A 55,242-nucleotide genomic window follows, 5' to 3' on the forward strand; every position below is an offset into this window, starting at 1 on the left:
GGGCTGAACTTCAGCCCGTCCGGCGTTTGAGGACCGGAGCCCCGGTTCGGGAAGGGGCGGCGCCCGGTACCCCCGACACCCGTACCTCCGTCCCCGCCCCCCGCGTCGACGTCATCGCCCCCGCCGGCGCCGGGGACGCCTTCGCCGCCGGGTTCCTCTCCGCCACCCTCCGCGGCCTCGACGCGCGGGCCCGGCTCCGCCACGGGCACCTCATGGCCGCCGCCGTCCTCACCGTTCCCGGCGACCTGGCCGGCCCGCCCGCCCGTCACCCGGCCGCCACCCCTCACGGAGCCGCTGCGCGGCGCCCCTCCTGGATCGACCACGCCGACCGGCTGGCCGCGCTCGACGACGCCGCCTGGGGCACACTTCACCTCGGCCCCGGCTGGACGCTGCGCCAAGGCCCCGACCAGGAGGTACGTACGTCATGAGCCAGACCGTCGACCGGGCGCTCAGCATCCTGCCGCTGCTCGCCCAGGGCCCCGCCGACCTCGGGCAGGTCGCCGAGCGGCTCGGCGTCCACAAGTCCACGGCCCTGCGCCTGCTGCGCACCCTCCACGAGCACGGCCTCGTCCACCGGCAGCAGGACCAGCGCTACCGCCTCGGCGCCCGGCTCTTCGCCCTCGCGCAGGAAGCCGTCGAGAACCTCGACGTACGCGAGATCGCCCACCCCTACCTCACGGCTCTCAACGAGCGGATCGGGCACACCGTCCACCTCGCCGTGTACGAGGAGGGCGAGGTGCTCTACATCGACAAGGTCGAGAGCCGCTACCCGGTCCGCATGTACTCGCGCATCGGCAAGCCCGTCGCGATCACCGTCGCCGCCGTCGCCAAACTGCTCCTCGCCGACCTGCCCGAGCCCGAGCGCCGAGCCCTCGCCGTGAAGCTCGACTACCCCCCCTACACGCCCCGTTCGACCCCGAACGCCGCCGCCTTCCTCAAGGAGCTGGCGACCGTACGCGAACAGGGCTGGGCCACCGACCTCGGCGGCCACGAGGAGTCCATCAACTGCGTCGCCGCCCCCATCCGCGGCGCCGACGGGCGTGTCGTCGCCGCCATGTCGGTCTCCGCGCCCAACGTGGTCGTCACCGCCGAGGAACTCCTCTCCCTCCTCCCGCAGGTGCGCGGCACCGCGGACGCCATCAGCCGCGAGTACTCCGGCGAAGCCCCGACGAAGGAAGCCAGCGCATGACCATCGAGAAGATCGCCCTCACCCCCGCCACCCACACCGCCCCGCCCGCGAAGTTCTCGCACGGCGTGCGGAAGGGCAACATCCTCCAGGTGGCGGGCCAGGTCGGCTTCCTGCCGGCCGTCGAGGGCCGGGCCCCGACGGTCGCGGGCCCGACCCTGCGCGAGCAGACCCTCCAGACCTTCGCCAACGTCAAGGCGATCCTGGAGGAGGGCGGCGCGAGCTGGGACGACGTCATGATGATGCGCGTCTACCTCACGGACGTGGACCACTTCGCCGAGATGAACGCGATCTACAACCAGTACTTCGAGGAGCAGGGCCTCACGGCCCCCGCCTCGGCCCGTACGACCGTCTACGTCGGTCTCCCCGCCGGCCTCCTCATCGAGATCGACGCGCTCGCCGTCCTCGGCTGACACCGTGACGGGGCGTCAGGCCGTGCAGTACTGCGCCTGCTTGCCGATCGAGCGGTACATGCAATCGGCGTTCTCCAGGAGCTGGAGGACCGCGTCGCGGTTGCGGCTCGTCTCGCGTTCGATGACCTCGTCGGGCGGGTAGAAGCCGCCGCCGGAGGACGACGCCGGGTACATCTCGAACGTGTAGCCGAAGATCCGGTGCACGCCCCACAGGTAGTCGTCGATCGAGCCGTCCGTGATGTAGAGGTCGCTGGACTGCTCGGCCGTGTAGCCGTTGCTCGCCGCCATCTTGCCGCCGACGGTCGCGAAGGCGTCCCGGTCGTCCTGGGTCATGCCCGGGGCGGTGTTCGCCGTGGTGTAGCCGAAGGGCCAGAGCACCAGCTCGCTGTACGTGTGGAAGTCGATGGCCGCGGTGATCTGCTGCTTGCCGCCGACCACCCGGGAGCGGACGAAGTCGGCGACGACCTTCACCTCGGGGGCGGACTCGGGGGCCGTGCCCCGGTAGGTCTCCGAGCTCTTGGAGCCGGAGGAGCCGCCGCAGCAGCCCCACTTGTAGTTCCAGTTCCGGTTCATGTCGGTGCCGATGTACGAGGAGCCGGAGTTGGGCTGCCGGTTCTTGCGCCAGCTGCGGTAGGAGCCGGAGGCGATGTCGTACTCGCCGCCGTCCGGGTTGAGGTCCGGGACGATCCAGATCTCGCGGCCGTTCACGGCGTTGGTGACCCTGGTGTCCGTGCCGTAGCCCGCGCCGAGTTCGCGCAGCAGGTAGAGCGCCATCTCGACGGTGAGGTGCTCGCGGGCGTGCTGGTGGTGGGTGAAGAGGACTTCGGGCTCGTTCTCGTCGGTGGCGACGTTGTCGCTGATCTTGATGGCGACGATGTCCCGGCCCTGGTACGACTTCCCGATCACCTGCTTGCGCATGATGGACGGGTACGCGGCGAGCCGCTGGTCGATCTCCGCGTTCATCTCCGCGTAGTTGTGGTACCGGGAGTCGGCGGAGGGGAAGTCGAGCGGGCCGACGGCGTGGTCGTGGGCGTCCTCCTCGGCGGTGTTCCGGTTCGGCGGTCCGGGGAGCGCGACCGGCTTGTAGCCGAGTGCCTTGAGGTTCTTCAGCTGTTCGGTGTTGGCGCTGACGACGACCGAACGGGCGTCGACCTCGTCGATCGAGACGCCGGTGACCGTGAGCGCGGTGCGGGCGGCCGGGGTGGACGGTCCGGCGATCTCGTACTGCCGGATCACCTCCTCGGCGCCGACGGCGATGCGGGCGGCGGTCGTCGCCGGGTCGGCCCCGGCGGGCGTGGTGAGGGCGGAGAGGGGCGCCGCGAGGGCGAGCGCCACGAGGGCCGCGAGGGTGGCGGACCTTCTGCCGCGGATGGGACGTCGCATGTCGTCTCCTGGGTGGGGAGTGTGGGGGTGTGCGACCAACTGGTGCGGGTGTCCGGGCACATGGTGTGCTCATGTCATGGACGGGTCAAGATGCTGAGTTCGGCCATACTGTCCCGCGTGGGGACCCTCATCGGCAGATACGTCATCGAACACAAGCTAGGCGAAGGGGGCATGGGCACCGTCTACCTGGCCCGATCGCGCGGCGGGCGCGCCGTCGCCGTCAAAGTCGCCCGGCCGGAACTCGCCGCCGACCCGTCCTTCCGCGCGCGCTTCCGCGCCGAGGTCGCCGCCGCCCGGCAGGTCGGCGGCTTCCACACCGCGCAGGTCGTCGACGCCGACCCCGACGCCGAGGCGCCCTGGCTCGCCACCGCCTACATCCCCGGGCCCACCCTCTCGGCGCTCGTCACCGCCCAGGGCCCGATGGACGAGGAACGGCTGCGCTCGCTCGGAGCCGCGCTCGCCGAGGCCCTGGAGGCCATCCACGCCTGCGGTCTCGTCCACCGCGACCTCAAGCCCGGCAACATCGTGATGGCCCCCGACGGGCCGCGCGTCCTCGACTTCGGCATCGCCCGCGCGGTCGAGTCGACCCGGCTCACCGCCACCGGCTCGGCCTTCGGCACCCCCGGCTACCTCGCCCCCGAACAGGCCCTCGGCGAGGAGGTGACCGGCGCCGCCGACGTCTTCGCCCTGGGCGCCGTGCTCGTCGCCGCGGCGGGCGGACGCCCCTTCGGCGACGGTACGCCGATGGGGCTCATGTACCGGGCGGTGCACGAGGCCCCGGACCTCACCTCCGTACCGGAGGCACTGCGCGGGCTCGTGGGGCGCTGCCTCGCGAAGAACCCGGCGGAGCGGCCCACGCCGGAGGAGATCCTGGACGCGCTGGGAGTGGGAGTGGGAGTGGGAGTGGGAGCGGGAGCGGAGGCGGGGACGGGAGTTTCGGCGCCCGCCGACGTGGTCCCGGCGCCCGTCGACTCTGTTCCGACCCCGGCCGACTCGGTCCCGGCGCCCGCCGACGCGGTCCCCGTGCCTTCCTCCCACGCCCTGCCGACGCGGCCGGCCGACGTCCAGGACGCCGTCCCCGCCCCCGTACCGCACCCCGCCACCCTCGTCGTACCGCCGCAGCCGTCCGTGCCGCCGCTGCCCGCGCCGGACTTCGTCGCCGCAGACCGGAACTCCGGGGTCGCCGTCGACGCGGACGGGGTGTCCCTGCACTTCTTCGGCGAGGAGGCCGATTTCGGCTGGGCCGAGATCGGGGCCGTACGGTACGAGCGCCTCCGGCGTGGCCGGGCACTGAAGGTCGCCGTCCACCTGTACGACGGCTCGGTCTACGACTGCGAGGTCGACGGTCGCCGTGCCGCCCGGGTCGACGAGTGGATCCGGGGACTCGACCCGGTGCTCGCCCGGTACCTTCCCGCGTGACGAGACGGCGCAGCGCCGCCGGGCGAGCGGCGGCGCTGCGGTGGAACTCCCGTATCGCTACGGCTGTCGCTACGGCAGGTTGTGGACGTGCGGGCCCACCGCGTTCGACCAGGCGTTGCCGGCCGTCGCGTCCCAGTTGGTCGACCAGGTCATGGCGCCGCGCAGCGACGGCCAGGTCTGGGCGGGCTTGAAGGTGCCGCAGCCGGTGCCCCTGGTCAGGCAGTCGAGGGCGTTCTTCACGATCTGCGGGTCGACGTAGCCACTGCCCGCGCCCCGCGTGGAGGCGGGGACGCCCAGGCCGACCTGGGACGGGGCGAGGCCGCCCTGGAGCTGGATGCAGGCGAGCGCGGTGAGGAAGTCCACCGAGCCCTGGCTGTACACCTTGCCGTCGCAGCCGAGCATCGAACCGCTGTTGTAGTACTGCATGTTGACCACCGTGAGGATGTCCTTCACGGCGAGCGCGGTCTTGAAGTACTCCGTGCCGGTGTTCTGCATGTCGATGGTCTGCGGGGCCATCGTCAGGACCATGGTGGAGCCCGCCTTGGCGGAGAGCTGGCGGAGCGCCTTGGTCAGGTAGGTGGAGTTGATGCCGTGTTCGAGGTCGATGTCGACGCCGTTGAAGCCGTACTCCTGCATGAGGGCGTACGCGCTGTTCGCGAAGGCGGTCGCGGAGGCGTCACTGTTGATCGTCACGTTCCCCTTCTCGCCTCCGACCGAGATGATGACCGACTTGCCAGCGGCCTTCTTCGCGGCGATGTCGGCCTTGAAGTCGGCGACCGAGGCGTAGCCGACGGCCGGGTCGAGGTTGAAGACGATCTGGCCGGGCGTGGCCGTGGAGTCGGCGAAGGAGACGGCGATGATGTCGTACTGCGACTGCACGTCCCGCAGCTTCTGGACGGTGGCGCCGTTGTTGAAGTTCTGCCAGTAGCCGGTGAGGGCGTGCTTGGGCACGGCGGGGCCGGGGCCCGGGTCGGTGACCTTGGCCGTCCGCGCCGTCACGGCGGCGGACTTCGCGGACTCGCCCGCGGAGTTCGTCGCGGCGACCTGGAACTGGTAGGCGGTGTCGGCGGTGAGGCCGGTGACGGTGGTCGACGTACCGCTGACGGTCTGGGGGTTGGCGCCGTCCCGGTACACCTTGTAGCCGGTGGCGCCGGAGACCGCGCCCCAGCTCAGGGCGACGGAGGACGAGGTGACCGTACCGGCGGCCAGACCGGCCGGGGTGGCCGGGACGACCGGGTCCGGGTCCTGGCCGCCGCCCCCGTCGGGCCCGAAGACGCTGACGTCGTCGACGGAGTACGGGGAGGTCCCGTACCAGCCGTGGGTGTAGATCTCGACCGAGGTGGTGCTCGCGCCGGTGGTGAAGCTGGTGGTGAGCTGCTTCCAGGCGGCGCTGTCGGGCGTCCAGGTGGAGACGCTGCCGCTTCCGGTCCCGGTGTTGTTCGCGCCGAGGTAGGCGTAGCCGCCCTGGACCCAGGCGCTCAGCGTGTACGTCGAGTTGGGCTTCACGGCCACGGTCTGCACGCACTTGGCGTTGTCGAGTCCGGCCGGGGTGGCCCTGAGCGCGCCGGCCCCGGTGCGGACCGGGGAGGAGACGGCTGCGCCGCTCCCGGCGGAACAGGCCCAGTTGGTGAGGCCGCTCTCGAAGCCGGCGTTCTTGGCGACGTTGACGTCGGCCGCCTGCGCGGTGCCGGCTCCGCCGACGAGGACGAGCCCGGAGCCGACGGCGAGCGCGAGGGCTCCGCCGAGCCAGCGGCGTCCGTGCGTGGCGGCCTCGCGGCGGGTGGTGGTGCGGTCCACGTGCATCCTCCGGTGGGGGAGTTGGGGGTGTGGAGGTGCCGTACGTCGTCGTACGGAGGGGCTCGTACGGGGGGTACGAGGCGGTACGGAAGTGCGGCGTGCGGGAATGCGGGATGCGGGAATACGAGATGCGGGAGTGCGGGGATACGGGGTGCGGACGGTGGCCACCGTTGTCGGAACAAGCTGGTCCAGACCAATCGCGTTGTCAAGACCTCTGGCAGCGGGCGCTGTTCGGAGGGGATGCCCCGGACCGAAGAAATGGGGGCAGCTTGGCGGATTGTGTGTTCACCACCCCGGGGGACGTGGATAGGCTGCAGACACGGCCGCACCCTGCGGTGACGCCGTGAACGCGGTAAGTGATCCGAGGCCTTCCGGGAGCACGGAGGCCGGAGGGGACGGGGGTCCGACGTGCCGACAGCGATCGCGGTCACCAGCGCCGACCTGGTGCTGCCGCCGACCGACCCCGGAACCCCGCACGCCGCCGTACTCCCCGCCCCCGACACCCAGTCGCTCGATGCCTCGATCGCCGACATGCAGCAGCTCCTCGCCCGGTTCGGACACGTGGTCGTCGTCTGCCCCACCTCCGCCCCGGCCGCCGTCGAGAACCGGCTGCGCGCCGTCCGCTCCCTGCTCGAAAGCGACCGGATCGCCCTGGTCCGCACCGACCTGCCACCCCTCGGCGCGGCCGTACTCGTCCGCCAGCTCCGCCAGCTGGCGGGATGCGACTTCAGCCCCGGCGTCCTCGCCTCCGCCGCCCGTCTCCTCGCCCACTACATCTACGCGGGCGCCGTCGTCGGCTCCGTCTCCCGGCTCGACCGCGTCCCCGTCAGCCTCGGCTCCCACCTCAAGAGCTGGCTGCCCGGAGCCCACTTCGCCGTACTCGCGGGACCGACGCCCCAGATCACCCGCGTCGGCAACGGCGAGACCCCACTGGCGGGACCGGAGTTCACCACCGAACTCCTCCTCGCCCGCGGCCAGCTCCAGACCGACTGGCCCACCACCACCCTCGTCCCCCGCTGGCGGATCCAGGGCGCGGCCCAGGAGACCCCGCTGCCCGAGACCTCACCCGGCTGGTGGGGCACAGGGAAACTCGTCGAGTTCGCCGCGTACCTGCCCGACCTGCCCGTCCTCTACCAACTGGTCTCCTCCGTGCGGCGCGAGACCTGCCACTGGTGCGCGATGGAACTCATCGGCGACCGCTGCGGCTTCTGCGGGGCGCCGCTGACGGCGGGGGAGACGGGGGGCCGGACCGCCCGTACCGTCGGAACCGGGGGACACGCCGGTGGCACGCGCGCCCTCGGAACCGGCGGACCCACCGGCGCCCACGCCCTGGGAGCCCCCCGCAGCCTGGGAGCCGGAGGACACCCCGAGGCCCCGGCCCTCGGCCCGGTTCCCGGCCCGGTTCCCGGCCCCGGCGGGCAGACGTCCGGCCCCCAAGCCGTCCGCGCCCTGCCGTGAACCTCACCCCGTGCCACTCCCGGCGCCCGCCCCCGACCGCCTCCGCACATCCGACCGCCTCCGCGCCCCCGAATGCCTCCGCGCATCCGTCCGTCCCCGCACGTCCGCCCGCCCCCGTCCGCCCGGACCCACGTCTCCGATCGAGGTAGTACGGCCATGAACTCCCGCCAGCGCCGCGGCGTCATCCTGCTGCTGCTGTCCGTCCTGTGCGCCCTCGGGGCCTTCGCCGGCGTGCTCGCCGTCATCAGCGACGTGAACTCCAAGGTCGGCCCGGAGACCACCGCGTACCGGGTCAAGGGCAAGGTGGACCCCTACGAGCCGCTGAAACCCAGCCAATTCGAGAAGATCTCGATGCCCGAGCGCTGGCTCTCGAAGACCGCCGTCACCGACCTCCGCCAGATCGAGGGCAAGATCGCCGTCACCCACCTCCGCCCCGGCTCCCTCCTCCAGACCGACATGATCGTCGAGAAGCCCGAACTCCAGCCGGGCCAGCAGGAGATCGCGATCATGATCGACGCCGCCACCGGCGTCGCCGGAAAGATCACCGCGGGCGCCACCGTGAACATCTACGCCACCTTCGAGGGCGAGAAGAAGGACGCCCCCTCCCAGTCGCGGATGATCGTGGCCGGCGCCCGCGTCCTCTCCGTCGGCAGGCTCACCCCGATCAGCGACAGCAACGACCGCTCGGGCCGCGCCGCCAACGCCGTCCCGATCAGCTTCGCCCTCTCCACCCTCGACACCCAGCGCGTCGCGTACGCCGAGTCCTTCGCCGAGCACGTACGCCTCGCCCTCGTCGCCCCCACCACGGGCGGCGCCCCGGCCGACCAGCGCGACCGCACGTACACGCTCGACAAGGACAAGTGAGGCCGGTATGACCACCAGGATCCTGCCGGCCGTCGGGGACCCCGACGCGGCCCGGTCCGTCGTCACGCTGCTCAGCCAGCTGCCCGACGCCGAACCCGCCCCGCCGGTCACCGACTCCACCCAGCTCGTCGACACCCTGGCCCGCCTCGCCGCCGCCTCCGTCGACGAACTCCCCGAGGTCGTCCTCGTCCACGAGCGGATCGGCCCCGTCCCCGCGCTCGAACTCGTCCGCGAGGTCGCCCTCCGCTTCCCCGCCGTCGGCGTCGTCCTCATCACCGCCGACGCCAGCCCCGTCCTCTTCTCCGCCGCCATGGACTCCGGCGCCCGCGGACTCGTCACCCTCCCCCTCGGCTACGAGGAACTCGCCAGCCGCGTCCAGGCCGCCGCCCAGTGGTCCGCCGGCGTCCGCCGCCACCTCGGCGGAGGCGCCGACCAGATCACAGGGCCCGGCGGCACCGTCGTCACCGTCAGCGGCGCCAAGGGCGGCGTCGGCACCACCGTCACCGCCGTCCACCTCGCCCTCGCGGCCCGCGCCTCCGGCCGGACCGTCGCCCTCGTCGACATGGACCTCCAGAGCGGGGACATCGCCTCCTACCTGGACGTCCAGTTCCGGCGCTCCGTCGCCGACCTCGCCACCATCGCCGACATCTCGCCCCGCGTCCTCCAGGACGCCGTCTACGTCCACGAGACCGGCCTCTCCCTGCTCCTCGCCCCGGCGGAGGGCGAACGCGGCGAAGAGGTCACCGACCGCGCCGCCCGCCAGATCGTCAGCGCCCTGCGCGGCCGGCACGAGGTCGTCGTCGTCGACTGCGGCTCCCAGCTCACCGGCGCCAACGCCGCCGTCATCGAGATGGCCGACACGGCTCTTCTTGTCGCCACCCCGGACGTGGTGGCCGTCCGGGCCGCCAAGCGGACGGTACGCATGTGGGAACGGCTCCAGGTCCGCAAGGCCGAGGCGACGGTCACCGTCGTCAACCGCCACCAGCGCTCCACCGAGATTCAGCCACCCCTCGTCCAGAAGATCACCGGCACCCGGATCGCGGGCGTCGCCGTCCCCGCCCACTTCAAGGAACTCCAGGCCGTCGTCGACGCCGGCCGGCTCCACGAACTCGACGCCAAGTCGACCGTCAAGCAGGCCCTGTGGGCCCTCGCGGGCGAACTCGGCCTGGTCGGGGCGCCGACGGCCGAACCCGGCAGGCCCGGCAAGCCCGGAAAGCAGCTCGCCCGCACCGGCGACCGGGGATCGCTCGGACTGCGGCGCCGTACCGGAGGACGCTGAGCGATGCGTATCCACCGGGGCGACGACAGGGGGCAGGTGGCATTCGAGTTCCTCGGCATGGTGCCGGTCATCCTGCTCACTCTTGTGCTGCTCTGGCAGGTCGTCCTGGTGGGGTACACGTACACGCTGGCGGGGAACGCGGCGGACGAGGGGGCGCGGGCGGCGGCGGTCGGCGGCGACTGCGAGGGTGCCGCCATGCGACACCTGGACGGAGCCTGGGCGGACGGAGCCGTTCCGAGCTGCTCGGGCCCGTCCGACGGGATGGTGACGGTGACGGTGACGATCCAGGTGCCCGTCCTCGTCCCGGGCGTGGGCGGCCTCTTCCACGTCAAGGGCAAGGCGGGCGCGATCTCGGAGGAGCCCACACCATGAGCGAACAACCGGATGCGAGGACCCGCGACCGGGGCCAGGCCGCCATCGAGTACCTCGGGTTCCTGCCGATCCTGCTGCTCGTCGGCCTCGCGGGGCTTCAGCTCGGGGTCGCCGCGTACGCCGCCCAGCAGGCGGGGACGGCGGCCCGCGCGGCGGCGAGGGCCGAGAGCATGCGCGACGAGGAGGACGCACCCGATGCCCGTGCGGCGGCCTACGCGGCCGCCGACTGGGTCGCCGACGTGGAGGCCGGTCCCGTCGGGGACGCGGCCGTCGCCACCGTCACCGTACGCGTCCCCTCAGTCGTCCCCTTCTGGAACTTCGACCCCGTGAAGAAGACCGCCACCATGCCGATGTCACCGGAGCAGGAGGAGGGGCCATGAGCCTGCGCGCCCGTATCAACGCCCCTGAGGAGAAGAACGGCGCCGCCGCCCGCGAGGACGGACACCTCGTCGCCGCCTTCCGCGCCAAGCTCCTGGAGGAGATCGACCTCACCGAGATGTCCGCCCTGGCGGCCGCCGAACGGCGGGCCCGCCTGGAGCGCGTCCTCGGCCACATCATCAGCCGCGAGGGGCCGGTCCTCTCCACCGCCGAGCGCGCCCAGCTGATCCGTCGCGTCGTCGACGAGGCCCTCGGTCTCGGCGTACTCGAACCGCTCCTCGAAGACGCCTCCATCACCGAGATCATGGTCAACGGCCCCGACCAGATCTTCATCGAGCGCAACGGCCGCGTCGAACTCCTCCCGCTGCGCTTCGCCTCCCACGACCAGCTGATGCAGACCATCGAGCGGATCGTCTCCACCGTCAACCGGCGCGTCGACGAGTCGAACCCGATGGTCGACGCCCGTCTCCCGTCCGGCGAGCGCGTCAACGTCATCATCCCGCCCCTCTCCCTCACCGGGGCGACGCTCACCATCCGCCGGTTCCCCCGCGCGTACACACTCCACGAGATGATCGGCCTCGGCTCCCTCGACGAGCAGATGCTGCTCCTGCTGTCCGGGCTCGTACAGGCCAAGTTCAACCTGATCGTCTCCGGCGCCACCGGCACCGGGAAGACCACCCTCCTCAACGCCCTCTCCGGTCTCGTCCCGGACGGCGAGCGGATCATCACCATCGAGGACTCGGCGGAACTCCAGCTCCAGCAGTCCCACGTGATCCGCCTGGAGGCCCGCCCGCCCAACATCGAGGGGCGCGGGGCCATCTCCATCCGCGACCTCGTCCGCAACTCGCTCCGCATGCGCCCCGACCGGATCATCGTCGGAGAGGTCCGGGGCGGCGAGACCCTCGACATGCTCCAGGCCATGTCGACGGGCCACGACGGTTCCCTCGCCACCGTCCACGCCAACTCCGCCGAGGACGCCCTCATGCGCCTCCAGACCCTCGCCTCCATGTCCGAGGTGAAGGTGCCGTTCGAGGCGCTCCGCGACCAGATCAACAGCGCGGTCGACGTCCTCGTCCAGCTCACCCGGCACCCCGACGGCACCCGCCGCATCACCGAGATCTCCGTCCTCGCCTCCCACGGCCGCGAACGCTTCCTGCTCGCGACGGTCTGCCGCTTCCAGGCGCAGCCGCTCGCCGCCGACGGAAGGGTGTACGGACGGTTCACGTACCACCCGCTGCCCCGGCGGGTCGCCGAACGCCTCTACCTGGCGGGCCAGCCGATCCCGCAGGCCTTCGGCGTGGCCGCGACCGACGCCCACCTGGCCGTCCGGGAGGCGGAATGACGATGACCGGCGTCCAGCTCGCCATCCGAGAGGCGGAGTGATGACCGACCCCTTCTGGCTGACCACGGGCGTGACGCTGCTCGCCTGCGTCCTGGGCATCATCGGTGTCCAGCTGTACGCGAGCGGTGCCCGCCGGCACGCGGCGCTCGTCGCGCGGCTCGACGAGTCGGGCGAGCCCGAGACCGGGGGCCGCCGCAGACGCCGCTTCCGGGGCATCGACCGGCGCGTCCGGCGGACGGCCCTCGGCCGGAAGCTGGAACTGCGGATCGCGGCCACCGGCCTCGACATCACCCCCGGCGAGTTCACCGTCGGCCTCGCGGCGACCGTCGCCGTCCTGTGGGTCGTCGGACAGTCCGTACTGTCGCCGTTCTTCGGCCCGATCTGCGGACTCCTCGGCGTGTGGGTGGCGATGGGCTTCCTCGGCTGGCAGCGCCAGAAGCGCATCGAGAAGTTCATCAACCAGCTCCCCGAACTCTCCCGCATCCTGGCCAACGCCACCCAGGCCGGACTCGCCCTCCGGATGGCCCTCAGCCTGGCCGCCGACGAGCTGGAGGCCCCCGCCGGGGTCGAACTGGAGAAGGTGGCCCAGCAGCTGGCCGTCGGCACCTCCCTCGACGACGCCCTCGGGGAACTGGCCGAACGCCTCCCCTCCCGCGAACTCGTCGTCCTCGTCACCACCCTCGTCCTCGCCAACCGGGCCGGCGGCACCGTCGTCTCCTCCCTGCGGAACCTCACCGAGACCCTGGAGGAACGCAAGGAGACCCGGCGCGAGGTCCGCACCCAGCTCTCCCAGGTGAGCATGACCGCGTACTCGGTCCCCGTCATCGGAGTCGGCTCGCTTCTCCTCATCGACAACATGCAGCCCGGCGCCCTGGACCGCATGACCAGCTCGGGGATCGGACAGTTCGCCGTCGTCGCCGCGTTCGCCCTGTACGTGGTCGGCTTCGTCGCCATCCGCCGCTTCTCGAAGATCGACGTGTAGGGACTGCCCGCCGTGGACCTCCTCCTCGCCCTCCTGGCCGGCCTCGCCGTCGCCGGCATCGCCTACGGCCTGCGCCTCTACCGCGCCGACGCCCGGCTCCCCGACGACCTCAAACTCGCCCTGGAGGTCGGCGCGACCCGCACGGGCGCCGTCGACTCGGCGGTCGACCGCCTGGGAATGCGCTGGTCGCCCGCCGTCCTCCGCCTGATGGGCCCCAAACGCGTCAACACCGTCCGCCGCCGCATCGACCTCGCCGGAAACCCCGGCGGACTCACCATCGACCGGTACGGGGCACGGCGGGCGGTCTACGGCTTCCTGGGCGTCCTGGGCGGCCTCCTGATGCTGTCGCGAGGGTCGTTCCTGGTCGCGCTCCTGCTGTTCGCGTTCGGCGCGTTCTGGACGGAGGTCGGCATCTGGTCGGCGGTCCGCATCCGCAAGGACCAGATCGAACGCACACTGCCGGACTTCCTGGACGTGCTCGCCGTCGTCGTCTCGGCCGGCCTCGGCTTCCGCCAGGCGCTCGAACGCGTCGCGGAGAAGTACGAGGGCCCCTGGGCCGACGAACTCCGCATCACGCTCCGCCAGATGGACATGGGCGTCAGCCGCCGCCAGGCCTTCGACGAACTGCGCCGCCGCAACGACTCCGAACAGGTCGCCCAGTTCGTCACCGCGCTCCAGCAGGGCGAGGAACTCGGCGCGCCGATCGTCGACACGCTCATCCAGATCGCCAACGACATGCGGCGCACCGACGCCCAGAACGCCCGCCGCAAGGCGGCGAAGGCCGTCCCGAAGGCGACCATGGTCATCACGACCCTGATGGTCCCGGCGACGATGATCCTGCTCGGCGCGGGCCTCTTCCTGGGCACGGGCACCGACTTCGGTTCGGTGACGGGCGAGCGGTGACATATTCAGGGGAAAGCCCTTCGCCCGCGCAACAGGATGTGCCACAGTGCGGACTGAGTGTGAGGGAGGTGGAGCGATGGACCTGACGTCGAACCACCACCCCCACCTCATGGCCGGGCACCAGGCCAACCCGATGACCCGGGCGCACCGTGCCCGAGCGCAAGCGTCTGAACGTGGAGGGGACGACGATGAACGACGCGATGCTGAAGGCCCTGACCAAGGCCAAGCTGAACCTGACCACTTGGACGAAGCCGAGGGACCGCGGGCAGACGGCGGTGGAGTACCTGGGGATCATCGTGGTGGTGGTGGCGATCGTGGTGGCGATTACTGGAACGGACATCGGCCAGTCGATCAAAAACGCGATTTCCCAGAAGATCACCGAGCTCACCGGCGGGGGCGGCGAGTAGGTGTAGTTCGCCTGCGGACAGATGAGGGGCAGGCCTTCCCTGTCTACATCGCGGTCGTGGCTGGTCTGCTCTTCCTTGCCTTCGCCTACTTCGCTGTGGGACAAGCTGCTTCTACGCGAAACAGTGCCCAAACTGCCGCCGACGCGGCGGCTCTCGCGGCGGCCCAAGACGCCAGGGAGCAACTGCGCGAGGAATGGCTCGGAGTGATCCTCGACCCAGACCAGTGGGACGGATTCCTTGAGGGTGAGACGACGTATGTCGACCCCTCTGCGTGTGACAGTGCGGCGGACTTCGCGTCCCGCAACGGGGCTGAGCTGGTCGAACCTGGTTGTGAGCTGCTGTCCTCGGAGGACAGCGGGTTCAGAGTGACTGTGCGTACGACGGGTGGCGAGGCGAACCCTGCCAAGGCATCTGCCGAGGCGGTGATCGAGCCGCATTGCACGTTCAAGAAACAGGAGCCCTCTTCGGAGCCGCCGACTGCACCTCCGTCCCCGCCACCCTCGGGTGAGCCTGAGGAAGAGGAACCCGGCCCGATCCGCGGGCTCACCTGCGCCGGTAAGCCGTGGGACATCGATCCCGAGGATCCCAAACTCCCCGATGCAACTGAGCTGTTCACGGTCCGACTGTCCGATTGACCTGTGACGAGCAAAGGAAGAGCGGTACATGAGTGTGCGGTATGCATGGAATCGCCGAGGGGCGGTGGCACTTGTCGCTGTTGCGTCGATGGCACTCTTCGTGGTCGGCTGCGGCGCAGAGGAGAAGCCAAAGGCGGACAAGCCAGCTGCGACGACTGCCGTTCCTTCAAAGGGCGACACAGCACAAGGGTCTGAACCAGCTGAGGAGCCGTTGGAGACTCTGGCGATCGCCAAGGGGCAGAAAGGCTTGGAACTCACCATTCACTCGGCGGATCGGGACCAGGGCGGCTTCCTCACCATCAAGGGGCGTTTGAAGAACACCTCTGGATCGGCCAGCATCATTCCCGCGCAGATGAGTGGTAATGAGACCGAGGTTGTGAAGCACGGTAACTCGATGGGTGGCGCCACCCTCGTCGACTCCGTCGGCAAGAAGCGTTACTACGTCCTGAGGGACACCGACGGGCGGCCGCTGACCACCTCGGCGCTCGACAGCCTCGGCCCCGGCAAGTCCACCGCCGTCTTCATGCAATTCCCCGCACCCCCCGCCTCCACCACCGAAGTCTCCTTCCAGCTCCCCACCTTCGAACCCGCCACCCTCAAACTCTCCTGAGGCGACGCCATGACGACGACCTACCGCCGCCTCGCAGCCCTCGCCATCGCCTCCCTCGCCCTGGGGCCCCTCGCCGTGCCCACGGCTCACGCCGACGATCCGCCCGGCTCCGCCGGCAGCGCGGCACCCGCACCCGCCATCGATGCCAACGCGCCCGGGCTCATGCTTCCCGACGGTGCCACCCTCGCGCCCGCCAAGGTCCTCGACATCAAGCAGATCGTCGAGGAGGAGGGCGGGCAGCAGCGGCGGCAGGACACCAACGTGGACGTGACGTTCGCGCTGCAGGCCGAGGTGCTGTTCCCGAAGAACAGCGCCAAGCTCGGGCCCGCCGCCACCGCCCGTATCGCCGCCATCGCCGCCGAGATCGACAAGATGGGGTCCGGGCGGGTCCGGGTCTTCGGGTTCACCGACAACCTCGGGACGTACGAGCACGGGCTCAAGCTGTCGAAGCAGCGGGCCGTCGCCGTGCAGCTGGTGCTCGCGCGGAGTCTCGACCCGGGGACGGCCTTCGACATCCGCGGGTACAGCGAGGACTACCCGATCGCCGACAACGGCACCGAGGAGGGCCGGAAGAAGAACCGGCGCGTCGAGATCTCCTTCCCTCGTACCTCCTCCGCTCCCTAACCCGAGAGCGAGGCCGGCGCCGCCCGGATCGTGGCCGTCATGCGGGCCGGGCGGTGGAAGACCTCTCCGGCCGTGAAGCGCAGGATCCGGCGTACGCCCGGGCAGGCCGCCAGCGCGTTGAAGCGGGCGACGTCCCGTTCGTGGGCGCTGCGGGTGCCGTGGAAGGCGTAGCCCTCGACCTCGACCGCCAGGCCCTCCGCGCGGAAGAGGAAGTCGGGGCGGAGGATCAGCCGTCCGTCCGCCGTGCGGAGTGCCGGCTGCGATTCGGGGAACAGTCCGGCGTCCCGTATCCGCAGCCGGGCGACGCTCTCCGCCGGGGAGCCCGAGGCCGCCTCGGTCAACGGGAGCCAGGTCCGGGCGTGGGCCGCTCCCCGTCGGGGCGGGGCGAGTTCGGCGGCGAGGTCCTCGTACCGGACGAGTGGGTCCCGTCGTACGCCTCCGACCACCCGGCGCGCGAGCGCCGAGTCGGCCGTCACGACCGCTTCCTCGCGGCTGCCGCAGCGGCGTATGAGGTCTCCGGCCGTCCGTGCAGGGGTCGTCGTCCGCAGTCCGCGCCGGGTCGTGCGGTCGCGGTCGGTCAGACGGGCCGTGGTGTGCACCCGTATCCGGTCGCCGTGTGAGGAGCGGGCCGGCCGGGGCGCGGTGAACTCGAGCAGATCGACGTCCCGTCCCGCCGCTCCCAGCCGTTCGATGCGGTGCAGTTCCGCCGCCGTGCCGTGGCTGCACACCAGTTCCGGGCGCAGGAACTGCAGGGCCGTCGTCCTCACCCGCCGGTCCACCTCCTTCCCCGGGGCGGCCCACGCTCCCCGGCAGATCCACTGCCAGCCGTCCCGGCGCAGGCGTCCGGCCAGCCGGCCCGGGGGCCAGCCCGCCGCGACCGCCCAGACCGTCAGGAGGATCCCGCCCCTGGCGAGGATCGCCAACTCGTACATACGCCCAACGATCCACGGAAGAGCGACACTTCGCATCCCCTGTGGAAAACCTCCCGAAAGCGGTCGCCAGGAAAACGCAAAGAAGGGGGGACAGTTGGGCCGGGCGGGAGCATTCTGGACGGATGACGACGACGTCGAGCGGGACGCAGGGCGGGACGCCGAGCGGGATGCGGGACGGGACGCAAGGCGGGATGCGGGACGGAGGGCCGGGCGGGATGCGGGACGGAGGGCCGGGCGAGACGCCGGGTGTGCGGTTGGTCAGTGACCTCGTCACCCGGATTCCCGAGTTCCGGGACGTGTACGACAACCACGTCTTCCACCAGGGCGGTGTGCTGCCGCACGTGTTCTTCTGGGACGTCGTGCAGAACACCGTCCGTTCCTTCCTCGGCGAGGCCCCGGGCGCGGCCGACTGGCGCAGCACGCTCGCCTTCCTGGAGGAGCAGAGCTGCCGTGGGGTCCTCGGCATCGACGAGGTGATCGTGACCTCGTTCCTCGGCGACCTGCCCTCCCCGCAGGAACCGGGGCACGCCATCGTCCACCAGCTCGGTCCCGTCATGGCCGCGAAGTTCGTCCGCATAAGGCCCCTCGGCTGACCGCTCCGCCCGCCCCGGGATAATCGGGCGCATGCCCGCCCCCCGCCCCAGCCGTCTCATACAACCCAGCAGCCGCCCTCACCCCACCCTCTTCGCCGTCGGCGGGTACGCACTCACCCGCCTCATCGGCCTCGCGGTCCTCGCGATCGCCGCCGCGGCGACCGGCGAGGACGGGCTGCACCGGCTCAAGGGGCGCTGGGACTCCGTCTGGTACGTGCGGATCGCCGAGCACGGCTACGGGTACGAGGTCACGCTGCCCAACGGCGACGTCCACTCCGACCTCGCCTTCTTCCCGCTCTTCCCCGCCCTGGAGCGCGGCCTCTCGGCCGTCCTGCCCGTCGACGCCGCCACCGCCGGGCTGCTGGTCTCCTGGACGGCCGGGCTCGCCGCCGCCCTGGGTGTGTACCGGTGCGGCGCCCATGCCTTCCGTCCCGCCGTCGGGGTGGTGCTCGCCGTCCTCTGGGGCGTGTACCCGACCGCGTTCGTCCAGTCGATGGCGTACACGGAGACGCTGTTCACCGCCCTCGCCGCCTGGTCGCTGTACGCGGTCCTGCGCGGGCGCTGGATCCTGGCCGGTGTCCTGTGCGCGGTCGCCGGGCTCACCCGGCCGACGGCCGCCGCGCTGATCGCCGCCCTGGGGATCACGGCCCTCGTCATGCTCGTACGGGACCGGCGGCTGCCCCCGCGGACGGTGGCCGGAGTCCTGATCGCCCCGCTCGGCTGGCTCGGGTACGTCGTGTACGTCGGCGTCAGGGAGGGCGGTCCGACCGCCTACTTCGACGTCCAGGCGGCCTGGGGCAACGCCATCGACGGGGGCGTCGCCCTCGGCAGGTTCGTCCTCGGCCTGCCGTGGCCCGCCGCCCTCGGTCTGTGCGCGGCCCTCGCGCTGCTCGGTTGGCTGGTCGCCCTGTGCGTACGGCAGCGGCAGCCGTTGCCGCTGCTCGCCTACACGATCGGTGTCGTGTTCGTCTCGCTCGTCGGTGCCGCGTACTTCGGCTCCCGGCCGCGGCTGATGATGCCGGCGTTCGGGCTGCTGCTCCCGCCCGCCGTGGCCCTCGCGCGGCTGCGGACCCGTGCCGTCGTGCCGGTCCTCGCCGGGCTCGCGCCGGCCTCCGCCGCGTACGGGGCCTTCACCCTGCTCGGCTCGGGTCCTCCGTGACCTGTACGGAGACCCGTACCCCCGGCCGCAGCCCCCACCCGGCCATCGCTCCCGCCTCCGCCTCCAGGACGTGCCGGCCGCGCGGCCGGATCATGCCGAGCCGCCCCGGTCGCATCGTGACCACGGACAGGACCTCGAGCGATCGGTCCAGATGCGCCACGTCGATCGGGAACCGCATGCCGAAGGTGTGCACGCTGTTCGTCCGGACGATGAGCAGCGCTCCCGCGATCCCGTCCCGCCCGAGCAGTCCCCGCCGCCGCGCCCGGTACGAGGCCGCGACCTCCAGCGGCACCGTCGCGCCCGAAGCCGTCAGCGTTCCCGGGCCGTCCTTCCATTTCCCCATGTGGCAGACCGTAGCCGCCCCGCGACCCTAGGGTCTGGTCCGTGTACGTCACGCTGATCGCCCTCGCCGCCCTCTGGGGTGCCGCCGTCGGCCTGCTCGTGCCGCGTGCCGCGTACCGGCTCTCCGTGGCGTCCGAGGAACCGTGGCGGGACCGCTGTCCCGCCGGGCACGCGCTCGTGGGGCCCGCGGGCGGCTGGCTGGGCGGGCCCGGCCGGCGGGACTGTGCGACGACCGCCGCCCCGCTCACCGCGCCGCTGCTCACCGCCCTCGCGTGTGCCGCGCTCGCCGCCGCCACCGGCGGGCCCCGGCCCGAGCTGGTGGTCTGGCTGCTCGCCGCGCCCTTCGCCGTGCTCCTCGCAGGCGTCGACGCGCGCGTGCACCGGCTGCCGGACGGAGTGACGCTGCCGCTCGCCGTCGCCGTCCCGGTGCTGCTCGGCGCCGCCGAGCTCCTGCCGTACGACGCGGGGTCCTGGTCCCACGCGCTGCTCGGCGCGCTCGTCCTCGGCGGTGCCTATCTGGTGCTGTTCCTGATCAACCCGAGCGGTCTGGGTTTCGGCGACGTCAAGCTGGCGGTGCCGCTGGGCGCCGCGCTCGGCTGGTACGGCTGGGGCGTCCTGTTCGCCGGCGCGTTCGCGGGCTTCCTGCTCGGCGCGGTGTACGGCCTCGGTCTGGTCCTGCTGCGGCGGGCCGGCCGCTCCTCGGCGATCCCCTTCGGGCCCTTCATGCTCGGGGGCGGTCTCCTCGGTCTGCTCCTCGGCGCCTTCACCGCGCTTCCCTGAGACAGGCCCGCCCGAGGTCTTTCCGAGGCCTTCACGTCAACGTCGTGCCCCGCCCGGCCGGTCCCTCCTGGGAGGGACGGAACTCCGCCGCCACGCCGGGGCGCAAACCCGCCACAGCCCCCCGCACCCCTTGTCCCGACCGGGATCCGGAAGATTCGTCGAGGTTCGTACGGCGTACGTGGCGCGCAACACGACTATCGAAGGGTTATGGTGGAAACCCCCCCTCGGGCCGGTCCGTATCCCCCCCACGGACCGGCCCGTTTTTTCTTTCCGGGTCCCCTCGGAGGCGTCAGCCCCGGCCGGCCCAGATGTTCGTGCCCTGGGTGTCCACGGCGAACGAGTCGATCTCCACCAGCTCCTCGGCGGTCAGCGGCGGACCCGCCAGAGCGGCCACGTTCTCCTCCAGCTGCGCGACGCTGGACGCGCCGATCAGCGCCGAGGTCATCCGCTCGTCCCGCAGGACCCACGAAAGCGCCAGCTGCGCCAGGGACTGCCCCCGCCGCTCCGCGATGTCCGCGAGGCCGTGCAGGCGCCGCAGCACCTCGTCGGAGAGCAGGTTCGGGTCGAGGGACTTGCCCTGGGTGGCCCGCGAGCCCTCCGGGATGCCCTTCAGGTACTTGTTGGTGAGCAGCCCCTGTGCCAGCGGCACGAAGGAGATGCAGCCCATCCCGGCTTCCTCGAGGGTGTCGAGGAGGCCGTCCTCCTCGGTCCAGCGGTTGATCATCGAGTACGAGGGCTGGTGGATGAGCGCGGGGACGCCCATCGCGCGCAGGATCCGCGCGGCCTCGGCGGTCTGCTCGCTGGTGTACGAGGAGACGCCGACGTACAGGGCCTTGCCCTGCTGGACGGCGGAGGCCAGGGCCCCCATCGTCTCCTCGAGCGGGGTGTGCGGGTCGAAGCGGTGCGAGTAGAAGATGTCGACGTAGTCGAGGCCCATCCGGTTCAGGGAGGCGTCGAGCGAGGACAGCAGGTACTTGCGGGAGCCCCACTCGCCGTACGGGCCGGGGTGCATCTCGTAGCCGGCCTTCGTGGAGATGATCAGCTCGTCGCGGTACGGCGCGAAGTCCTGGGCGAAGAGCTTGCCGAAGTTCAGCTCGGCGGAGCCGGGCGGCGGCCCGTAGTTGTTCGCCAGGTCGAAGTGGGTCACGCCCAGGTCGAAGGCGCGGCGCAGGATCGCCCGCTGGGTGTCGAGGGCGCGGTCGTCGCCGAAGTTGTGCCAGAGGCCGAGCGAGACCGCCGGGAGCTTGAGGCCGCTGCGGCCCGAGCGGCGGTACTCCATGGCGTCGTAGCGGTCCGCGGCGGCGCGGTAGAAGGGGGAATCAGTCACGTATCTCTGCTTATCACGGACTTGTGACAGTCCCGGGCTGGGAGCCTGTCGCCCGCGCGCAGTAGTCTGGCGGCTTGCGGACCGCCGCTGCATGGCGGACCGCCGCTGCACAGAGGGGTAAAGAACGGTGAACCTGCGCGACCTGGTGTACGGGCTCTACGCACGCCGGGTGGAAGGCCGCCTCGACCACGCCCAGGTGCCCAAGCACATCGGGGTGATCCTCGACGGGAACCGCCGCTGGGCCAAGGCGTCCGGCGGAACCCCCGAGCAGGGACACAAGGCCGGCGCGGACAAGATCCAGGAGCTGCTCGGCTGGTGCGCCGAGACCGACGTCGAGGTCGTCACGCTCTGGATGCTCTCCACGGACAACCTGAACCGGCCCGAGGAGCAGCTCGTGCCGCTGCTCGGCATCATCGAGAACGCCGTGCGGGCGCTCGCCGCCGACGGCCGCTGGCGGGTCAACCACGTCGGGACGATGGACCTGCTGCCGTCCCGTACGCAGTCGGTGCTCAAGGAGGCCGAGCAGGCCACCCACGCCAACACGGGGATACTCGTGAACGTGGCGGTGGGCTACGGCGGCCGGCAGGAGATCGCGGACGCGGTCCGCTCGCTGCTCCTGGAGCACGCGGACCGGGGGACGAGCTTCGAGGAGCTCGCCGAGATCGTCGACGTCGAGCACATCTCGGAGCACCTGTACACGCGGGGTCAGCCGGATCCGGACCTGGTGATCCGTACCAGCGGCGAGCAGCGTCTCTCCGGGTTCATGCTGTGGCAGAGCGCCCATTCGGAGTACTACTTCTGCGAGGTGCACTGGCCGGCCTTCCGCAAGGTCGACTTCCTGCGGGCGCTGCGTGACTACGCCGCCCGGCACCGGCGTTACGGGACCTGAGGCCGGGCGCCCCCGGAGCGCCCCCGACCCGGTCGGAACCGATCACCTCGTGTTCATGAACACGACGTCATATGCCGTGGCATGGCAGCCCCTTTTCGAGGGCATATCCCTGGTGAGTGAGCGGCACGGAGACCGCCACCCGGGAGGCCCCTTGCACCAGGACGACCGTGCGGGACACGTACGGGAGAAGCGGAGGGCCGTGGTTCGGCCCGCGCATGGCGGCCTGAGCCCGGTCCCATTCCGCAGCGACACCGGTTCCGTCGCACCCCGACCTCACAGGGGTCTTCCGAGGGGGTCTGTCCTTCCGTGGTGACCAGCACGAAGCGCCGCCTTTCCGACCGGCGCACCTATGTTCTCGACACCAGCGTCCTGCTGGCCGACCCCAACGCCGTGTCCCGTTTCGAGGAGCACGAGGTGGTGCTCCCGATCGTCGTGGTGACGGAGCTGGAGGCCAAGCGGCACCATCCCGAACTCGGTTACTTCGCCCGGCAGGCCCTGCGCCTCCTGGACGACTTCCGGGTCCGGTACGGGCGTCTCGACGCCCCGCTCCCCATCGGGGACCTGGGCGGCAGCCTGCGTGTCGAACTCAACCATTCCGACCCCGGCGTACTGCCCGCCGGCTACAGGTTGGGGGACAACGACTCACGGATCCTCGCGGTCGCGCGGAACCTCCAGGCGGAGGGGTACGACGTCACGGTCGTCTCCAAGGACCTTCCGCTGCGCATCAAGGCCTCGTCGGTCGGGCTCCTCGCCGAGGAGTACCGGGCCGAGCTGGCCGTCACGGGCGCCAACGGCTGGACCGGGATGTCCGAGCTCGGGCTCTCCGGCGAGCAGGTGGACCTGCTCTACGACCAGGAGTCGCTGTACGTGCCGGAGGCCGCCGAGCTCCCGGTCCACACGGGCCTGGTGCTCCAGTCCGAGCGGGGGAAGGCGCTCGGCCGGATCACCGCCGAGGGGAACGTACGGCTTGTCCGCGGCGACCGGGAGGCCTTCGGGCTCCGCGGCCGCAGCGCCGAGCAGCGGATCGCGCTCGATCTGCTCCTCGACCCGGACGTCGGCATCCTCTCGATGGGCGGCCGGGCCGGCACCGGCAAGTCCGCGCTCGCGCTCTGCGCGGGCCTGGAGGCGGTTCTGGAGCGCCGTCAGCACCAGAAGGTGATGGTCTTCCGTCCGCTGTACGCGGTCGGCGGCCAGGAGCTCGGGTACCTGCCGGGCAGCGAGTCCGAGAAGATGAGCCCGTGGGCCCAGGCGGTCTTCGACACGCTGTCCTCGGTCGCGAGCCGTGAGGTGATCGAGGAGGTGCTCGGCCGAGGGATGCTGGAGGTCCTGCCGCTCACCCACATCCGGGGGCGTTCGCTCCACGACGCGTTCGTCATCGTGGACGAGGCCCAGTCCCTCGAGCGGAACGTCCTGTTGACCGTTCTGTCCCGTATCGGGGCGAATTCGCGGGTCGTACTGACCCACGACGTCGCCCAGCGGGACAACCTCCGGGTCGGCCGGTACGACGGAGTCGTCGCCGTGGTCGAGAAACTGAAGGGACATCCGCTCTTCGCGCACGTCACGCTCACCCGCTCGGAGCGCTCCCCGATCGCCGCGCTCGTGACGGAGATGCTGGAGGACGTTCAGATCTGATCCGATTCGTACCCTTCCGTACATGTACGGAAGTTGGCGCCGCCCGGCCGAGCGAAGGAGCTTAGCCGGGCGGCGCTCCGCTGTCCGCCCCAACTTCCAAAACTCTTGCCCCTGCCGAGGTGTGAGCTTTCACACGCAACACGGAATTGCCTTGCGGTGTCGCCGTCCGGCAAAGTCTTGCTTCCGTCAGGCCCCGCATACGGCACCCGTGCACCTTCAGGCGCACAACCCCCGCACAACTCAACAGCCGTCCGCCGTATGCCGCCCACAGCACCACGGGCCCGTGTCTTCAGTGACCCAGTACGTCGGAGACCAGCGCCAGGGGCACGATTTCGCCCGCGTGGTCACCTGTGCGGGCGATGCTGGAAGGAAACCGTGTGAGCCGGATCTCGGTCCGGGGATTCGCGGTGGCTTCGGCCACTGCGGTCACCACCGTCGGCGCCGTCGTGGGCGTAGCGTCGGGCAACGCCGTTCAGCCCTCGGACGAAAACTTCGAGGCCGCTGCGGCCGACACCACGCTGCTCGCGGACATTCCCGTGGGCGAGCAGGCCCAGGTACAGGTCTCGTCCCTCTCGGAGCAGGCCGACGTCCAGGCCGCCGCCGCGGACTCGGCCGCGAAGAAGTCCGCGGAGGAGGCCGCCCGTCTGCGCGCGGCCAAGGACGCCGAGGCGAAGAAGGAGGCGGCCGACAAGGCCGCGGCCGAGGCGAAGGCCAAGGCCGAGGAGGAGCGCAAGGCGGCGGAGGAAGAGCGCGCCAGCCGTTCCGCGGTCCGCGACGCCTCGTCCTTCTCCGCGCAGGGCTCGTACTCCATCGCCGAGGTCAAGGCGATGGCCCGCCAGATGATCCCGTCCTCGCAGTTCCAGTGCTTCAGCACCATCGTGGACCACGAGTCCAGCTGGAACTACCGTGCGGTCAACCCGTCTTCGGGTGCCTACGGTCTGATGCAGGCCCTGCCGGGCTACAAGATGAGCTCGGCCGGCTCGGACTGGCAGACCAACCCCGCCACCCAGATCAAGTGGGGCCTCAGCTACATGAACGACCGCTACGGCAGCCCGTGCGAGGCCTGGACGTTCTGGCAGGCCAACCGCTGGTACTAGTACCCGCGTGCTCAACCTCCGGGAGCCCCTCACCGTCCTACGGTGAGGGGCTCCTTGCGTGTAGGTTCGAATCCCCATGGGCACGCGGGGGAGTGAGCGGGGCGGACCCGAGCGGGGCAGAGTGGGGCGGGGGAAGAGGAAAGAGATGGCGAGAGTGCCAGGGTGGCTGGGCCGACTGGGCGAAAGCCTGAGTCGTATGGGTGAACGCCTCGAGGAGCGCCGGGCCGAGGCCGAGCGCGAGGACCCGGTCCGGTCGCCGTACGAGACCCCCGGGGAGCGTCCGGCCGGCCTGACCCCCGGCGCCCCGGCCGCGCCGGCCCGCCCCGACAGGGAACCGGAATCCGCGGCTCCGATCCCGGCGGCCGCCACCGGCGCCGCGACCGCCGAGCCGGCCCCTTCCGTCCCCGCGCCCCCCTCGTACGCACCGGCCGTCGCCGCCCGGCCCGACCCCGTCGCCGCGATCCCCTGGGGCATGCGCGTCGCGGCCGAGGCGAGCTGGCGCCTGCTGGTCTTCGCCGGGACGGTCTGGGTCCTGATGAAGGTGATCAGCTCCGTCCAGCTGGTCGTCCTCGCCTTCGTCGCCGCGCTGCTCGTCACCGCCCTGCTCCAGCCCACCGTGGCCATGCTGCGCAGGAAGGGCCTGCCCCGGGGCCTCGCCACCGCCGTCACCGCCGTCTCCGGCTTCGTCGTGATGGGCCTGGTCGGCTGGTTCGTGGTCTGGCAGGTCATGGACAACATCGACAACCTGTCCGACCAGGTCAGGAACGGCATCGAGGAACTCAAGCTCGCGCTGCTCAACAGCCCGTTCCACGTGACCGAGCAGCAGATCAACGCCATCGCGAAGAACCTCAGCGACTCCGTCGGCGCCAACGCCGAGCAGATCACCCAGGTCGGGCTCCAGGGCGTCACGGTCGTCGTGGAGACGATGACCGGCATCCTGCTCGCCATGTTCTCGACGCTCTTCCTGCTCTACGACGGGAAGAAGGTGTGGGAGTGGACGCTGAAGCTGGTCCCCGCCCAGGCCCGGCCGGGCGTCGCCGGCGCCGGCCCGCGCTCCTGGCGCACCCTCACCGCCTATGTGCGGGGCACGGTGCTCGTCGCCCTCATCGACGCCGTCTTCATCGGACTCGGGCTCTGGTTCCTCGAAGTGCCGATGGCCGTGCCGCTCGCCGTCTTCATCTTCCTGTTCGCCTTCATCCCACTGGTCGGCGCGGTGATCTCCGGCGCCCTCGCGGTCGTCGTCGCCCTCGTCACCAACGGTCTCTTCACCTCCCTCATGGTGCTCGTCGTCGTCCTCGCCGTGCAGCAGATCGAGGGCCACGTCCTCCAGCCCTTCATCCTCGGACGCGCGGTACGGGTCCACCCGCTGGCCGTCGTCCTCGCGGTCGCGGCCGGCGGTCTGACCGCCGGCATCGGCGGCGCCGTCGTCGCGGTCCCGCTGGTCGCCGTCGCCAACACCGCGGTCGGCTACCTCCGCGCGTACAGCACGGAACAGGCCTTGCGCAGCACACCGGAACCGCGCGGCGCGACCGCGTTCGAAGTGGCCCCGACCCCGGCACCGGGCGCGGCGGCCGACAAGGGGGAGAAGAGCACGTGATATCCGAGCCGGAGCTCGACGGCGGTGACGCCTTCGTCACCACCGAGGTCCTCACCGAGAGGCCGAAGCCCCGCCCGCCCCGGGCCCGCCGCCCCTGGCTGTGGGCGCTCGGCGGCGCGGTGCTGGCGTCGGCGGTGTGGGGCGGCGGGCTCTACGCGTACGGGCAGAGGGAGCAGCCGGGGCCGGACATGCGGGGATACAAGTCCGTGGAGGACCTCTGCCAGACGGCCAAGCTGGGGGCGCTCGGCACCATCCTGGGCAAGCGGTACCCCGAGAACCTGTCGGAACGGACCCACGATCCGGCGCTGGAACTGCAGCATTGCCCGCTGCTGTTCGGGTCGCCCGAGACCGGTTACTCCGGGAGCGTCACGTACACCCGGCACCTCGTGACCGATCCGGGACCCGAGTTCGACGCCCGCGCCAAGCGGTTCGACATGGAGCCGTACGCCGGGCTGGGGGAGAAGGCCTACCAGCAGACCAGCGACTTCGGAGCGGAGCTCCTGGTGCTCGACGGCCAGGTGGAGATCGAGATCTCCTTCACCTCGATGGCCAGCTGGAACGAGAACGGCGAGCCCCCGCCGGGGACCGAGCAGATCGACCTCGACGGGATCGAGATCCCGCTCGGCCAGGACATGCTTGCCCTCATGGCCGCACTGAAGAAGTAGCCGGGCCGCACGACGGAAGGGCCCCGGGGCGATGTGCCCCGGGGCCCTTCTCGTACGGCTCGTACGGTCACGCCCTACTCGGCGAGGACCGCTTCCGCGTCGAGGGTGACGCCGACCGCCTGGATCACCGCGGCGATCTTCACGGCCTCCTGGATCGTGGCGCGGTCGACACCGGCCTGGCGCAGGACCTGCTCGTGCGAGTCGAGGCACTGGCCGCAGCCGTTGATCGCGGAGACGGCCAGCGACCACAGCTCGAAGTCGACCTTCTCGACGCCCGGGTTGCCGATGACGTTCATCCGCAGACCGGCGCGCAGCGTCCCGTACTCGGGGTCCGACAGCAGGTGCCGGGTCCGGTAGAAGACGTTGTTCATCGCCATGATCGCGGCGGCGGACTTGGCGGCCTGGTACGCCTCGGGCTTCAGGTTGGCCTGGGCCTCGGGCTCCAGCTCCTTGAGGACCTTCGGCGAGCGCGAGGCGATCGCGCAGGCGAGGACGGTGCCCCAGAGCTGCTGCTGCGGCAGCTCGCTGTTGCCGATGACCGAACCGAGGTTCAGCTTCAGGTCCTTGGCGAAGTCCGGTATGGCGGACTTCAGTTCATCGAGAGCCATGTCGGATACCTCGCCCTTACTCGCCCGAGAGGAGGGCGGCGGCGTCGAGGGTGCCCTCACCCTTGTTCCAGTTGCACGGGCACAGCTCGTCGGTCTGCAGGGCGTCGAGGACCCGCAGGACCTCCTTGGGGTTACGGCCGACGGAGCCGGCGGTCACCATGGTGAACTGGATCTCGTTGTTCGGGTCCACGATGAAGACGGCACGCTGGGCGAAGCCGTCCTCGCCCTCGACGCCGCAGTCGCGCATGAGCTCGTGCTTCGAGTCGGCCAGCATCGGGAAGGGCAGGTCACGCAGGTCGGCGTGGTCCTTGCGCCAGGCGTGGTGCACGAACTCGGAGTCGCCGGAGACGCCGAGGATCTGGGCGTCGCGGTCCGCGAACTCGTCGTTCAGCTTGCCGAAGGCGGCGATCTCGGTGGGGCAGACGAAGGTGAAGTCCTTCGGCCAGAAGAACACCACGCGCCACTTGCCCTCGTAGGACTTGTGGTCGATCTGCTCGAACTCCTTGCCGCTCTCCAGCGACACGCAGGCGGTCAGGTCGTAGGCGGGGAACTTGTCACCGACAGTGAGCACGCGCTCTCCTTGCGAACAGGAAGGGTCCCTTTTGGGGTCTTCCGTGGGGGTTGGACGAGATCACAGCATGGCACGGAGTGCATTGATCAGTGAAATAGCTAGAGTGGGTCGTGTTGATCGAAGGTGGTTATCAGTGGCATCCCCGTACAGCTCCCCGCACGGCCCGACCCGGGGAAAACAACCGAGCCTCTCGCAGCTCAGGGCGTTCGCGGCGGTCGCCGAGCATCTGCACTTCCGCGACGCGGCGGCCGCCATCGGCATGAGCCAGCCCGCGCTCTCGGGCGCGGTTTCGGCACTCGAAGAGGCACTCGGTGTCCAGCTCCTCGAGCGTACGACGAGGAAGGTGCTCCTCTCGCCCGCGGGGGAACGGCTCGCGGTCCGCGCACGGGTGGTCCTCGACGCGGTCGTGGAACTGATGGAGGAGGCGGAGGCGGCCCAGGCCCCGTTCACCGGGGTGCTGCGGCTCGGCGTGATCCCGACCGTCGCCCCCTACCTGCTGCCGACGGTCCTGCGCCTGGTCCACCGGCGCTACCCGGACCTCGACCTCCAGGTCCACGAGGAGCAGACCTCCTCGCTCCTGGAGGGGCTCGCGGCCGGACGGCTCGACCTGCTGCTGCTCGCCGTACCGCTCGGCGTGCCCGGCGTCACCGAACTCCCCGTCTTCGACGAGGACTTCGTCCTGGTCACCCCGGAGGGTCACCCCCTGGCCGGGCGGGACGACATCCCGCGCGAGGCCCTCAGGGAGCAGCGGCTGCTGCTCCTCGACGAGGGGCACTGTCTGCGCGACCAGGCACTCGACATCTGCCGAGAGGCCGGGCGCACCGACGGCGCCGAGGTCACCACCACCGCCGCGGGGCTCGCCACGCTTGTCCAGCTGGTGGCCGGCGGTCTCGGGGTGACCCTGCTGCCGCGCACCGCCGTCACGGTCGAGACCGCCCGCAACGACGCCCTGTGGACGGGGTTCTTCGCCGAACCCGCCCCGGCCCGGCGGATCGCCCTCGCGATGCGGACGGGCGCGGCCCGGCACGCCGAGTTCGAGGAACTCGCGACGGCCCTGCGCGAGGCCATGGGGGAGCTTCCGGTACGGGTACTGGGCGCGGCGGCGACGGGTTCCGAGGCGCGCCGGCTCCCTGAGGCGGCGACGGGTTCCTGAGGCTTCGACTCCCTGAGGTGCGCACGCCGTTGGGCAGCTGGCTCCTTGGTCACGTACGCCGGTGGGCGGGTGGTTCCTGAGACCCCCCGGTCCCAGGAACCACCCGCCCACCTTCTCGCACATCAGCCCGGAGAGTTACTCCGTGCGCAGCCCGTCCGCCCGCATGAGCCGCCACAGGACCGGCAGGCTCAGCAGCGTCACGGCCGCGATCAGCGCGAGCCCGGTCCCGACGACGGGCAGGAACACCCACCAGTCGCCGACCGCCTGGCCCCCCGTACCGAGCAGGACGACCCCGAGGCCGAGCCCGCCGGCCACGGCGAGGACGAGACCGAGGACGATCGGCACCGCCGTCTGCCACAGCACCGACCAGCTCAGGGTGGAGCGCCGGGTGCCGAAGGCGACGAGTGAGGACAGCAGCCGCTTGCGGTCCCTGAGCTGTTCCAGGGTCGCCACCAGGAGCGAGGCCGCCACCAGGAGCATCGTCAGGGTGGAGCCGACCAGGATGCCGGTGCGGACGCTGGAGAAGGCCGCGTCCCGCTGGGTGTCCTCCAGGGCGCGGACCCAGGTCGTCGGGTCGATGGCCGCCGCCGTGTTCCGTACGTGCTCGGCGGCGTCCGGCACGGCCGGGTCGAGCCGGACCATGACCTGCGCGTCGGGCCGGTCGAGCAGGCCGCTGTCGATCGCCGACGGGGTGGCGAGGACGCCGTACTGGTACATGCCCGTCGGGTCGGGGCGGGAGTCCACGACCCGGGCGGTGGCCGGAATGCGCCACTGCGGCAGCGGGGCGCCCTCGGGGCGCTTCGGCTCGCTCGGGTGCGGATGCGGGTCGCGCAGGGCGACCGTGGTGCCGGGCCGCGCGGTCCTGGTGACGTGGCTGTCGTCCGGGTTGCCCTGCGCGCCGTGCGCCAGGAAGACGAAGACGTCGCCGTCCGCGCAGGAGGGCAGCACGGCGAACTCCGCGAGGGAGGCGCAGTCGCCGACCCTGAGCGAGGCCATCGGGGCGAACTCCTCGCCGTCCTTGAGCGGTCCCGGCCGCCAGACGTGCGATTCGACGGTGCCGATCACCCCGCTGACGCCCTCGGTCCGCTCGACGCGCTCGATGATCCCGCGGGCCTCGGCGGCGGTCCCGGCGTCGGCGCCGATCGCGATCTGCGCGCGGGACGTGTCCTCGCCCGTGACCTGCGTGAAGTCGTTCTCCATGGCCTGGAAGAGCATCTGGAGGGCGATCGCCCCGGTCGCCGCGACGACGATGCCGCTGACGGCGCGGGCCGCGCTGCCGCTGCTCAGCTGGAGCCTGCGGACGGCGAGCTGCCAGGCCACCGGGCCCGCGTGCAGCCGCTTCACCGCCGCTTCGACCAGCCACGGCAGGAGCGTGGTGAGGCCGATCAGGGCGAGGGTGGTGCCGGCCACGACACTCACGGTGTCGATGCCGGTCTGGGTCACCTGGACGTCGCCCATGAGCGGGACGAGCAGGGCCGCGCCGGCCGCGAGGAGCAGCAGCCGCCACCAGAGCCGGCGGCGGCGCGGGGTCGAGGCCCTGAAGACCCCGAGCGGCTCGATCGCCACCCCGCGCAGCGCGAAGAGGGTGACGACGACCGAGGCGACGGGCACGACGGCGAGGACGAGCGCGGCGAGCGCGGGCATCGGTACGACGTCGGAGGGATAGGCGTTGACGTCCCAGATGGTGAAGACCCCGGCGAACTCCCGGGCCACCGCGAAGAGTCCGAGGCCGACGGCCAGGCCGAGCAGCGCGCCCGCGAGGGACTCTCCGGCCGCGATCCGCCGGGTCGTGGCGGTGTCGGCGCCGACGAGCCGGAGCGCGGCGAGCCGCCGGTCGCGCTGCTCGCCGCCGAAGCGGACGGCGGTCGCGATGAAGACGAGCACCGGGAGGAGCAGGACGACGCAGGCGACGACGACGAGGAGGATCAGGAACGCGTTCATCGGTTCCTCGGGCACCGACCAGCCGTAGCGGATGCCGCGCCCGTCGAGGTTCTCGGCGTCGAGGAAGTCGACGTGGGCGACGTACCGCAGTTCGGCCGGGCCGATGAGTCCGGCCTGCCCGATCGTGCCGACGGCCTTGTAGGGGATCCGCTTCTCGAGCAGGGCGCCCTCGGGGGAGTCGAGCAGTTCGCCGAGCGCGGGGGAGACCAGCATCTCGCCGGCCTTGGGGAACGCCGTGGCGCCGGGCGGGACCGGGGGCGCGTCGCCCTCGGGGCGCAGCAGCAGCCCGCTGATGACGTCGTCCCGGTAGGCGGTGGTGAGGCCGAGGTGGAGGAAGGAGTCGGGCCGGGGGGAGGTGACCTGTTCGCTGCCGTCGACGGCGCGGACCGACTCCCGCACCTCCCGCTGGAAGAGCATGTTCGGGAAGGAGGCGGCGAGCAGCAGCAGGGCCACGCCGAAGCCGACGCCGGTCGCGGTCAGTACGGTGCGGAGCCGGCCGGAGCGGCCGCCGGTGGTCGCGAACCGGGCGCCGAGCGCCAGGTCGCGGGCCCAGGTGCGGAGGGTCATGCCGCCCACTCCGCGTCCCGCGCGGCTCCGTCGCGTACGACGATCTCGCGGTCGGAGTACGCGGCGACCCGGGCCTCGTGGGTGACGAGGACGACGGCGGCGCCGGTGTCCCGGGAGGCGTCGGTGAGGAGCCGCATGACCCGCTCGCCGTTGAGGGAGTCGAGGGCGCCGGTCGGTTCGTCGGCGAAGATCACCCGCGGTGCGGTGACGAGCGCGCGGGCGACGGCGACGCGCTGCCCCTGGCCACCGGATATCTCGCCGGGGCGCTTGCCCGCGGTGTCGTCGACCTCCAGGCGGGCCAGCCATTCGACGGCCCTGGCCTCGGCGGCCTTCCGCTTCTCGCCGTTGAGACGGAGCGGGAGGGCCACGTTCTCCGCGCAGGTCAGCTCGGGGACGAGCTGGCCGAACTGGAAGACGAAGCCGAAGTCGGTACGGCGCAGGGAGCTGCGCGCGGTGTCGGAGAGCGCGGTGAGCTCGCGGCCGTCGTAGGTGATGGTGCCCGCGTCGGGGCGCACGATTCCGGCCAGGCAGTGCAGCAGGGTCGACTTGCCGGAGCCGGAGGGGCCCATGACGGCGACGACCTCGCCGGCCCGGAGCGAGAAGGAGGCGCCCGCCAGGGCCGGGGTGGGGCCGTAGGCCTTGTCGAGGCCGGTGGCCCGGAGAAGCGGAGCGGAGCTCATCGGCGGATCTCCTCGGCGAGCCGGTCGAGCCGGGCGGCGGTCAGTTCCAGCCAGCGCAGGTCCGCCTCCAGATGGAAGAGGGCGTGGTCGCAGATCAGCTGGTCGGCGAGGTCGCCGTCCTTCTTGCGCCGGGTGAGTTCGCGCATCAGGCGCAGGTGCTCGGCGCGCTGGGTGTCGAGCAGCTCGGCGGCGCCGCGCCCGGTGAGCAGGGCCAGGACGACCTTGGTGTAGAGCGTGGACTGGAGGTACGGCTCCGGCTTCTCGGGAGTGGTGAGCCACCGGGCGACATCGGTGACGCCGGCCTCGGTGATGGCGTACCGCTTCCGCTCCGGGCCGCCGCCCGCCTCGATGCCGTCGACGACGACGAGGCCGTTCTTCAGGAGCCGGGACATGGTCGAGTAGACCTGGCCGTAGTGCAGCGGCCGGTCGTGGCCGAACTTCTCGTCGAAGGCGCGCTTGAGGTCGTAGCCGTGGCGCGGGCCGGACTCCAGGAGTCCCAGGAGGGTGTGACCGATGGACATGCCCATCACTGTACACGGTGTGTATACGCGCGATGTATAGCGACTCGCGTCAAGGGGCGTACCAGGACTCGCGCCAAACGGAAGGCGCCCTTCACGCAACCATCCGGTCCGCCCGGGCGTCGGTTCCTCTGGGCAGGGGTGCTGATTCTCACGTCCGTAAAAGACGTGATCGGTTGTCCTTTGTCCGCATCGTCGGTTTAGCTGACTAGCTGAGCCGACCCGGCGCGGGCGGGGCACGGACCGCGCGCCGGGACACACGACGAGTGGAGCGACACGACACATGGGCCGACCGGACACGGGCAAGGCGAAGAAACGCGGTCTGCGCCGCTTCTTCTCCTGGAAGAAGCTCCTGGGCACGTTCTTCGTGTGCTGCCTGATCGCCATGGGCGCCCTGTACGTCGTCTACCTCATGGTCCCGGTGCCGACGGCCAACGCCGAGGCGACGATGCAGAGCAACATCTACAAGTACTCCAACGGCAAGATCCTCGCCCGCACCGGCGAGATCAACCGCGAGATCGTCGGCCTGGAGAAGATCCCCCAGCCGGTCCAGAAGGCGTTCGTCGCCGCGGAGAACAAGACCTTCTACAAGGACAACGGCGTCGACATCAAGGGCATCACCCGCGCCGCCTGGTCCACCGTCACCGGCAAGGGCAAGCAGGGTGGTTCGACCATCACCCAGCAGTACGTCAAGAACTTCTACCTGAGCCAGGACCAGACGGCGACGCGCAAGCTCAAGGAAATGGTCATCGCCATCAAGGTCGATGAGCAGATGAGCAAGAGCGACATCCTCGCCGGCTACATGAACACCAGCTACTACGGCCGCTCCGCCTACGGCATCCAGGCCGCCGCCCGCTCGTACTACGGCGTCGACGCCACCCGGCTCACCACCGCCCAGGGCGCCTACCTCGCCTCGCTGCTCCAGGCGCCCAACCAGTACGACTGGACCTCCGCGAGCGCCACCGGCCGCAAGCTCGTCGAGGAGCGCTGGAACTACGTCCTCGACAACATGGTCGGCGAGGGTTGGCTCCCCGCGTCCGAGCGCGCCGCCATGAAGTTCCCCGTGCCGCAGAAGCCCAAGCCGCTCCCCGGCATGGAGGGCCAGACCGGCTACATCGTCGAGGCCGCCAACCAGGAGCTGATGCGCCAGGGCGTCAGCGAGGAGGACATCAAGGCCGGCGGCTGGACCATCACCCTCAACATCGACGAGAAGAAGCAGAAGGACCTCGTCAAGGCCGTCGACGAGCAGCTGGAGTCCAAGCTCGACCGCGAGGGCGACAAGAGGGACGCCACCGTCCAGGCCGGCGCCACCTCCGTCGATCCGAAGACCGGCGCGATCGTCGCCATGTACGGCGGCGTCGGCGCCACCCAGCACTGGACGTCCAACGCGACCCGCCGCGACTACCAGCCCGCCTCCACCTTCAAGCCGATCGTCCTCGCCGCCGCGATCGACACCGGCGCGGAGACCCAGGACGGGCGGAAGATAGGTCTCGGCACCGTCTACGACGGTGACAGCCGGCGCGAGGTCGTGGGCAGCGACATCGCCTTCGCGCCGGAGAACGAGGACGACCGCAGCTACGGCCCCGTCACCGTCCAGAAGGCCACCAACAGCTCCATCAACTCGGTCTACGCCCAGATGATCGTCGACGTCGGCGAGGCCGAGACCAAGAAGACCGCCCTCGCCCTCGGCATGAAGGACGGCGCGGACTTCGGCGAGACCCCCGCCATGTCCCTCGGCACCATGGGCGCTTCCACCCTGGACATGGCCGGTGTGTACGCCACGCTCGACAACCACGGCAAGAAGGTCACCCCGACCCTCGTGAAGGCCGCCGAGCACAGGGACCGCACGGTCACCCCTACGAAGGGGATCGGCGACCAGGTCATCAGCCGCGAGGCCGCCGACACCGTCACCAAGGCCATGCAGGGAGTCGTGCAGAACGGTTCCGGCTTCCGCGCCGCCGGTGACTACGAGGCCGCCGGCAAGACCGGCACCTCCGAGAACAACCGTTCCGCCTGGTTCGTGGGCTACACCCCCGAAATCGTCACCGCCGTCGCCCTCTTCGGCGAGAAGCCCGACGGCACCCAGACCACCCTGACCGACACCATCGAGGAGGGCCGCGCCAACGGCGGCCGCAGGCCCGCCCAGATCTGGGGCGACTACACGACCCGCGCGCTGGGCGGCGGCTCCGACGCCTCCTTCGATCTGGAGACCGACGACTGGGCCCCCACGGAGCCGGACCCCGAGCCCACCCGGACGACCGAGGCGCCCGAGGAGCCGACCGAGGACCCGACCACGGCGTCCCCGGACCCGACGCCCCCGCCGACCACGACGGCCACCACGCCGCCGGAGCCGACGCGGGACCCGGTCACCACGCCGCCCACGCCCACGCGGAAGCCGACGATGACCGACGAGCCCTCTCCGCCGCCGTCGATCGAGCCGCCGGACCCGGGCGCCGAACCCGACGCCGGATCCCCCACGACCCGCTCGACACGGTAGGACCGCGGCAGGTCGCGGCAGGACTGCGGCAGGGACACGACGAAGGCCGGACCCCCCGAGGGGTCCGGCCTTCGTCACTGTCCGGTACGCGCGGCCAGGGAACGCCCGCCGGGCCGGTCGGCCGCGGGTGCACCCGGCCGCGGGCAGGTCAGCCGCGGGTGGCCAGTTCGAACCAGACCACCTTGCCGCCCGAGAGCCGGGTCGCACCCCACCGCCTCGCAAGCCGGTTCACCAGGAACAGGCCGCGCCCGCCCTCGTCGGTGTCGCGCGCCCGCCGCTGCCGGGGCAGCTGCGGAGAGTCGTCGCCGACCTCGCAGCGCAGCACGTCCGTCCGCAGCAGCCGCAGGGTCACAGGCCGCTCCGCGTACCGCACGGCGTTCGTCACGACCTCGCTGATCAGCAGCTCCACCGAGTCCGTCAGCTCCTCCAGGTCCCAGCGGGCGAGCGCCCGCCGGGCGAGCCGCCGGGCCCGCCCCGGGGCCGCGTCCTCCGGCTCCAGGAACCAGTACGCCACGTCGCTCGGCGCGATGCCGTCGAACCGGGCCGCGAGCAGCGCGATGTCGTCGTCCCGGTCACCGGGACCCAGCATGTCGAGGACGTCGTCGCAGAGCGCCTCCAGGGGCGGCGAGTGGTCAGGACCCGTGAGCTGCGCGGTCGCCGCGAGGCGCTCCCGCAGCTGCTCGATGCCGGTCCACACGTCCCGCAGCCGGGACTCGACCAGGCCGTCCGTGTAGAGCAGCAGCGTGGCACCGGCGGGCGCGTCCAGCTCGACCGCCTCGAAGTCCACCCCGCCGACCCCGATCGGCGCGCCCGGCGGCACCCGCAGCACCTCGGCGCGGCCGCCGAGGTGGAGCAGTATCGGCGGCGGATGGCCCGCGTTGGCGATGGTGATCCGGTGCGAGACCGGGTCGTACACCGCGTACATGCAGGTGGCCATCCGGTTCTCGCCGAGCCGCTGCGCCTGCTCGTCCAGATGGTGCAGGACCTCCTGCGGCGGCAGGTCGAGGCCCGCCAGGGTCTGCGCGGTGGTGCGCAGCTGGCCCATGATCGCCGCCGAGGTCATGGAGTGGCCCATGACGTCGCCGACGACCAGCGCGACCCGGCTGCCGGGCAGCGGGATCGCGTCGTACCAGTCACCGCCCACCCGGGCCGTCTCGGCGGCCGGCAGATAGCGCGAGGCCAGCTTGACCCCCGTCGGCTGCGGCAGCGAGTCCGGCAGCATCGTCCGCTGGAGCTCGTCCGCGATGTACGCCTCACGCCCGTAGAGCACGGCCTTGTCGATGCCGAGCGCGGTGTGCGTGGCCAACTGCGCCGCGACCAGAAGGTCGTTCGGCTCGAAACCGGCCCGCTCGGGACGGCGCAGGAAGACGGCCGCGCCGATCACCCGGCGCCGGCCGCGCAGCGGGGCGAGGACCGCCCGCAGCCCGCCGGGCAGCGGGTGCTCGGGGCCGAGCAGCTCCCTCAGCGCGGTCTTGGCGGCCGCGGAGTCGCCGAACACCGGCCGCACCCCGCGCAGTACCTCGGCGAGCGCACCACCGGACCGCACCTCGCAGAGCTCGGCCGCGGGCGTCGGGTCGGGATCGGGTACGAGGACGAGCTCCTCGCCCTCCAGATCGCTTAACCGGAGCCGGTCGGTGCGGCGGAGCCGTAGCACGAACGGCGCGACCGGGCGCTCGTCGCCCACCGGCAGCGGGTCGCGCAGATAGACCAGGATCTCGTCGGAGAAGGTCGGCACGGTGGCCCGGCACAGGCCGAGCACGATCTCGTCCAGGTCGATGCCGCGCGCGATGCGCCGGGTCGCCGCCCCGACGAACCGCAGCCGCTCGCCCTCGCGGCGCGCGGCGGTGTCCCCGCCCCGGGTGCCGCCGGGGTGCTGCGCGGACACCGCGACCGCGACGGTGCCGGGGACGCCGGCGGGGTGAGGTGCCGTCGGCACGCCGCCGGCCGGTGGCGTGTCCGTGCCGGGGGTCGCCGGCCCGCCCGCCTGGGCGGGCAGGTCGGAGGGCAGGCCGGCCGCCGCCTCCTGGCGAGGGCGCGCGCGTTCCTGCGGCCGGGCAGCCAGGGGCTGCCGGCCTTCGTGGGAGGTGGGATGCTCCGTCACGCGTGGGATTCCGTCCGTCCGGGCCGGTGGTGCGATGCACTCGCTCTTCTCGCCGATGCCGCGCCTTCGGCGGGGATAAACCCCTTGTGTACGGCGGATGTGGAGGCCCCGCGAGTCGCGGCAACGGCGGGGGTGGGAACACCCGGGCAGACGTCCGGCACTGCTCTCCCCCTCGTGGATGACTTCTGGTCAGTTCCTGCGCTGTGCTCGGTCTTCGACGTGCCGTCCGATCCGTCCGACGTGCCGTCCCGCCCTTCTGACGTGCCGTTCGATCCGCCTCTGCCGTGCGGAGGACGATCCTACGTTTGAACCCCGGGGGCGCATCAAGGGTCTCACGGTGCCGTGTGCGCCGGAGTGCGGTCCCAGTCGGCGGGCAGCCGCGGAACCCGCCAGGACGGATCGGGCCGCCAGTCCTCCCAGCCGTCCGCGAACGGCGCCCCCCACGCCCTGATCCGCTCCACCGCAAGCCGGCCCGCCTCGCGCACCCGCGCGGCCTGTGCCGGGCTCATCAGACCGGACCGCTGGGCCTGCGCGAACTCGTCCTCGTCCCGCCACAGCCAGCTGCGGTCGGGGTAGACGGAGATGTCGAGGAAGTGGTCCTCGGAGTCGACGCCGCCGGACCACCGGACCCGCGGCTCCTCCAGGTTCACGTACCAGCTGCGGAAGCGCCAGCCGCGCTCCCAGAACAGCCACACCGACCACGGGTCGCCGGGCCGCGCCAGCTTCAGCACCCCGCTGCCGGACCACCGCGCGCGCTCCGTGGTGCGCGCGGCGGTGTAGCGGGTGGCGAGCGGCTCCTCGTGCACGGGCGTGCCGTCGGCGAGCACGGGGCGGACGCACTCCGTGCCGGGCGCCATCCAGACGGCGAGCAGCTCGGGGGTGTCCCGCACGACCGTCACCGGCCGGCAGATGTGCACCGCTCCGGTGCCGTTGCCGCGGTAGCGCCAGAGGATGTGCTCCCCCGGCGCCCAGTGCTGAGAGCCGTCCGATCCTGTCATGCGCAGATCTTAGGGGCGCGCTCCCGCGTTCGCTGCGGTACGGATCACGAAGGGGCCGTCTCCGGCCGGTCGGCCGTACGGGGAGGCCCCGGACCTACGGACGGGTCATCCGCAGCACGTCGAGCGCCTCGTCCAGCTGCTCGACCGTGAGGTCGCCGCGCTCCACGTACCCGGACTCGATGACCACCTCGCGGATGGTCTTCCGCTCGGCGAGGGACCTCTTCGCGACCTTGGCGGCCTCCTCGTAGCCGATGTACTTGTTCAGCGGGGTGACCACGGACGGCGAGGACTCGGCGTACTCCCGGGCCCGTTCGACGTTGGCGGTGATCCCGTCCACCGTGCGGTCGGCGAGCAGCCGGGAGGCGTTGGCGAGCAGTCGTACCGACTCCAGGAGGTTCTTCGCCATCACCGGCAGCATGACGTTGAGCTCGAAGTTCCCGGCCGCGCCCGCCACCGCCACCGTGGTGTCGTTTCCGGTCACCTGCGCGGCGACCATGAGGACCGCCTCGGGGATCACCGGATTGACCTTGCCCGGCATGATCGACGAGCCGGGCTGGAGGTCGGGGAGGTTGATCTCCGCGAGGCCCGTGCGGGGTCCGCTGGACATCCAGCGCAGATCGTTGGCGATCTTGGTGAGGGAGACGGCGACCGTACGGAGCTGCCCGGACGTCTCCACCAGGGCGTCGCGGGCGCCCTGTGCCTCGAAGTGGTCGCGGGCCTCGGTCAGCGGCAGGCCGGTCGCGCGGGCGACCTCCGCGATGACGGCCGCCGAGAAGCCGGCCGGCGTGTTGATGCCGGTGCCCACCGCCGTACCGCCGAGGGGGAGTTCGGCGAGCCGGGGGAGTGCGGCCCGCAGCCGCTCGACGCCGTACCTGACCTGGGCCGCGTAGCCGCCGAACTCCTGGCCGAGGGTGACCGGGGTGGCGTCCATCAGATGCGTACGGCCCGACTTCACGACCGTCGCGAATTCGGCCGATTTTCGCTCAAGGGACGCGGCCAGATGGTCGAGGGCGGGGATCAGGTCGCGGGTGACGGCTCCGGTGGCCGCGATGTGGATGGAGGAGGGGAAGACGTCGTTGGAGGACTGCGAGGCGTTCACATGGTCGTTGGGGTGGACCTCGCGGCCCTCGGGGAGCCGCTCGGTGGCGAGGGTGGCGAGCACCTCGTTGGTGTTCATGTTGGACGAGGTGCCGGAGCCGGTCTGGAAGACGTCCACCGGGAAGTGCTCGTCCCAACGTCCCTCGGCGACCTCCGCGGCCGCCGCGGCGATGGCCTCCGCGCGGTCCCGGTCGATCACCCCGAGGTCCGCGTTGACCTGGGCGGCGGCGGCCTTGATCCGGGCCAGGGCCTCGATGTGGGCGCGCTCCAGGCGCTGGCCCGAGACGGGGAAGTTCTCCACCGCCCGCTGGGTCTGGGCCCGCCACTTGGCGTGTGCGGGCACCCGCACCTCGCCCATGGAGTCGTGTTCGGTCCGGTAGCCCTCTGCGTCGTTCATCTTCCCAGCCTTCCGCACGGTGCTCCTCGGGGAGAACCCCGAAGTTCTTCGGGGGGCGAACCCCGAACCCCCCGAAAAAGATGAGCACTTGTCTTGTTCGATGTATTCCCAACACGCGTACCGGCCAGTAAAAACCGTGGGTAACCCCACTTCCAGGAGGCGCAATGAGGCGCACCAGGTACAGACTCCGCTGGCCCATCGCCGTCGTCGCCGCGGCCGCCGCCGCGCTCGGCACGATGACCGCCGCCGCTCCCGCCGGAGCCGCCGGCACCGGCACCGCGGCGGTGACCGCTTCCGTACCCCTTCCGCCCGAGCTCGAGGCGATCCGGGCGGCCGAGGCCACCAGGATCTACGGCAGCCCCGAGGAACGCCCGCTCGCCCAGCGCAGGACCGGCCTGATCTCGCTCGGCGACAGCGAGATCTCCGGCGAGGGCGTCGGCACCTACGAGCCCCCCACCAACGGCCCCACCAACTGGTGCCACCGCTCGCCCGACGCCGCCATCCACCGCACCGGGATCCCCGCGGACCTCACCTTCAACGTCTCGTGCTCCGGCGCGTACACCGGCAACATCCGGATCGGCGGCTCGAAGCAGTACGCCGACGAGCTCGTCCAGAGCGACAGCCTCGCCGTCAAGGCCCGCAACACCCGCATCAAGATGGTCCTGCTCGTCGCCGGAGCCAACGACGACCTGCAGTTCGGCCCCGTCATGACCGACTGCGTCACCCGCTACCTGCTCCTCCAGGGCGCCTGCGAGCCGAAGTACGCCCCCGGCTGGCAGGCCCGCGTCGACGCCCTCGTCCCCAAGGTCGAGCAGACCGTGCGCGACCTCAGGACCGTCATGCGCGACGCCGGATACACCGACGGCGACTACAAGCTCGTCCTCATGGGTTACCCCAGCCCCATCGGCCCCGACTTCCACGACAACCCGAACTTCCCCGGCAAGCTGAGCTGCGGCGGACTCGGCTACGACTCCGACACCGTCTGGGGCCGCAACACCGCCGTCCCCGCCTTCGAACGCGGGATGCGCGCGGCCGCCGCCTCCACCGGAGCCGTCTACCTCGACAACTCGCGGCTCTTCCACGGCCACGAGGTCTGCATGGAGGACCCCTGGGCCCGCGGCCTCTACATCGACCTCTCCAAGCCCGGCACCCCGGACGAGAACTCGGTGCGGCAGTCCTTCCACCCGAACGCGCGCGGGCACGCCGCCTTCGCGTCCTGCCTCACCCAGATCTACAACGCCGGTACCCGTGAAGCCAGTTGCGCCGACGTGAACTCCACGGGGAAGCCGACCCTCTTCCCGCTCGCCTGGGACGACGCGTACAAGCCGCTGAAGAACGCGGCGACCGGCAACTGCCTCGACGTGGACAGCGCCCAGAGCGCCAACGGCACCCGGGTGTTCGGCTGGGACTGCCACGGCGGCCGCAACCAGGTCTGGTGGCACGACTCCGCCCGGCAGACCGTCCACACCGGGCTGACCCAGGACCGCTGCCTCGACGTGCCGGGCGGCTCGTACGCGGCGGGCACGGCGATCCTCGTCTGGAACTGCCACGGCGGCGCCAACCAGAAGTTCGTCCGTGACGGCGCCACGATCCGGCCCGCCGCCGCGACCGCCCTCTGCCTCACCCAGAGCGCGGCGAAGCAGCAGATCCGGCTCCAGAGCTGCGACGGCTCGGCGAACCAGAAGTTCGCGTAACTCCCGTCACGGCGGGGAGGAACCGTGGCCCCCGTCCGGCACACGGACGGGGGCCACGGGGCTTTGCTTCGCGTACGGGTGCGGCTTCAGAGCACCTTGAGCGTCGTACGGGCCAGCTCGTACGCCGGGAGCATCGCCCGGTGCTCATCGGTGTCGAACCCGCCGAGGTGCACGATCGCCGTCCCCTTGGGGGTCGCGACGGCGAAGGCCCGCTGCTCCTTCGGCTCCTCCGTCAGCTTGCTCACGACCGTGTACGTCACCTCCGTGACGGGCAGCGTGCCGGCCACGGTCTCCTTGTAGACGGCCTTCGAGTCGCTCTCCTCACCCTTCACGAAGCCTTCGAGGGCGGCCCTGGCGGGCCCCTTCCCGGCCGCCGTCCACACCCGCAGGAAACCGAGGTGCCCGGCCGCGTCGGCGTTCACCTCGCAGCGGATGAAGGCGGGACCCTGGCGGGTCAGCTCGACGAACTCCGGGTTCTCCGGGTTCTCGACCGCCTTCGGCTCCCACCGCTCCGCGAGCGCGAACGAGACGGGCAGCACGCAGGCCGTCCCCGGCCCGCCGACGGTCGTCCCCGCCGCCGCGACCGCCGGTGCCTTCGTGGCCACCGGTGCGGTCGTGGCCGGCGCCGCCGAAGGCCGCGGACCCTGTGACACCCCGGGCAGCGGCTCGGGACCGCCGCAGCCGGTCAGCAGCAGCCCCGCCGCCAGCGCGGCGGTGAGCGGGGCCGGGGTCCGTATCGGGTGTCTCATGCGCGTCAGCGTAGCTCCGGGCCGGGGCCGCGCCGGACGGGCGGAGCAGCGGCGGGCGCCGGACAATGTGAAGCGGGTGGGACGCCCCAGGGGGGAACTCCCGATCACAGGAGGCAGGACATGTTCCGCAGCTTCAGGAGGATCGGCGCCCTCGGCGCCTGCACGGTCGCGGCCGTCGCCTTCAGCGCCGTCGCCCCGGTGTCCGCCGCTCCCCAGGCCGTGGACCTCGAGTTCACCCTCTACGCCAAGGAGGTCCCGGGCGAGCAGCCGGACGAGAGCCCTTCGGCGCCCAAGGTCGGGGACTCCTTCGCCTTCGCCGACGACCTGTTCAGGACCAAGGGCGGCGAGAAGGTCGGCCGGGACGGCGTGACCTGCACCGTGGCGCGCGCCGGGAACCCGAGCGACCTGCAGTGCGTGGGCACGTTCGTGCTGACCGGCGGCCCTGGTGGGCAGATCGCCGGCCAGACGCTCCTCTCGGTCAACCCGTCGGACCAGTCGCCCGCCGCGTTCGACATCGCCGTCACCGGCGGAACGGGCGACTTCAAGGACGTGCGCGGCACCATCCGCTCGACCCCGGACGGGGACTACTCACGCCTTGACTTCCGCCTCACCCGTTAGGCGAGCCCGTCAGGCGAGCCCGTCAGGAGAGCTTGCCGCCGTAGTCCGGCAGCTTGAAGGTGCGCTCGGCGTGGCCGCCGACCAGGTCGGTGGTGTTGTTGCCGATGTTCGCGATGATCGTGTAGCCCTTGGCCTCGATCTCGGCGCGCTTCGCCGTCTTGTACGCGCCGACCTCGGCGAACAGGTCCGGCAGGGAGCGCACGTACAGACCGTCGACCGGATAGCCGGCCTGCTTCAGGTTCCAGTCCGTGAGGGAGTGGAGGATGCCGGGCCGTGCGGTGACGAAGAAGACGTCCACCCCGCGCGCGTGGGCGTCGCGGACGAGGCCGCGCACGTCCGCGATGGCCGGGGTCGGCAGCTCCCAGAAGGGGTGGAAGTCCGTCTCCAGGGAGCTGTTGTCGATGTCGAGGACGATCGCCTGCTTCTCCCGGCCGGCGTCCTCGGAGCGCCGCTCGACGTACGGGCGGGCCTCGGCGACCACGGCGGCCACGTCACGGCGCCAGGTCGCGTAGTCGACGTCCTTGACGGCGGCGGTCGACGTGACGTGGGTGTCCGGGTCGGCCGCGGAGGCGGCGGGCGCGGGGCCGACGAGGAGGAAGGCGGTGAGGGCGAGCGCGCCTGTGGTTCCGGCGGCGGCGCGCCTGCGGAGGGGGGTGGAGGGCATGGGGGGCTCCCGAGTGGTCGACCGGCTCAGTGGTTGACATGCTCGCGACCCATACTGGCCAGTAGGCGTCGGAAGGGCTACCAGTCGGTAGCGACTTTCTGAGCGGAGAGCGACGAAGCCCCCGTCCTCAGGAACTCACCCGGGGACGAGGGCTTCGCGAGAGCGGAAGGGAATCAGCCGAGGCCGGGACCCCGCACCGGGATGTGCGTGAACGTCGGCTCGGGGGCCGGGTTCTGGAAGAAGTCGTTGCCCTTGTCGTCGACGACGATGAACGCCGGGAAGTCCTCGACCTCGATCTTCCAGACCGCCTCCATGCCGAGTTCCTCGTACTCGACGACCTCGACCTTCTTGATGCAGTCCTGCGCGAGACGGGCCGCCGGGCCGCCGATCGAGCCCAGGTAGAAGCCGCCGTGCGAGCCGCAGGCGTCCGTGACCTGCTTCGAGCGGTTGCCCTTGGCCAGCATGATCTTCGAGCCGCCCGCCGCCTGGAACTGCTCCACGTACGAGTCCATCCGGCCCGCCGTGGTCGGACCGAAGGAACCGGAGGCGTACCCCTCGGGGGTCTTCGCGGGGCCCGCGTAGTACACCGGGTGGTCCTTCAGGTACTGCGGCATCCCCTCGCCCGCGTCCAGGCGCTCCTTGATCTTGGCGTGCGCGATGTCGCGCGCCACGACCAGCGGACCGCTGAGGGACAGCCGGGTCTTCACCGGGTACTTGGTCAGCTCGGCGAGGATGTCGTCCATCGGCTGGTTGAGGTCGATCTTCACGACCTCGCCCGCCTCCAGGTGCGCGTCCTCGGTCTCCGGGAGGAAGCGCGCCGGGTCCGTTTCCAGCTGCTCCAGGAAGACGCCCTCGGCGGTGATCTTCGCGACGGCCTGGCGGTCGGCGGAGCAGGAGACGGCGATGGCGACGGGCAGCGAGGCGCCGTGGCGGGGCAGCCGGACGACGCGGACGTCGTGGCAGAAGTACTTGCCGCCGAACTGCGCGCCGATGCCGATCCTCTGCGTCAGCTCGAAGACCTTCTCCTCCAGCTCCTTGTCGCGGAAGCCGTGGCCGGTCTCGGCCGAGCCCTCGGTGGGCAGCTCGTCCAGGTAGTGCGCGGAGGCGTACTTCGCCGTCTTGAGCGCGAACTCGGCAGAGGTGCCGCCGACGACGATCGCCAGGTGGTACGGCGGGCAGGCCGCCGTGCCGAGCGAACGGATCTTCTCCTCCAGGAACTTCATCATGGAGGCCTCGTTCAGGACCGCCTTGGTCTCCTGGTAGAGGAAGGACTTGTTGGCGGAGCCGCCGCCCTTGGCCATGAAGAGGAACTTGTACGCGCCGCCGTCCGTCGCGTACAGCTCGATCTGCGCGGGCAGGTTCGAGCCGGTGTTCTTCTCCTCCCACATGGTGACCGGGGCCATCTGCGAGTACCGCAGGTTGAGCTTGGTGTACGCGTCGTAGACGCCCTTCGACAGGGCCTCCTCGTCGCGGCCCGAGGTCAGCACGTTCTGGCCGCGCTTGCCCATGACGATCGCCGTGCCCGTGTCCTGGCACATGGGGAGGACGCCGGCGGCGGCGATGTTGGCGTTCTTGAGGAGGTCGAGCGCCACGAACTTGTCGTTGCCCGAGGCCTCCGGGTCGTCGATGATCCGCCGCAGCTGCGCCAGGTGGGCCGGGCGCAGGAAGTGCTGGATGTCGTGGATCGCCTCGGCGGCCAGCTTGCGCAGCGCCTCCGGCTCGACCTTGAGGAACGTACGGCCGTCGGCCTCGAAGGTGGAGACACCTTCGGAGGTCACCAGGCGGTAGGGCGTGGTGTCCTCTCCCAGGGGGAGCAGATCGGAGTACGCAAACTCTGGCATGGGGGCCATTCCTCACTCGGCAAGACGGCGCACCGCCTCCATTGGCGGTGCGCCTTCCAGCGTAGAACGCGGCCCGTGCGCCGGTCCTGTGAGGTAAGGCTCACTTGGTGCCGGGACCACGCCGGAGTGTCGTGTTTCCGCCTCGCGCGGCCGCGAAGCGTCGCGCGGTTGTGAACCGCCGTGCGGCCGTGAACCGTCGTGTGCCGTCGAGCCGTCGTGCGGCCGTGAACCCTCGCGGAGCCGTGAACCGCCGTACCCTCGCGAGGCCGTGAACCGCTTCGTACCGCCGGAATCCTCGCCTCCGTCGGTCCGTCCGGGTCGTCGTCCACAGGTCGCGGCCCCGCCCCCTGGTCGCGATCTATCGCGTTTCGCTAGGCTGGCTTCGTGGACCTCGAAAAGCAGCCCGAACCCGCGCCCGAAAAGCAGCCGCAGCGGCCGGCCGCTCCCGCCGAGACCGGCTTCGCCGACCCGCGGGGCTCGTTGCGAGCCTCGGACGCGGACCGGGACCGGATCGCGGACATCCTGAGGGACGCCCTCGCCGAGGGGCGGCTCGATCCCGAGGAGCACTCGGACCGCATCGACGCGGTCTACCGTGCCAAGACGGTGGGCGAGCTGGAGCCCATCGTCCGTGACCTGCCGTCGGCGCGGACCCGTCAGGAGCCCGAGCCGGCCTACGCGTACGGGCCGGACGACTCCGAAGGCGCCGCCGACAGCCTCGTCGCGATCTTCTCCAGCACCACCCGCAAGGGCCGCTGGCGGGTGGGTCGCCGGACGAACGCCTTCGCGCTCTTCGGGAACATCGAGATCGACCTGACCGAGGCGATCTTCGCCCAGCGGCTCACCACCATCAACGCCACCTCCATCTTCGGCAACGTGGAGGTGCGGGTGCCGGAGAACATCAGCCTGCGCGGCAGCGGCAGCGGGGTCTTCGGCAACTTCGAGGTCGTCACCCTGGAAGGCGCCGACCCGCAGGCCCCGGTCGTCGTCATCAACGGCTACTCGGTCTTCGGGAACGTCGAGGCCAGACCCAAGCGCGGCAAGTGGATCACCGACCTCCAGGGCAAGCTCCGCAAGCACCTCGGTCACTGACCCCACGGCGGTCGGTCACTGACTCCACGGCGGCTCGGCGGGTGACCGGAATTCGCCCCCGGGTATCCGCAGAGCGGAACGGCACGGCACGCAGTGCATAGGCGCGCGCACAGCGGGTAGGGCTGCTGCATCGCCGCTCGCTCGCGAAGCCGTCGTCAGGAGTAGACCGTGCTGCAACCGCCGCATCAGCCCCTCCAGGTCGCCGCCGTCCCCCCTCAGCGCGTCCCTGCCCGGGAGGACGAGGCCGGTCCTTGGCACGCGGAGGCGGTGTGCCGCCGGGACGAGGCCGGGCTCTTCTTCGCCCCGTCCAAGGAGCCGACCGCCGCGCGCCTCGCGCGTGAGGCGGCGGCCAAGCGGGTCTGCGGACGCTGTCCCGTCATGGTCGAGTGCCGGGAGCACGCGCTGCTCCAGCCCGAGCCGTACGGGGTGTGGGGCGGGCTCACGGCCGCGGAGCGCCGTGTCGCCCTGGCCCGGCGCCGACGCCGTGAGGTGGAGCTGAGGAAGGCGTCCGCGACCGAGCGGATCGCCCAGGCGGGCTGACGGAAGCGGCCACCGTCGTCGTCCGAAGGGTGGCTCGGCAGAAGCGCAGGAGCGGGAGTACGGACACCTCCGTCGTCCCGTACGGGAAGGGGCGCCCCCACCGCACATGGGGGCGCCCCTCTTCGTACCCGTCGGCCCGGCCTTCGGCCCGCCGGGGCCGGGTTCGACTCAGTTCGCGCGATCGAAGTCGATCTTGCTGTACGCGCGCAGCTTCGAGAGCCGGTGCGTGGAGTCGATCTGGCGGATCGTGCCGGACTTCGAGCGCATGACGAGCGACTGCGTGGTCGCCGTCTCGGCGCGGTAGCGGACCCCGCGCAGCAGCTCCCCGTCGGTGATGCCGGTCGCGACGAAGAACACGTTGTCGCCGGCGACCAGGTCGTTCGTGGAGAGGACCCGGTCCAGGTCGTGACCGGCGTCGATCGCCTTCTGCCGCTCGGCCTCGTCCTTCGGCCACAGCTTGCCCTGGATCACGCCGCCGAGGCACTTGATGGCGCAGGCGGAGATGATGCCCTCGGGGGTGCCGCCGACGCCCATGAGCATGTCGACGCCGGTGCCCTCGCGGACGGCCATGATCGAACCGGCGACGTCGCCGTCCGAGATGAACTTGATCCGGGCGCCGGTCTCGCGGATCTCCTTGACGATGCCCTCGTGGCGGGGGCGGTCCAGGATGACGACCGTGATGTCCTCCGGCGAGGAGTTCTTCGCCTTGGCGACCCGGCGGATGTTGACCGAGACGGGGGCGTTGATGTCGACGAAGTCGGCGGCCTCGGGGCCGGTGACCAGCTTGTCCATGTAGAAGACCGCGGACGGGTCGAACATGGAGCCGCGGTCGGCGGCGGCCAGGACGGCGATCGCGTTCGGCATGCCCTTGGCGTTGAGCGTGGTGCCGTCGATCGGGTCGACGGCGATGTCGACCTCGGCGCCGGTGCCGTCGCCGACCCGCTCGCCGTTGAAGAGCATGGGGGCTTCGTCCTTCTCGCCCTCGCCGATGACGACCACGCCGTTCATCGAGACGGTGGAGATCAGGGTCCGCATGGCGTTGACCGCCGCGCCGTCCGCGCCGATCTTGTCACCGCGGCCGACCCAGCGGCCGGCCGCCATGGCGGCGGCCTCGGTGACGCGGACCAGCTCGAGGGCGAGGTTGCGGTCGGGGGCTTCCGGGGAGACGACAAGCTCGGGCGGCAGATGGTTCTCGGTCATCGGAACGCACCTTTCTGTACGGCGACGGCCGGATAAAAGAGGGTGCTGCGACTCTATCGGTAGGTCGACAGAATGAGCAGAGGGGCCCACGTATGAGCAGCCGACCCTGATGCGACCATGGGGGCGTGGCAGGTATGCGAGGCAGGCAGACGGTACGCGGGATGTTCCAGTCCCTCGGGGTGATCTTGGTCGCCGCGGGAGTGATGTATCTCTTCATCCCGCACGACGAGAGCGCCGACCCGGTGAAGGCGAAGGACTACCGGGTCGAGCTCCTGACGGCTCAGCGGGCGGCGCCGTATCCGGTGCTGGCCCCCGAGGGCCTCGGCGAGGGATGGAAGGCGACGGTCGTCTCGTACAAGCGTGACAACGCCGACGCCTGGCAGCTCGGTTTCCTCTCCCCGGACACGCAGTACGTGGCGATCCACCAGTCGACGGCGAAGCCGGGCACGTACGTCCCGGACGTCACCCACCGGGCGAAGAACACCGGGAAGACCCAGACGGTGGCCGGTCAGGTCTGGCAGCGCTGGGAGGGGCCGAAGTACGACGCGCTCGTCCGTGTGGACGGCGGGGCGACGACGGTGGTGACCGGCACGGCCTCCTTCGAGCGGCTGGCCGAGATGGCGGGCTCGCTCCGGTCGAAGAAGGTCTGAGGGCTTCGAGGGGCACCGGGCTTCGAGAGGCGTACGGGAAGGGCCCCGCACTCGTGGAGTGCGGGGCCCTTCCCGTATTCGTCTACACGTCAGACGGTGGTGACGACGTCCTCGTAGGCCAGGCGCGGGGAGCGCGGGAACCAGGCGTTCTCACCCGGCTTGCCGATGTTGACGACCATCAGCGGGGTGTGGTCGTCGTCGAGGAACTCCTTCTGGAGGCCGGCGAGGTCCACACCGGTCATCGGGCCCGCGGCCAGGCCGGCGGCGCGGACGCCCACGATGAAGTACGCGGCCTGGAGGGCGGCGTTCAGGAGCGCGGCGCCCTCGCGGACCGGGCGCTCGGAGAAGAACACGTCCTTGGCCTGCGGGAAGTGCGGCAGCAGGGACGGGAGCTCCTCGTGGAACTCGTTGTCGGCGGAGAGGATCGCGACGAGCGGGGCCGAGGCGGTCTTGGCCTGGTTGCCCTCGGCCATGTGCTTGACCAGGCGCTCGCGGGCCTCGGGGGAGCGGACCAGGGTGATGCGCAGCGGGGTCAGGTTGAAGGCGGTGGGGCCGTACTTCACCAGGTCGTAGATCGCCTGGACCTGCTCGTCGGTCACCGGCTCGTCGGTGAACGTGTTGGCGGTGCGGGCCTCGCGGAAGAGGAGATCCTGAGCGGTGGGGTCAAGGGCGAGAGACATGCTGCGTACCTTCCGGACTGCAAAGGGGAGTCGCTCGTGTGCGGCTCAAGCGATGTCTCGACAGTACGCCCAGGATTGATGAAACTTCAACTAATCCATCCGGATAGTGATCCGTTTCACTCCGGAGTCTACGACGGACCGCCCCCTGGATGCGACAGGGGGCTACTCGTCCCCGTCCCCGTCCTCCGCCTCCGCCGTCTCGGCCGCGCGCTCCGCCGCCAGAGAGGCGTCCAGCCGGGCCCGCGCCCCTTCGAGGCGGCGACGGCAGACCTTCGCCAGCTCCTCGCCGCGCTCCCAGAGGGCCAGGGAGTCCTCCAGGGAGGTCCCGCCCGCCTCGAGCCGCCGGACGACCTCGATCAGCTCGTCCCGCGCCTGCTCGTACCCGAGCGCCGCCTCTTCCGTACTCGTACCCGTGCTCGTTCCCGCTGCCATGTGCCGCTCCACCCTCCGTATCCGGTTCTCTCTGGATGTTCTCTACGTCCTCGGCGCCCTCCGTGACGCCGCTCAGGCGGTATCGCCCACGCGCCGCACCGCGAACTCGCCCTCCGCCACCCGGGCCCGCAGCTCCTCGCCCTCCGCGGCCTCCTCCGGGGAGCGGACCACCGTGCCGTCCGCGCGCTGGAGCACCGCGTACCCCCGCTCGAGCGTCGCGGCGGGCGACAGCGCGCGGACCCGCGCCCGCGTGTGCGACAGCTCGGAGTCCGCCCGGTCCAGGAGGTGCCCGAGGACGCGCCGGCTCCGGGCGAGCAGCGCGGCCACCTCGTCCGCCCGGACCTCGACCATGCGCTGCGGACGCTCCAGGACGGGCCGCGCGAGCGCCTGCGCGAGGCCGCGCTCCTCCCGGTCGAGGAGTCCCCGCACCGTCCGCAGGGCCCGGTCCCGCAGCCCGCGTACCCGCTCCAGCTCCTCGCCGACGTCCGGTACGACCCTCTTGGCCGCGTCCGTCGGCGTCGAGGCGCGCAGGTCGGCCACCAGGTCGAGGAGGGGAGAGTCCGGTTCGTGCCCGATCGCCGAGACCACCGGCGTACGGCAGTCGGCGACGGTCCGGACGAGCTGCTCGTCCGAGAACGGCAGCAGGTCCTCGACGCTGCCGCCGCCCCGGGCGACGATGATCACGTCCACGTCCTCGTGCGCGTCGAGCTCCTTGACCGCCTGGACGACCTGTGGAACCGCCTTCACGCCCTGCACCGCCACGTTCCGCACCTCGAAGGCGACGGCGGGCCAGCGGCGCCGCGCGTTCTCCAGGACGTCGCGCTCCGCCGCCGAGGCGCGGCCGCAGACGAGCCCGATCCGGTGCGGCAGGAACGGCAGCGGCTTCTTCCGGTCGAGGGCGAAGAGCCCCTCGGCCGCCAGACTCCGCTTCAGCTGTTCCAACCGGGCGAGCAGCTCGCCGATCCCGACCGGCTTGATCTCCACCGCCCGCAGCGAGAGCTGCCCGCGCGGCGCGTACCACTCGGGCTTGGCGTGCACGACGACCCGGGCGCCCTCCGCCACGATGTCCGCGACGGCGTCGAACACCTGGCGGTAGCAGGTGACGCCGATGGAGACGTCGTGCGAGGGATCCCGCAGCGTCAGGAAGACGACCCCGGCGCCGGGGCGCCGCGACAGCTGCGTGATCTGCCCCTCGACCCAGATCGCCCCGAGCCGGTCGATCCAGCCCCCGATCAGCCGGGAGACCTCACCGACGGGAAGCGGTGCTTCGGCGGACGTAGTCAGACCCATGGACCGAGCGTAACCGCGCGGTACGACAACGTCAGCGCCCCGCCGGGGTCCGCGCCGCCCCCTGGACGGCCAGGACCACCAGGCCCACCCCCAGCCACACCACGCCCACCACCTGCGCCTCAGGCGAGGCCTCCACGATGACCGCGATCAGGATCACCGCCCCGACGACCGGAAGGACGACGTGCTTCAGCCAGTGCGGCGGACCCTCGGCCCGCCGTACCGCGAACCAGCCCACCACGCTCGCGTGCAGCAGGACGAAGGCCGTCAGCGCGCCGACGTCGACCACCGACACCAGGTGGTCGAGGCCGTCGTCCCGGCGGGCCGCCCACACCGCCGCGATCATCGTCACCGTCGCCGCCACGAGCAGCGCCACCCGCGGCACGCCCCCGTCCGTCCGGGAGAGCACGTGCGGCAGGCGCCGGTCGCGGCCCATCGCGAACAGCAGCCGGCCACCGGCCGCCTGCCCCGCGAGCGCCGCGAAGGCCGCGCCGATCGCCTTGGACACGGCCACGAGGTCGTGCAGCCAGCCGCCGACCGACGCGTCCACGGCGTCGTAGAAGGCCGACCCCTGCTTGCCCGGGTCCGCCGCGAGCTCGGCCGAGGAGACCGGTTCGAGGAGCGCGACCAGCCAGGACTGCGCAATGAAGAGGACGCCCGCCAGGGCCAGGCAGAACAGCACCGCCCGCGCCACCTTCGCCGAGCCTCCGGTGACCTCCTCCGCGAAGGAGGCGATGGCGTCGAAGCCCAGGTAGGAGAGGACGGCCACCGACACCGCGCCCACCACCGCGGCCAGCGAGAACGAGACGTCGCCGGTGAGCGGCGACCACCAGTCGCGCCGTGCCCCGTCCCGTACGAGCACCACCACGGCCGAGACGACGAAGACGAGGAGGACGACGATCTCCATCGCGAGCACCGCGAAGCCGACCCGGGCCGCCGCCCGTACGCCCCACAGGTTGAGCAGGGTGGTGACCACGACGGCGATCCCGGTCCACACCCACCGGTCCACCTCCGGGACCAGCGCCTCCATCGCGATGCCCGCGAAGAGGTAGGCGACGGCCGGGATCAGCAGGTAGTCGAGCATCGCCATCCAGCCGGCGATGAATCCCGGCCCTTCCCCGAGCCCCTTGCGGGCGTACGTGAAGACGGAACCGGCCTGCGGAGCGACCCGCACCATCTGCGCGTAGCTGAACGCGGTGAACGCCATGGCGACGGTGGCCACGACGTACACGAGTGCGACCGCGCCGCCGGACTTGGCGTCGAGCGTGCCGAAGACGCCGACGGGCGCCATCGGCGCGATGAAGAGCAGACCGTAGACGACCAGGTCACGGAAGCCGAGACTCCGTCGAAGTCCCGTGTGCTCCCCGCGCTCCGCCACCTGCGATTCCTCGGACATGGCCACAGTTTCGGCCACGGTGCCGATCAAACCGCTCACCGACGCGGCCTTACGATGGGACGCATGACTGCAACGCCCGCGCCGACGCCCGAGTCCGCCCCCGCGACGAACCGTCCGAAGCGTGTCCTGCTCGCCGCCCCCCGCGGCTACTGCGCGGGCGTGGACCGTGCCGTGATCGCCGTGGAGAAGGCCCTGGAGCAGTACGGGGCACCGATCTACGTCCGGCACGAGATCGTCCACAACAAGTACGTCGTGCAGACCCTGGAGCGGAAGGGCGCCATCTTCGTCGACCAGGCGACCGAGGTGCCGCCGGGCAACATCGTGATGTTCTCCGCCCACGGCGTCGCCCCCGCCGTCCACGAGGAGGCGCGCGAGGGCCGCCTCAAGACCATCGACGCCACCTGCCCGCTGGTCACCAAGGTCCACAAGGAAGCCGTCCGCTTCGCCAACGAGGACTTCGACATCCTCCTCATCGGCCACGAGGGCCACGAGGAGGTCATCGGCACCTCCGGCGAGGCCCCCGACCACATCCAGCTGGTCGACGGCCCCGACGACGTCGCCAAGATCGAGGTCCGCGACCCGTCCCGGGTCGTCTGGCTCTCCCAGACCACGCTCTCGGTCGACGAGACGATGGAGACGGTCGACGCGCTGAAGGAGAAGTTCCCGCAGCTGATCTCCCCGCCGTCCGACGACATCTGCTACGCCACGCAGAACCGCCAGATCGCCATCAAGGAGCTCGCCGGCCAGGCCGACCTTGTGATCGTCGTCGGCTCGAAGAACTCCTCGAACTCGATCCGGATGGTCGAGGTCGCCAAGCAGGCCGGCGTCCCCGCCGCGTACCTGGTCGACTTCGCGAGCGAGATCGACGAGGCCTGGCTGGAGGGCGTGACCAGCGTCGGCCTCTCCTCCGGCGCCTCCGTCCCGGACATCCTCGTGCAGGAGGTCCTGGAATGGCTCTCCGAGCGGGGGTACGCGGACGTCGAGATCGTCAAGACGGCCGACGAGTCGCTCACCTTCTCGCTGCCCAAGGAGCTCCGCAACAAGGACCTGCGGGCCGAGGCGGCGAAGCTCCTCGCGGCGGGGCCGGTCAAGGAGTAACACCGCGCCCCAGCCCTTACGGTGGGGTCCATGAACGTCTTCGGAGTGGACATCGGCGGCTCGGGCATCAAGGGTGCCCCCGTGGACCTGGAGCGCGGCGCGCTCACCGAGGAGCGCCACAAGGTGCTGACCCCGCAGCCCGCCAAACCCGACGGTGTGGCGGGCTGCGTCGCGGAGGTCGTGGCGCACTTCGGCTGGACCGGACCGGTGGGGGTCACCTTCCCCGGGGTGGTCACGGGCTCGACGATCCGTACGGCCGCGAACGTCGACAGGTCATGGATCGGCGTCGACGCGGGCACCCTCCTGAGCGACCGCCTCGGCGGCCTCCCGGTGACCGTCCTGAACGACGCCGACGCGGCCGGGATCGCGGAGATGACCTTCGGTGCCGGCCGGGGCCGCAAGGGCACCGTGATCATGCTGACCCTCGGCACGGGCATCGGCTCGGCCCTCTTCGTCGACGGCCGCCTCGTCCCCAACACGGAACTGGGTCACCTGGAACTCAAGGGTCACGACGCGGAGACCAGGGCGTCGACGAAGGCCAAGGAGGACGAGGACCTCAGCTGGGAGCACTGGGCGACGCGCCGCGTACAGAAGTACCTCGCGCACGTCGAGATGCTGTTCTCGCCGGAGCTGTTCATCATCGGCGGAGGGGTGAGCCGGAAGGCGGACAAGTTCCTTCCGCTGATCGAGGGCGTCCGCGCGGAGATCGTCCCGGCGGAACTCCAGAACAACGCGGGCATCGTGGGGGCGGGGATGGCGGCGGCGAGGGCGTGAGAGCGGGGGGGACGGCGAGCGCGTCCGGCCGCGTGATCAGGCCACGGGGCGGCGGCGCGGGGTGGCCCTGCCCCTCCCGCCGGAAGCCTCTCCGGCCGCGGAGGAGGCACCGGCGCCCGGTCCGCCGGTCGGTCCGGCAGTCGGTCCGCCGGTCGTGCGGGCGGCCGCCTGCCGCCGGCCCATCTCCCGCACCTTCCGTACGCTCGCGATCAGCCCGGCGACGAGGGTGCCGCCGTACAGCCAGCCGGCGTGCACGGCGAGGGCGGTCACGACCGCCATCGCCTGGCCGCCGAGGCCGCCCGTGCCGCCCGCGATGGGGACGACGCCGACGGCGAA

General features: G+C 71.4%; 55 protein-coding genes (1 of these 55 only partly in view). 33 read left to right on the forward strand and 22 right to left on the reverse strand.

The genetic code is table 11. The features are described from left to right. From ACFWUY_RS05770 to ACFWUY_RS05780, 3 genes are all read left to right on the forward strand, one after another. On the forward strand, window positions 1-428 hold a 428-nt coding region (locus tag ACFWUY_RS05770), incomplete at its 5' end, for a PfkB family carbohydrate kinase (protein WP_384102423.1). Continuing rightward, window positions 425-1,189, forward strand: a complete 765-nt coding sequence (locus ACFWUY_RS05775) for an IclR family transcriptional regulator (protein ID WP_384102425.1) — start codon at window positions 425-427, stop codon at window positions 1,187-1,189. The genes ACFWUY_RS05770 and ACFWUY_RS05775, both read left to right, overlap by 4 nt. Then, window positions 1,186-1,599, forward strand: a complete 414-nt coding sequence (locus ACFWUY_RS05780) for a RidA family protein (RefSeq protein WP_384102428.1) — start codon at window positions 1,186-1,188, stop codon at window positions 1,597-1,599. The genes ACFWUY_RS05775 and ACFWUY_RS05780 overlap by 4 nt, the downstream gene beginning before the upstream one ends. 15 nt (window positions 1,600-1,614) lie before the next feature. Here the strand turns inward: ACFWUY_RS05780 and ACFWUY_RS05785 are convergent, their stop codons facing one another. Next, on the reverse strand, window positions 1,615-2,982 hold the full coding sequence (locus ACFWUY_RS05785) for a M14 family metallopeptidase (RefSeq protein ID WP_384102430.1): 1,368 nt from the start codon (window positions 2,980-2,982) through the stop codon (window positions 1,615-1,617). Between the two features lie 90 nt (window positions 2,983-3,072). Between ACFWUY_RS05785 and ACFWUY_RS05790 the strand changes: the two genes are divergently transcribed. Further along, window positions 3,073-4,401: a protein kinase gene (locus ACFWUY_RS05790; RefSeq protein WP_384102432.1), complete on the forward strand. Its 1,329-nt coding sequence runs from the start codon at window positions 3,073-3,075 to the stop codon at window positions 4,399-4,401. Window positions 4,402-4,470: 69 nt separating this feature from the next. Here ACFWUY_RS05790 and ACFWUY_RS05795 read toward each other — a convergent pair whose 3' ends face one another. Beyond that, a complete protein-coding gene (locus tag ACFWUY_RS05795; RefSeq protein WP_384102434.1) occupies window positions 4,471-6,204 on the reverse strand; it encodes a chitinase in 1,734 nt (577 codons plus the stop codon). Between the two features lie 402 nt (window positions 6,205-6,606). Here ACFWUY_RS05795 and ACFWUY_RS05800 point away from each other — a divergent pair, with 402 nt between their 5' ends. From ACFWUY_RS05800 to ACFWUY_RS05855, 12 genes are all read left to right on the forward strand, one after another. After that, window positions 6,607-7,656 (forward strand): hypothetical protein, encoded by a 1,050-nt coding sequence (locus tag ACFWUY_RS05800; protein WP_384102436.1) that lies wholly within the window; start codon window positions 6,607-6,609, stop codon window positions 7,654-7,656. A gap of 156 nt (window positions 7,657-7,812) precedes the next feature. After that, entirely contained in the window at window positions 7,813-8,520 is a 708-nt protein-coding gene (gene cpaB, locus ACFWUY_RS05805; protein ID WP_384102437.1) for a Flp pilus assembly protein CpaB, read from the forward strand. 7 nt (window positions 8,521-8,527) lie between these two features. After that, window positions 8,528-9,799 carry a CpaE family protein gene (locus ACFWUY_RS05810; protein ID WP_384102439.1) on the forward strand — a complete coding sequence of 424 codons (1,272 nt, stop codon included), beginning with the start codon at window positions 8,528-8,530 and terminating at the stop codon, window positions 9,797-9,799. Window positions 9,800-9,802: 3 nt separating this feature from the next. Then, window positions 9,803-10,171, forward strand: coding sequence for a TadE/TadG family type IV pilus assembly protein (locus tag ACFWUY_RS05815; RefSeq protein WP_384102442.1), 369 nt, complete (start codon window positions 9,803-9,805; stop codon window positions 10,169-10,171). After that, window positions 10,168-10,551 (forward strand): TadE/TadG family type IV pilus assembly protein, encoded by a 384-nt coding sequence (locus ACFWUY_RS05820; protein ID WP_384102444.1) that lies wholly within the window; start codon window positions 10,168-10,170, stop codon window positions 10,549-10,551. Before ACFWUY_RS05815 ends, ACFWUY_RS05820 begins: the two co-directional genes overlap by 4 nt. Further along, window positions 10,548-11,891, forward strand: a complete 1,344-nt coding sequence (locus tag ACFWUY_RS05825; RefSeq protein WP_384102445.1) for a CpaF family protein — start codon at window positions 10,548-10,550, stop codon at window positions 11,889-11,891. Before ACFWUY_RS05820 ends, ACFWUY_RS05825 begins: the two co-directional genes overlap by 4 nt. 40 nt (window positions 11,892-11,931) lie before the next feature. Then, window positions 11,932-12,873 (forward strand): type II secretion system F family protein, encoded by a 942-nt coding sequence (locus tag ACFWUY_RS05830; RefSeq protein WP_384102447.1) that lies wholly within the window; start codon window positions 11,932-11,934, stop codon window positions 12,871-12,873. 12 nt (window positions 12,874-12,885) lie between these two features. Beyond that, window positions 12,886-13,776: a DUF5936 domain-containing protein gene (locus ACFWUY_RS05835; protein ID WP_384102449.1), complete on the forward strand. Its 891-nt coding sequence runs from the start codon at window positions 12,886-12,888 to the stop codon at window positions 13,774-13,776. A 200-nt stretch (window positions 13,777-13,976) separates the two neighbouring features. After that, a complete protein-coding gene (locus tag ACFWUY_RS05840; protein WP_384102831.1) occupies window positions 13,977-14,183 on the forward strand; it encodes a Flp family type IVb pilin in 207 nt (68 codons plus the stop codon). 11 nt (window positions 14,184-14,194) lie between these two features. Next, a complete protein-coding gene (locus tag ACFWUY_RS05845) occupies window positions 14,195-14,818 on the forward strand; it encodes a pilus assembly protein TadG-related protein (RefSeq protein ID WP_384102833.1) in 624 nt (207 codons plus the stop codon). Window positions 14,819-14,906: 88 nt separating this feature from the next. Next, the gene (locus tag ACFWUY_RS05850) at window positions 14,907-15,428 is read left to right on the forward strand and encodes a hypothetical protein (RefSeq protein WP_384102451.1); all 522 of its coding nucleotides are present in this window, start codon (window positions 14,907-14,909) and stop codon (window positions 15,426-15,428) included. A 9-nt stretch (window positions 15,429-15,437) separates the two neighbouring features. Beyond that, window positions 15,438-16,052 carry an OmpA family protein gene (locus ACFWUY_RS05855; protein WP_384102453.1) on the forward strand — a complete coding sequence of 205 codons (615 nt, stop codon included), beginning with the start codon at window positions 15,438-15,440 and terminating at the stop codon, window positions 16,050-16,052. Here ACFWUY_RS05855 and ACFWUY_RS05860 read toward each other — a convergent pair. After that, window positions 16,049-16,984 (reverse strand): hypothetical protein, encoded by a 936-nt coding sequence (locus tag ACFWUY_RS05860; RefSeq protein WP_384102455.1) that lies wholly within the window; start codon window positions 16,982-16,984, stop codon window positions 16,049-16,051. The two genes, ACFWUY_RS05855 and ACFWUY_RS05860, sit on opposite strands and share 4 nt — an antisense overlap. A 122-nt stretch (window positions 16,985-17,106) precedes the next feature. Between ACFWUY_RS05860 and ACFWUY_RS05865 the strand changes: the two genes are divergently transcribed. Both ACFWUY_RS05865 and ACFWUY_RS05870 read left to right on the forward strand, forming a co-directional pair. After that, a complete protein-coding gene (locus ACFWUY_RS05865) occupies window positions 17,107-17,577 on the forward strand; it encodes a hypothetical protein (RefSeq protein WP_384102457.1) in 471 nt (156 codons plus the stop codon). Window positions 17,578-17,608: 31 nt separating this feature from the next. Beyond that, window positions 17,609-18,736: a hypothetical protein gene (locus ACFWUY_RS05870; RefSeq protein WP_384102459.1), complete on the forward strand. Its 1,128-nt coding sequence runs from the start codon at window positions 17,609-17,611 to the stop codon at window positions 18,734-18,736. On the opposite strand, the gene ACFWUY_RS05875 is transcribed toward ACFWUY_RS05870, so the two are convergent. Next, window positions 18,708-19,079 (reverse strand): DUF192 domain-containing protein, encoded by a 372-nt coding sequence (locus tag ACFWUY_RS05875; protein ID WP_384102461.1) that lies wholly within the window; start codon window positions 19,077-19,079, stop codon window positions 18,708-18,710. The two genes, ACFWUY_RS05870 and ACFWUY_RS05875, sit on opposite strands and share 29 nt — an antisense overlap. A gap of 41 nt (window positions 19,080-19,120) precedes the next feature. On the opposite strand from ACFWUY_RS05875, the gene ACFWUY_RS05880 reads away from it, so the two are divergent. Next, entirely contained in the window at window positions 19,121-19,858 is a 738-nt protein-coding gene (locus ACFWUY_RS05880; protein WP_384102463.1) for a prepilin peptidase, read from the forward strand. Window positions 19,859-20,147: 289 nt separating this feature from the next. On the opposite strand, the gene mgrA is transcribed toward ACFWUY_RS05880, so the two are convergent. Beyond that, complete coding sequence (gene mgrA / locus ACFWUY_RS05885) at window positions 20,148-21,185, reverse strand: L-glyceraldehyde 3-phosphate reductase (RefSeq protein ID WP_384102465.1); 1,038 nt, start codon at window positions 21,183-21,185, stop codon at window positions 20,148-20,150. Between the two features lie 127 nt (window positions 21,186-21,312). Here mgrA and ACFWUY_RS05890 point away from each other — a divergent pair, with 127 nt between their 5' ends. The 5 genes from ACFWUY_RS05890 to ACFWUY_RS05910 all read left to right on the forward strand — a co-directional run bounded on the left by ACFWUY_RS05890 (window position 21,313) and on the right by ACFWUY_RS05910 (window position 27,065). Beyond that, a complete protein-coding gene (locus tag ACFWUY_RS05890) occupies window positions 21,313-22,074 on the forward strand; it encodes an isoprenyl transferase (protein ID WP_384102467.1) in 762 nt (253 codons plus the stop codon). A 306-nt stretch (window positions 22,075-22,380) separates the two neighbouring features. After that, the gene (locus ACFWUY_RS05895) at window positions 22,381-23,706 is read left to right on the forward strand and encodes a PhoH family protein (RefSeq protein WP_384102469.1); all 1,326 of its coding nucleotides are present in this window, start codon (window positions 22,381-22,383) and stop codon (window positions 23,704-23,706) included. Window positions 23,707-24,083: 377 nt separating this feature from the next. After that, window positions 24,084-24,803: a transglycosylase SLT domain-containing protein gene (locus ACFWUY_RS05900; protein WP_384102471.1), complete on the forward strand. Its 720-nt coding sequence runs from the start codon at window positions 24,084-24,086 to the stop codon at window positions 24,801-24,803. Window positions 24,804-24,948: 145 nt separating this feature from the next. Then, window positions 24,949-26,400, forward strand: coding sequence for an AI-2E family transporter (locus ACFWUY_RS05905; RefSeq protein WP_384102473.1), 1,452 nt, complete (start codon window positions 24,949-24,951; stop codon window positions 26,398-26,400). Further along, window positions 26,397-27,065, forward strand: a complete 669-nt coding sequence (locus ACFWUY_RS05910) for a hypothetical protein (RefSeq protein ID WP_384102475.1) — start codon at window positions 26,397-26,399, stop codon at window positions 27,063-27,065. The genes ACFWUY_RS05905 and ACFWUY_RS05910 overlap by 4 nt, the downstream gene beginning before the upstream one ends. A gap of 74 nt (window positions 27,066-27,139) precedes the next feature. On the opposite strand, the gene ACFWUY_RS05915 is transcribed toward ACFWUY_RS05910, so the two are convergent. Next, entirely contained in the window at window positions 27,140-27,673 is a 534-nt protein-coding gene (locus ACFWUY_RS05915) for an alkyl hydroperoxide reductase (RefSeq protein WP_073809246.1), read from the reverse strand. 16 nt (window positions 27,674-27,689) lie between these two features. Continuing rightward, complete coding sequence (locus tag ACFWUY_RS05920; protein WP_360808941.1) at window positions 27,690-28,244, reverse strand: peroxiredoxin; 555 nt, start codon at window positions 28,242-28,244, stop codon at window positions 27,690-27,692. Between the two features lie 133 nt (window positions 28,245-28,377). On the opposite strand from ACFWUY_RS05920, the gene ACFWUY_RS05925 reads away from it, so the two are divergent. Beyond that, window positions 28,378-29,397, forward strand: coding sequence for a hydrogen peroxide-inducible genes activator (locus tag ACFWUY_RS05925; protein ID WP_384102478.1), 1,020 nt, complete (start codon window positions 28,378-28,380; stop codon window positions 29,395-29,397). Window positions 29,398-29,532: 135 nt separating this feature from the next. On the opposite strand, the gene ACFWUY_RS05930 is transcribed toward ACFWUY_RS05925, so the two are convergent. The 3 genes from ACFWUY_RS05930 to ACFWUY_RS05940 are packed head-to-tail and all read right to left on the reverse strand — an operon-like array spanning window position 29,533 to window position 33,106. Beyond that, window positions 29,533-31,905 (reverse strand): FtsX-like permease family protein, encoded by a 2,373-nt coding sequence (locus tag ACFWUY_RS05930; protein ID WP_384102481.1) that lies wholly within the window; start codon window positions 31,903-31,905, stop codon window positions 29,533-29,535. Beyond that, window positions 31,902-32,585 (reverse strand): ABC transporter ATP-binding protein, encoded by a 684-nt coding sequence (locus ACFWUY_RS05935; protein WP_384102483.1) that lies wholly within the window; start codon window positions 32,583-32,585, stop codon window positions 31,902-31,904. Before ACFWUY_RS05935 ends, ACFWUY_RS05930 begins: the two co-directional genes overlap by 4 nt. After that, window positions 32,582-33,106: a PadR family transcriptional regulator gene (locus ACFWUY_RS05940; RefSeq protein ID WP_384102485.1), complete on the reverse strand. Its 525-nt coding sequence runs from the start codon at window positions 33,104-33,106 to the stop codon at window positions 32,582-32,584. The genes ACFWUY_RS05935 and ACFWUY_RS05940 overlap by 4 nt, the downstream gene beginning before the upstream one ends. A gap of 280 nt (window positions 33,107-33,386) precedes the next feature. Between ACFWUY_RS05940 and ACFWUY_RS05945 the strand changes: the two genes are divergently transcribed. Then, window positions 33,387-35,600, forward strand: a complete 2,214-nt coding sequence (locus ACFWUY_RS05945; protein ID WP_384102488.1) for a transglycosylase domain-containing protein — start codon at window positions 33,387-33,389, stop codon at window positions 35,598-35,600. Between the two features lie 148 nt (window positions 35,601-35,748). On the opposite strand, the gene ACFWUY_RS05950 is transcribed toward ACFWUY_RS05945, so the two are convergent. The 3 genes from ACFWUY_RS05950 to ACFWUY_RS05960 all read right to left on the reverse strand — a co-directional run bounded on the left by ACFWUY_RS05950 (window position 35,749) and on the right by ACFWUY_RS05960 (window position 40,194). Beyond that, window positions 35,749-37,701 (reverse strand): SpoIIE family protein phosphatase, encoded by a 1,953-nt coding sequence (locus ACFWUY_RS05950; RefSeq protein WP_384102490.1) that lies wholly within the window; start codon window positions 37,699-37,701, stop codon window positions 35,749-35,751. Between the two features lie 332 nt (window positions 37,702-38,033). Next, window positions 38,034-38,699 (reverse strand): DUF402 domain-containing protein, encoded by a 666-nt coding sequence (locus ACFWUY_RS05955; protein WP_384102492.1) that lies wholly within the window; start codon window positions 38,697-38,699, stop codon window positions 38,034-38,036. Between the two features lie 94 nt (window positions 38,700-38,793). Then, window positions 38,794-40,194, reverse strand: coding sequence for a class II fumarate hydratase (locus ACFWUY_RS05960; RefSeq protein WP_384102494.1), 1,401 nt, complete (start codon window positions 40,192-40,194; stop codon window positions 38,794-38,796). Window positions 40,195-40,358: 164 nt separating this feature from the next. Between ACFWUY_RS05960 and ACFWUY_RS05965 the strand changes: the two genes are divergently transcribed. Further along, window positions 40,359-41,888 (forward strand): ricin-type beta-trefoil lectin domain protein, encoded by a 1,530-nt coding sequence (locus tag ACFWUY_RS05965; protein ID WP_384102496.1) that lies wholly within the window; start codon window positions 40,359-40,361, stop codon window positions 41,886-41,888. Between the two features lie 86 nt (window positions 41,889-41,974). Here ACFWUY_RS05965 and ACFWUY_RS05970 read toward each other — a convergent pair whose 3' ends face one another. Beyond that, entirely contained in the window at window positions 41,975-42,637 is a 663-nt protein-coding gene (locus tag ACFWUY_RS05970; RefSeq protein ID WP_384102498.1) for a lipoprotein, read from the reverse strand. Window positions 42,638-42,757: 120 nt separating this feature from the next. On the opposite strand from ACFWUY_RS05970, the gene ACFWUY_RS05975 reads away from it, so the two are divergent. Then, window positions 42,758-43,255 carry a hypothetical protein gene (locus ACFWUY_RS05975; RefSeq protein ID WP_384102500.1) on the forward strand — a complete coding sequence of 166 codons (498 nt, stop codon included), beginning with the start codon at window positions 42,758-42,760 and terminating at the stop codon, window positions 43,253-43,255. Between the two features lie 22 nt (window positions 43,256-43,277). Here the strand turns inward: ACFWUY_RS05975 and ACFWUY_RS05980 are convergent, their stop codons facing one another. Both ACFWUY_RS05980 and ACFWUY_RS05985 read right to left on the reverse strand, forming a co-directional pair. Then, window positions 43,278-43,919: an HAD family acid phosphatase gene (locus ACFWUY_RS05980; protein WP_384102502.1), complete on the reverse strand. Its 642-nt coding sequence runs from the start codon at window positions 43,917-43,919 to the stop codon at window positions 43,278-43,280. A gap of 173 nt (window positions 43,920-44,092) precedes the next feature. Next, a complete protein-coding gene (locus ACFWUY_RS05985; protein ID WP_384102504.1) occupies window positions 44,093-45,769 on the reverse strand; it encodes a fumarate hydratase in 1,677 nt (558 codons plus the stop codon). Window positions 45,770-46,144: 375 nt separating this feature from the next. Between ACFWUY_RS05985 and ACFWUY_RS05990 the strand changes: the two genes are divergently transcribed. Then, window positions 46,145-46,849 carry a DUF1707 domain-containing protein gene (locus ACFWUY_RS05990; RefSeq protein WP_384102506.1) on the forward strand — a complete coding sequence of 235 codons (705 nt, stop codon included), beginning with the start codon at window positions 46,145-46,147 and terminating at the stop codon, window positions 46,847-46,849. A 168-nt stretch (window positions 46,850-47,017) separates the two neighbouring features. Next, a complete protein-coding gene (locus tag ACFWUY_RS05995) occupies window positions 47,018-47,389 on the forward strand; it encodes a WhiB family transcriptional regulator (protein WP_384102508.1) in 372 nt (123 codons plus the stop codon). Between the two features lie 168 nt (window positions 47,390-47,557). Here the strand turns inward: ACFWUY_RS05995 and glpX are convergent, their stop codons facing one another. Beyond that, window positions 47,558-48,589 (reverse strand): class II fructose-bisphosphatase, encoded by a 1,032-nt coding sequence (glpX, locus tag ACFWUY_RS06000; RefSeq protein WP_384102510.1) that lies wholly within the window; start codon window positions 48,587-48,589, stop codon window positions 47,558-47,560. A 125-nt stretch (window positions 48,590-48,714) separates the two neighbouring features. Between glpX and ACFWUY_RS06005 the strand changes: the two genes are divergently transcribed. Then, entirely contained in the window at window positions 48,715-49,239 is a 525-nt protein-coding gene (locus tag ACFWUY_RS06005; RefSeq protein ID WP_384102512.1) for a DUF4245 domain-containing protein, read from the forward strand. 89 nt (window positions 49,240-49,328) lie between these two features. Here ACFWUY_RS06005 and ACFWUY_RS06010 read toward each other — a convergent pair whose 3' ends face one another. The 4 genes from ACFWUY_RS06010 to ACFWUY_RS06025 all read right to left on the reverse strand — a co-directional run bounded on the left by ACFWUY_RS06010 (window position 49,329) and on the right by ACFWUY_RS06025 (window position 53,034). After that, window positions 49,329-49,919, reverse strand: coding sequence for a malonic semialdehyde reductase (locus ACFWUY_RS06010; RefSeq protein WP_384102514.1), 591 nt, complete (start codon window positions 49,917-49,919; stop codon window positions 49,329-49,331). Window positions 49,920-50,081: 162 nt separating this feature from the next. After that, on the reverse strand, window positions 50,082-50,351 hold the full coding sequence (locus ACFWUY_RS06015) for an exodeoxyribonuclease VII small subunit (protein WP_384102516.1): 270 nt from the start codon (window positions 50,349-50,351) through the stop codon (window positions 50,082-50,084). Window positions 50,352-50,423: 72 nt separating this feature from the next. Further along, window positions 50,424-51,641 carry an exodeoxyribonuclease VII large subunit gene (gene xseA, locus ACFWUY_RS06020; RefSeq protein ID WP_384102519.1) on the reverse strand — a complete coding sequence of 406 codons (1,218 nt, stop codon included), beginning with the start codon at window positions 51,639-51,641 and terminating at the stop codon, window positions 50,424-50,426. Between the two features lie 31 nt (window positions 51,642-51,672). Then, on the reverse strand, window positions 51,673-53,034 hold the full coding sequence (locus tag ACFWUY_RS06025) for an APC family permease (protein ID WP_384102521.1): 1,362 nt from the start codon (window positions 53,032-53,034) through the stop codon (window positions 51,673-51,675). A 54-nt stretch (window positions 53,035-53,088) separates the two neighbouring features. Between ACFWUY_RS06025 and ACFWUY_RS06030 the strand changes: the two genes are divergently transcribed. Further along, window positions 53,089-54,132, forward strand: a complete 1,044-nt coding sequence (locus ACFWUY_RS06030; RefSeq protein ID WP_384102523.1) for a 4-hydroxy-3-methylbut-2-enyl diphosphate reductase — start codon at window positions 53,089-53,091, stop codon at window positions 54,130-54,132. 30 nt (window positions 54,133-54,162) lie between these two features. Continuing rightward, window positions 54,163-54,906: a polyphosphate--glucose phosphotransferase gene (gene ppgK / locus ACFWUY_RS06035; RefSeq protein ID WP_384102525.1), complete on the forward strand. Its 744-nt coding sequence runs from the start codon at window positions 54,163-54,165 to the stop codon at window positions 54,904-54,906. Between the two features lie 36 nt (window positions 54,907-54,942). On the opposite strand, the gene ACFWUY_RS06040 is transcribed toward ppgK, so the two are convergent. Further along, window positions 54,943-55,242 carry the final stretch of a DUF6542 domain-containing protein gene (locus ACFWUY_RS06040; protein WP_384102526.1) on the reverse strand. The gene runs 447 nt beyond the window's last position, so the window shows 300 of its 747 coding nt (coding positions 448-747); its start codon lies off the right edge, out of view; the stop codon is at window positions 54,943-54,945.

This window comes from Streptomyces sp. NPDC058664 (assembly GCF_042716635.1).
Taxonomy (GTDB): Bacteria; Actinomycetota; Actinomycetes; order Streptomycetales; family Streptomycetaceae; genus Streptomyces.

Coding starts and splice junctions, on each gene's coding strand:
- ACFWUY_RS05965 (WP_384102496.1), top strand. CDS start 40,359: ATGAGGCGCACCAGGTACAGACTCCGCTGGCCCATCGCCGTCGTCGCC.
- ACFWUY_RS05870 (WP_384102459.1), top strand. CDS start 17,609: ATGCCCGCCCCCCGCCCCAGCCGTCTCATACAACCCAGCAGCCGCCCT.
- ACFWUY_RS05825 (WP_384102445.1), top strand. CDS start 10,548: ATGAGCCTGCGCGCCCGTATCAACGCCCCTGAGGAGAAGAACGGCGCC.
- ACFWUY_RS05785 (WP_384102430.1), bottom strand. CDS start 2,982: ATGCGACGTCCCATCCGCGGCAGAAGGTCCGCCACCCTCGCGGCCCTC.
- xseA (WP_384102519.1), bottom strand. CDS start 51,641: ATGGGTCTGACTACGTCCGCCGAAGCACCGCTTCCCGTCGGTGAGGTC.
- ACFWUY_RS05915 (WP_073809246.1), bottom strand. CDS start 27,673: ATGGCTCTCGATGAACTGAAGTCCGCCATACCGGACTTCGCCAAGGAC.
- ACFWUY_RS05840 (WP_384102831.1), top strand. CDS start 13,977: ATGCTGAAGGCCCTGACCAAGGCCAAGCTGAACCTGACCACTTGGACG.
- ACFWUY_RS06030 (WP_384102523.1), top strand. CDS start 53,089: ATGGGACGCATGACTGCAACGCCCGCGCCGACGCCCGAGTCCGCCCCC.
- ACFWUY_RS05795 (WP_384102434.1), bottom strand. CDS start 6,204: ATGCACGTGGACCGCACCACCACCCGCCGCGAGGCCGCCACGCACGGA.
- ACFWUY_RS05970 (WP_384102498.1), bottom strand. CDS start 42,637: ATGAGACACCCGATACGGACCCCGGCCCCGCTCACCGCCGCGCTGGCG.
- ACFWUY_RS05930 (WP_384102481.1), bottom strand. CDS start 31,905: ATGACCCTCCGCACCTGGGCCCGCGACCTGGCGCTCGGCGCCCGGTTC.
- ACFWUY_RS05865 (WP_384102457.1), top strand. CDS start 17,107: ATGACGACGACGTCGAGCGGGACGCAGGGCGGGACGCCGAGCGGGATG.
- ACFWUY_RS05980 (WP_384102502.1), bottom strand. CDS start 43,919: ATGCCCTCCACCCCCCTCCGCAGGCGCGCCGCCGCCGGAACCACAGGC.
- glpX (WP_384102510.1), bottom strand. CDS start 48,589: ATGACCGAGAACCATCTGCCGCCCGAGCTTGTCGTCTCCCCGGAAGCC.
- ACFWUY_RS06015 (WP_384102516.1), bottom strand. CDS start 50,351: ATGGCAGCGGGAACGAGCACGGGTACGAGTACGGAAGAGGCGGCGCTC.
- ACFWUY_RS06025 (WP_384102521.1), bottom strand. CDS start 53,034: ATGTCCGAGGAATCGCAGGTGGCGGAGCGCGGGGAGCACACGGGACTT.
- ACFWUY_RS05855 (WP_384102453.1), top strand. CDS start 15,438: ATGACGACGACCTACCGCCGCCTCGCAGCCCTCGCCATCGCCTCCCTC.
- ACFWUY_RS05875 (WP_384102461.1), bottom strand. CDS start 19,079: ATGGGGAAATGGAAGGACGGCCCGGGAACGCTGACGGCTTCGGGCGCG.
- ACFWUY_RS05905 (WP_384102473.1), top strand. CDS start 24,949: ATGGCGAGAGTGCCAGGGTGGCTGGGCCGACTGGGCGAAAGCCTGAGT.
- ACFWUY_RS05955 (WP_384102492.1), bottom strand. CDS start 38,699: ATGACAGGATCGGACGGCTCTCAGCACTGGGCGCCGGGGGAGCACATC.
- ACFWUY_RS05790 (WP_384102432.1), top strand. CDS start 3,073: ATGCTGAGTTCGGCCATACTGTCCCGCGTGGGGACCCTCATCGGCAGA.
- ACFWUY_RS05815 (WP_384102442.1), top strand. CDS start 9,803: ATGCGTATCCACCGGGGCGACGACAGGGGGCAGGTGGCATTCGAGTTC.
- ACFWUY_RS05830 (WP_384102447.1), top strand. CDS start 11,932: ATGACCGACCCCTTCTGGCTGACCACGGGCGTGACGCTGCTCGCCTGC.
- cpaB (WP_384102437.1), top strand. CDS start 7,813: ATGAACTCCCGCCAGCGCCGCGGCGTCATCCTGCTGCTGCTGTCCGTC.
- ACFWUY_RS05780 (WP_384102428.1), top strand. CDS start 1,186: ATGACCATCGAGAAGATCGCCCTCACCCCCGCCACCCACACCGCCCCG.
- ACFWUY_RS05850 (WP_384102451.1), top strand. CDS start 14,907: ATGGCACTCTTCGTGGTCGGCTGCGGCGCAGAGGAGAAGCCAAAGGCG.
- ACFWUY_RS05975 (WP_384102500.1), top strand. CDS start 42,758: ATGTTCCGCAGCTTCAGGAGGATCGGCGCCCTCGGCGCCTGCACGGTC.
- ACFWUY_RS06010 (WP_384102514.1), bottom strand. CDS start 49,919: ATGTCTCTCGCCCTTGACCCCACCGCTCAGGATCTCCTCTTCCGCGAG.
- ppgK (WP_384102525.1), top strand. CDS start 54,163: ATGAACGTCTTCGGAGTGGACATCGGCGGCTCGGGCATCAAGGGTGCC.
- ACFWUY_RS05820 (WP_384102444.1), top strand. CDS start 10,168: ATGAGCGAACAACCGGATGCGAGGACCCGCGACCGGGGCCAGGCCGCC.
- ACFWUY_RS05935 (WP_384102483.1), bottom strand. CDS start 32,585: ATGAGCTCCGCTCCGCTTCTCCGGGCCACCGGCCTCGACAAGGCCTAC.
- ACFWUY_RS05860 (WP_384102455.1), bottom strand. CDS start 16,984: ATGTACGAGTTGGCGATCCTCGCCAGGGGCGGGATCCTCCTGACGGTC.
- ACFWUY_RS05985 (WP_384102504.1), bottom strand. CDS start 45,769: ATGGCCCCCATGCCAGAGTTTGCGTACTCCGATCTGCTCCCCCTGGGA.
- ACFWUY_RS05960 (WP_384102494.1), bottom strand. CDS start 40,194: ATGAACGACGCAGAGGGCTACCGGACCGAACACGACTCCATGGGCGAG.
- ACFWUY_RS05945 (WP_384102488.1), top strand. CDS start 33,387: ATGGGCCGACCGGACACGGGCAAGGCGAAGAAACGCGGTCTGCGCCGC.
- ACFWUY_RS05940 (WP_384102485.1), bottom strand. CDS start 33,106: ATGTCCATCGGTCACACCCTCCTGGGACTCCTGGAGTCCGGCCCGCGC.
- ACFWUY_RS05775 (WP_384102425.1), top strand. CDS start 425: ATGAGCCAGACCGTCGACCGGGCGCTCAGCATCCTGCCGCTGCTCGCC.
- ACFWUY_RS05810 (WP_384102439.1), top strand. CDS start 8,528: ATGACCACCAGGATCCTGCCGGCCGTCGGGGACCCCGACGCGGCCCGG.